Origin of the sequence: Aquimarina agarivorans (assembly GCF_000218485.1) — a bacterium.
GTDB classification, from domain to species: Bacteria; Bacteroidota; Bacteroidia; order Flavobacteriales; family Flavobacteriaceae; genus Aquimarina; species Aquimarina agarivorans.
On sequence record NZ_AFPB01000015.1, the window covers coordinates 1 to 44,705 of the forward strand.

Sequence of the window (44,705 nt, forward strand, 5' to 3'; positions counted from 1 at the left end):
ACATTAAAGTTAATGAAGAAATGGATAAAAGTGTTAAAATTAATTTTTTCATAATATAATTATTTAAGGTTCTATATCTCTAATTTAAAAGGTTTTAGGATTATATAAAATTGAAAATCAATTATTTGTAAATACTTCTTTTTTTATATTGTTGCTTGTTAATTCTTAAATGAAATTCATAAAAAAGAATTGGAAAGATTATTTTTTAATGCTTTAATCAAAGTTTCAATATTCAGCTATTTCGATAATAATATTGTTTATTACATTTTAAAACACCAAAAAGCCTCTAATTATTTATGATTAGAGGCTTTTATGCGGTAAATTATTAGGTTAAATTACCAAATCCTAACCCGATCTTCGGGTTTTATGTACATGGCATCATTTTTAGTAATATCAAAAGCCTTGTAAAAAGCATCGATGTTTTTTAGCGGTTGCGTTGCGCGCACAATTCCTGGTGAATGCGGGTCGGTTTTAATTTGAGTGCGCAGGGCTTCTTCTCGCGTAAGCGTACGCCATACCGTTGCCCAGCTTATAAAAAAGCGTTGCTCGGGTGTAAATCCGTCAATTTTATTTGGTCGTCCATTTTTCTTGTAAAACAATTGTAAGCCATCATAAGCCCCTAGAACGCCACCTAAGTCGCCAATATTTTCGCCAAGGGTGAATTTTCCGTTGATAGGCAGACTATCCATTACCTCAATGGCACTATACTGCTCAGCAAGTTGATTGCCTCTTTTGTTAAATTGTTCCAAATCACTTTCGTTCCACCAGTTGTTCAAATTTCCATTTTCATCAAAACGCGCACCGCTATCATCAAAAGCATGCGAAATTTCATGACCAATTACGGCACCAATACCTCCGTAGTTTACAGCTTCATCAGCTCGGTAATCATAAAAAGGAGATTGTAATATGGCAGCGGGGAAAACAATTTCATTATTTAAAGGGTGAAAGTATGCATTAACCACTTGTGGGGCCATTCCCCATTTGCTTTTATCTACAGGTTCGCCAATTTTAGCAATGTTCTTTTTCTTTGACCATTCTCTTATGGCTATTCTATTTTTAAAATACCCGTCCTCTTCTTTTAAATCAAGTTTAGAATAGTCTTCCCATTTGTCAGGATAAGCAATTTTTACGGTAAGTTTATTCAATTTTCTGATCGCATTCTGTTTCGTACTGTCGCTCATCCACTCCAGTTTTTCTATACGTCCTTTAAATGCTGTAATAACATTGTCAATCATTTTTTCTGCCTTAAATTTAGCTTCTGGCGGGAATTTTTTATCAACATACAACTGTCCTAAAGCTTCGCCTAGCGAGCCATTTATAGTGGCTAAAGCACGCTCTTCCACATCACGTTGCTTTTTTGCGCCTCTTAAATAATTACTATAAAATAACCAGCTTTCTTTTTCAATTTCTTTAGAAAGTAAACCAGTACTGCTATTAAAGGTGTCCCATTTAACTAAAGTTTTAAGGTCTTCAATTGGGGTATTGATCAACAATTCGTCCAACTTTTTCATGTATTTTGGTTGGGTAACCATAATCGTATCCAATGCTTTAGCAACACCATTGTCACTCAATAATTGATCTATTTTTATTGAAGGAATCAATTTTTGAACTTCCTGAATGGACATTGGGTTGTTTAACTTGCGGGTGTCCCTTCGTTCCACTTTAGTTAATCTAGGTTCAGCTAATTTGGTTTCTAGTGCTAAAATTGTTGCAGCTGATTTGTCAGCCTCAACTTTACTGTCTCCAAGTTTTTGCAGCATGGTGGAAATATACGCCTTGTATTTTTCGCGTGTTTCCTTAGATTTCTCATCTTGCTCCAGGTAATAATCACGATCAGGTAGTCCTAAACCGTTTGGTCCAATATAAGCGGCATTAACGGAACTGTCATTCAAATCCGCAAAAGAGGATAGTCCCATAAATGGCGTGCTAATAATAGGGCTTGTACTAGCCAAGGATTGCAATTCTGCTACCGATGTAACTTTATCTAAGGCTTCAAGACTTGATTTTAATGGCGTTAATCCAAGTTGATTTCTTGAAATTGAATCCAACTCATTGGTAAATAAAGCCAATGCTTTGGCTTGATCAGTTTCAGCACTATAGGTATTATTTTTTTTAGCGGTGTGAATAATCTCTAACACGTCTTTATCAGTTGCTTCGCGTAAAATTCCAAAACCACCCCAACGCGTTCGATCTTCAGGTATTTTAGTGTTTTTTTGCCAGTTTCCATTAACAAATTGGTAAAAATCTTCTTTAGGGCTAACAGTTGGATCCATATTAGAAATAATGAGTCCATGTGTTTTCTCTTTTGGAAAATCTTTAGGCGTCGATGGACTATCCAGAATACTTTTTGTTTGGCAATTTGCAGCAGTTACCACCGTGCAGATAAGGCCGGTTAGGGCTATTTTTGAATGCTTTTTCATAACATTAGGTGTATTTAAAAATGTAAATTTAATAGGTAAAATTACAAAGAGATATTAAAATAAAATACTTAAATAAATACCGTTTGTGGCTGTTTTTTAGTTAAATAAATTTTAAAAGTATCGATTTGTGAGTTTGGTTTTTTTTGATAAGATTTTTTAGCAATTTTTAATTTAAAGCCGATTAGGATTTCAATAAAAACAATAAAAAGGCTAATTGATAATAAGTTTTTGTGTAGTGTTTTTGCCATTTGTATCTTCAAGAATAGTGATGTAAGTCCCTGTAGCCATATTTATGTTAAGAATATTAGTGCCAATATTTAGTTTTTTTTGTAAAATAAGTTCTCCCTGAAGGTTAAAAAGGTAAAGCGTATTTAATTTGCTTACATTAATACTAAGGGAGGTGTTGTGGCTTGCCGGATTTGGAAAAATTAGTGGAGGTGTATTGGGTGGAGGCAAAATGCTTTCGGAAGTTAGGATTGTACCATCTTTTAGGTGTATTTCAAAAAATAAATCTACGGCATCTTCCAAATTTTGTGTTTGGTAGGTTTGCAGTAAATTTTCAATACTAGTTCGACTTTCAATCAATACAGGGGCGTTGGAATTTTTAAAGAATAATAGTTCATTTATTGCAAATAGACTGTTTAGTTGTACGGTAACGGTTAAATTATCATTAGTCCTGTTTTGCAAGAGTAGTATGTTTTCAAAATAGCATTTTTCCTCAAAATCACTGGTAGTAATGGTGTTGCTACGAGTAAGGGCTTTTTCATTAGTAGCAAAGGGAGTCAGATAAAATTGAGTTATACGATTTTGTTTTGTAACCACTAAGGTAGTATCAGTGGTTTGTGCAATACGTTCAGGAGAATTAGCGCTATTGTTAATGCCGTAAACCTCATAAAAACGAACAGAGTCATCCTTTTTCCAGTGGAGTTCAAATTGATCACTGCAATTAAAACCGATATTTAGGGCAGTTTTGGTGTAAATTTCAAAGGGATCGGATACAAAAGTTTGATTAGTAGCGGTTGTTAATTTAATTCGAGCATTTGGTGTAGTTATTTCAGGAGGCATCCAATTAAAAAAAGATGTTTCCAGAGGAATGTCTTGGGCTATTTGTACCCAGTTATCGGTATGGTTATAGTCCACTTCAATACTTCCCGTTATGTCTTTTTCAAAAGTAGCGTTCCAACGTAAAAAGTGGGTATTAATGTCGGTAGCGTTTATATTGCTACCCTTGTGCGGAAACACCCAATTAAATTGATCTTTAATTTTGTAGCTGTACACCAAAGCAAATTTTTGACTAGCTGTAACTAAAGAATTGGCTTTAATGTTAACCGTGTACTTTTCTTTTGTTGGGTTTTCAATAGTTACTTGTTCCTGAGGGTTAATATGGTCTTCGGCTCTACTATTTGTTGAATTTGAAATCACCCATGGCAAAAAAGTAGTGTCGCTATCTGTTACGGTCATGTCCAAATCATTTTTTAAAACCACTGCATCATTTGGGTTAGCAGCCACATCATTCCAAACTAAAAGTATTTTTAGTTGTTTTGCCTTTTCAGGAATTGTAATTTCAAAACTCGTTGTTTCATTGGAAATAATTTCATTTAAAAAGTATTGCTTATTTTTTAGCATTTCAATACTAGTTGCGGTATTTACACTGCCAAAACCAGTTTCAAAATCAATACCTGTAGGGCCAACATCATCAGCACCATTGAGTAATAATGCTTTCATTAAATAGGAAGGAGCAATTTTATTTTTAGATTCAAAATAAAATTGCTGTAGTTTTTGAGTAATCCCTGATACAAGCGCAGCTGCATTTGACGTACCAATGGAGCTGTAAGTTACAATTTCGGGTTTTATACGGTTATCAAATGTAGGTCCTTTGGAAGATTCGCTTATTACCTGATTGTTGTTATTAATTGCCCCCACACAAATACTATTTTTTGACAATTTAAAATTGCCCGTCAGGTTTGAAGCTCCATTATTTTCGGTGCCAGAATTTCCAGATGAAAAAATGTGGGTAATCTCAGGATTGTCATATATATAAGTGTCATATTCGGCAGCAAGAAAGCCGTAAAAATTTTCGATTTTAGTTCCGTATGAATGATTTTGAACAGTAATTTTATGTTGCCTTAGACTTTCAATAGCATCAGGACTTAAGTTTTTAAAATCAGTAGAAAAAATTTGAGCTTTGGGTACTACACCAGTAGCATCGTTGCCGCTATTTCCATTTCCTGCAATAAGACTACTCATTATAGTAGCATGCAAATCTTCAGTTTCGGAAGTCAAATTAGTAGTAATTATTTTTGATCCAACATCAATGTCATTGGCAAAAGGTTTGTTGTCCTTAACTCCTACAGCAAATCCCTTGCCATTTAATTCAGGGTATTGAGTGTTTACTAGTGATACTGCATTTGCAAAAGGATTGTAATCGGAAATAAGTAGCTCTTGTGTTGGTGTAAAGCTTTCAGTACTAACACACGATACATGCGTTAAGGGCAAAACGTACTGTTTGATTTTTTTTAATGTTGTAAAAACTTGAATGTAATTTTTAAAAACAGTATCAATTTTAATTTCATTTTTTTTTAATTGAATTTGTAGCGCTTGCGGCTGGCTACTTTTAATAATAAAAGGTTTGTTTTTGTTTTTTTTATAACTGATAGAACCAAGCAATTTCCAATCATTGCTAGCTTTTTTAAACTTTAAGGTAGGAATGGATTTAAGCGTATGGCTATTTCCATAAACAATATATTCAGTGTGAGTCAACGTGCGCACAACATTAATTTTCTTTTTTGCTAGTGTGTTTAGGGTGGAGTTGTCTAAAATTTTAACAATAAAATAACCGCTTTTAGGGGTGTTTAAAGGGTCTTTATTTTGATCCTTACTTGCATAAATATTCCAATAAGAATTTTGACTAAAGCCAAAAGCAGCACAAAGAATAAAAGTGGTAAAAAAAAATCTGAACATTTTAGTCTTTAAAATTTTCATAAAACTAATCAAAAAGTTTAATTATGTCAAAAAACAGTTAAAAAAAGTAAAATTTGCATAAGAAATAGTTATAATAAAATCAATTTTCATTGAATTTATATTTATAAAAGTCAATTTATATTTTTTATATAATATTTTTTATCATAAAATTATCATAAAAAAAACATATTTAATAAAAAATAACTTGCTTTTGGAACTTTTTGTTGATAAATGTTTAATAAATAGATATCTGTTGTAATTTTGCCGTACCTAGCGCTAGAAAATAACATTAACTAATAAATAATTTGTTCATCATGAATTTTTTGAAGAAAAAACACACACGCACTAGCCTTATAATTTCAGGTTTATCTATACTATTATTCGCTTCATGCGAAAAAGAAAATAACGATATTGCAACGGAAGAAAACAGCGATATTGCTTCAACTATTGACGTATCTACGCTAACAAAACTAAAGAATTTAGGTTTTGAAGGGAATACAGCAGAAGTTACTAATTTCATTTTGCCTGATGGGTCATCGGAAAAAAGATATTTGGTGGAAGGTGATATTGCATTATCTGAATCCTACTTAAATTCTTTTGATATTGAAAAAGAAGTTACTGGTGAGCAGTATAGGACTTTTAATTTAGTAACTGCTATCAGAACTATTAATGTAATTGGTATTAGCGAGGGACAATTTGCTTTACCAGAAAACAGTGTTGAAGGATTAAGGAGAGCGATTGATAATTATAATAGATTGAACTTGGATATTCGTTTTACATTAGATTTTGGATTTGACGGATACCAGAATTTTGACATGGTGGTATATTATAACCCTGATGAAAGAGATAGTAACGGTCGATTAATAAGTGGAGGAGTGGCTGGATTTCCAAGTAGAGCAGGGTTTCCACATCAATTAATTCGTATTTATGGTATTGGAAACAGTAATGCAAACGTTAATGAGCATGTAATTACGCATGAAATGGGGCATTCTATTGGTTTTAGACATACCGACTTTTTTAGTAGATCGAGTTGCGCTAATGGACGACCTGAAGGTGCTGGTAGTATAGGTGCTGAATTTATTCCTGGTACAGCTAGACGAGAAGACCCAACTTCAATTATGAATGCTTGTTTTGGAGCAGGTGTTGATGGTGAGTTTAACAGAAATGATATTACTGCATTAAACTTTTTATATTAATACAATACTATTGTAAAATAGTTTCTCAATAATTTTAGTTTTTCCAAACTTAATACTCTTTTACTCAAAGGCAGCATGTTTACCCATGTTGCCTTTTTTTATTTATAGAAATGAACCTGTGATTTATACCACTTATGTGTGAAAATTTCTGTAAATATGTTGCTTTAAGTCTTTGCTACCTTAAGGTTAGGTAGTTACGCTAATAATAAGTCATTTATATCGGTTCAGATTTTAATGGTAAAGGCGGTTGTCCTCCATACGATTATGTTTTGATGTTTGAGATTCCCAATCATATAGTGAAATCAAAAATTTGAGTTCAATTAGTACACGTTTATAGATTTAGTAAAAATTCAATGGGCGGTATGTTTTTTTAGAAAAGGAGGTATTAAAAGAATAGAAATAATAATTGGGCTAATGAATTTAACTTATAATATGTTTCGTAACATTTAAATTGCTCATTAAAATTTAGAAAACGTGAGTTTGATTAAAAAAAAGCATAAAATGAAACTTGCCAGGGTGGGGTCAGTTTTTAGAGATGCTCTTAAATAACAAATAGTTAATTTTTTTAAGTTTTAATTTAATATTTTTGCCTTTTAAATGTTAATAAAATCGGATAAAGTGTTTTTTGATTTGGAGTTGAATTTTTTAAGGTAAGTTTTAAAATACATATAGAGTATTTTTAAATTAATACTATTTTAACCTATTATTATTCGCATTCTAATCTGAAATTGAATTGACTAATTTTATATTTTATGAAAAAAATAGGACTACTGATTTTGCTTATACTCACGCAATTTACCAATTACGGACAAAGTTTTGTGGGTTTTGCTACTGACAATTATAGTGGGGTACATGGCGTAATAGCCAATCCTGCAAATGTTGTAGATTCTAGGTATAAATTTGATTTAAATTTGGTATCAGTAAGTTCTTTTTTGGGGAATGATTACGCGGAAATGAGCCTTTTTGGCTCATTTAATGATGATTATGATTTTGATGAAGACGTCGTTTTAACTCTAACGGATGATAATAATGCACTAACTAATATAGATGTTTTAGGGCCTTCCTTCATGTTTAACATTAATAAAAATAATGCTATTGCAATTACAACAAGGGTACGTGCTTTTGGCAGTGTGAATAATATAGATGGAGAAGTAATTGACCTTTTTGATGAAAGATTGGACGAAAATCAACCTGTAACTGTTTCAAACATCAATACAAATACAACGGCACATGTATGGGCAGAGTTAGGGTTAACCTATGGGCGTGTTATTTTTGATAAGAATGAGCATTTTTTTAAAGCAGGATTAACTGTTAAATACTTGCAAGGTTATGCTTACAGTTCGGGGGCTTTTGAAAATGTTGATATTAACTATGATCCTTTTGTGGTAAACTTAAATTCTTCAAATGGCGAATTTACAGGGCGCGGGAATTTAGATGTAGCATTTAGTGCTAATTTGGATACCAACAATAATGGTGAATATTTAGAAAGTGATGATGATGTAGATTTTGGAGTACAAGCAAGTGGGGCTGGCTTTGACTTGGGTGTTGTTTATGAATGGAGGCCTAATGCCGAAATGTTTAAAACCACAGACTCCAACGGAAATAACGTGCCTTTGAAAAATAAAAATAAATATTATTTAAAGGCTGGTTTTTCAATTACTGACATAGGTAGTTTAAATTATGAAGAAGGCATCAATACAAATTACAATTTAAATGGGGTGGTCATTGATAGAGAAACTATTGATAACGGTGATTTTGAAGATGATATAGAACCTTTGCTAAATCCTACTGAGGAAAGTGTTAGTAATAAAATAAAGTTACCAGCGGCAATGCACCTTAATGTAGATTGGAATTTATATAAAAAGCTTTATGTTAATTTAAATACTGACATTTCTTTGATAAATCAGGATACAAAAAATGCAAATCGTATTGCAAATACGCTATCTGTTACTCCAAGATTTGAAACCAGGTGGTTGAGTATTTTTTCGCCAGTAAGTGTTAGGCAATACGGTGATTTTATTTGGGGAGCTGGCGTTAGGTTAGGGCCTGTTTTTGTTGGATCAGGGAGCATAATCACCAATATTACAGGAAAATCAAAAAGTGCGGACGTATATGCAGGACTTAAGCTTCCAATTTATCAGGGCAAATTGAGGGATAAAGATAAAGATGGAGTGTATGATAAGTATGATGAATGCCCAAAAGAAGCTGGGTCAGCAACTAACAATGGTTGTCCTTTGCCTGATGTTGTAAATGAAGTTGTACCCGAACCTGAAGTTGTTCAAGTGGATACTGATGGCGATGGGGTTTTAGATACACTTGATGAATGTCCTAACGAATTTGGGATTTCTGAAAATAATGGTTGCCCAAAAGTAGTACCCGTTGTTGTTGATACGGATCAGGATGGTATTGAAGATGCTAAGGATGAGTGTCCCGAAATATTTGGTTTAGCGGCCAATAATGGGTGTCCAAATATTACAAATTTGAAAGATGATGTTGAAAAAGCAGCTGTGGTGGTAAAAACTATCAACGAATTTGCGCGCACCATTAATTTTAATTCAGGGAAAACCACATTTACTGCGCAAACTTACAGTTCATTGGCTTCAATTTTAGAAATTTTAAACCAATATCCGGATTCCAATTTTGAAATTAATGGCTATACAGATAGCGTAGGCGCATCATCATTAAATTTAAAATTATCACAAGATCGTGCTTATGCGGTTGTAGCTTATTTTGTTGAAAATGGGATTAGTAACAAACGCTTAAAAGCCATTGGTCATGGAGAAGAAAGTCCTATAGCGAATAATACCACCAAAGCAGGTAGGGCAAAAAACAGAAGGGTAGAGGTCGTTTTAATGAAATAATAAGTTATTTATTTGTAATAGCTGAGATGGGCAGTACGAGATTATTTGTTAAACCAAGCCTTAAAATCATTTGTTTTTTGTCTGTTAACAATAAATTCTTGATCCCTGGGGTTGGAAAGTGTTAATTTTACACGATGATTAAAATAAGTGTCAATTTTTTGAAGGGCATTTTTTGAATTAATTTGACCTCGATTGATTCTGTAAAATTTAGTAGTGTCTAAGGTGTCAAATAGTTGGTCAATAGTTTCATCAATGATATACCGTTTGGTAAAAGTGAAACCAAAAGTAATGCTATCCTGCGAGTAAGCATATAAAATTTCGGAAGTTCTTATTTACACAAAGCCGCTGCCTTCCTTCACTAAAATGCCAGATCGTTCATTGGGGGTTTGCATGCTATTCAGCAGTTCTTTTAAAATTTCAGGAGCTACTGCGTTTATGGGGTTGGACTTTTTAAATTTCTCAATGGCAGCATCCAAATCTACTTGTTGTACAGGTTTTAAAAGGTAATCAATGCTATTAACTTTAAATGCCTGAATGGCGTATTGGTCAAAAGCAGTGGTAAAAATAATTGGTGTTTGTATTTTTACTTTCTGAAAAATTTCAAAACTCAATCCATCAGCCAGCTGGATATCCATAAACACTAAATCAGGCGCCTTATTTGACTGAAACCACAAAACGGCGTCTTCAATGCAATCAATAATCTCCAGCAGCGCAAAATCAACGCCATTTTTTTTCAATAGTTTTTGTAACTGATTTGCAACTCATAGCGTTCTAATTTTTTGTCTATACCATTTGCTAGTTATTTTAGGGGCAAAACTTATTACTACTATTTTTGTTAGAATGCTTAGGGAAATGAAGAAAAAATCACAATTCATAATTTATAAATCATAATTTACTTACCTATCTTTGCATCTTTAAATTTACAGCATGCAATTATCTGAACAAGAACTGGTACGTAGAGACAAGCTAAAAACGCTTCGTGAAATGGGTATAAATCCCTATCCGGCGGATTTATTTCCTTTGGACAATACTTCAAAGTCAATTAAGGAAAACTATACCGAAGGGAAAAAGGTGGTAATTGCAGGGCGTTTGATGCGCAAAAAAGTACAAGGAAAGGCTTCCTTTGCGGAAATTCAGGATGCTGATGGTCGTATTCAAGTTTATTTCAATCGCGATGAAATTTGTCCGGATGAAGACAAAACTAAATACAATGACTTATTTAAAAAACTACTGGATTTAGGAGATTTTATTGGAATAGAAGGGGAGTTGTTCACCACGCAAGTGGGTGAAATTACCGTTGCCGTAAAAGATTTTAAATTACTGAGCAAGGCATTAAAACCATTGCCACTCCCCAAAACTGATAGTGAAGGAAACACCTATGATGAGTTTAACGATCCAGAATTGCGTTACCGTCAGCGTTACGCAGATTTGGTGGTAAACCCACATGTAAAAGAGGTGTTTGTAAAGCGAACAAAGTTATTTAATGCCATGCGTCAGTTTTTTAATGAGCGTGCATATTTTGAGGTGGAAACACCAATTTTACAACCCATACCAGGAGGAGCATCAGCGCGTCCTTTTATTACGCACCATAACTCGTTAGATATTCCATTATATATGCGAATTGCCAATGAGTTATACCTTAAAAGATTAATTGTAGGTGGATTTGATGGGGTGTATGAGTTTTCAAAAAATTTCCGTAATGAGGGAATGGATCGTACGCATAATCCTGAGTTTACAGCTATGGAAATTTATGTAGCTTACAAGGACTATAACTGGATGATGGAATTTACCGAGCAGTTACTGGAACATTGTGCTATTGCCGTAAATGGAACCTCAAAAGCTACCTTTGGTGAACATCAAATTGATTTTAAAGCACCGTACGCACGGGTGACTATGGCGGATTCCATAAAGCATTTTACAGGTTTTGATATTACAGGTAAATCCGAAGAGGAACTTTTTGAAGCGGCTAAAAGCATGGGGATTGAAGTGGATAATACCATGGGAAAAGGGAAACTGATTGATGAAATGTTTGGCGAAAAATGTGAAGGAAATTACATTCAGCCCACCTTTATTACTGATTACCCTAAGGAAATGAGTCCGTTGTGTAAAACACATCGTAATAATCCTGAATTGACTGAGCGTTTTGAATTGATGGTATGTGGAAAAGAAATTGCTAATGCTTATTCGGAGTTAAATGACCCTATTGATCAGTTGGAGCGTTTTGAAGCGCAATTAAAATTAGCCGAACGAGGGGATGACGAAGCAGGAGAATTTATTGATTATGATTTTGTTCGTGCCTTGGAATACGGTATGCCGCCTACTTCTGGTTTAGGAATAGGGATGGATCGATTAATCATGTATTTAACCAATAATCAATCCATACAAGAGGTGCTATTCTTTCCGCAAATGCGCCCTGAAAAAAAAGCAGTAGCATTAAATGATGAGGAAAAACTTGTGTTTGAACTATTAAAAAAGTCGCATCCTATAGCATTAAATGACTTAAAAACTCAATCTGGTTTAAGTAACAAAAAGTGGGATAAAACTATCAAAGGGCTTACTAAAAATAACCTGGCAAGTGTTACAAAAAATGATGAAGGGTTGTTTGTTGATTTAGTTTGATCAAATTAGGTTTTTTTAAAGAGTGATTTTCATGAAAAGTATTACAATTAGTAGTTTTCTTTTGTTTTTTTGTGCCCTACAATTCCATGCGCAAACTAATTTATTTAAAGGGTTAAAAATTCATTCGGAATTTAAAACCGATGATAGGGAAATTCCTGATCAGTTTGTTGGGAGTACTAGTAAGGGATATTACTTTTTATATTCTTAAGGCAAATATGGCTCGGGTGAAACAGTTTTAAGAAAATTTACTAACGATTTTTTACCAGAAACTAAAGAAATAGCGTTAACATCCTCAACAGAAGATTCACAGGAATATTCATTGGGGGTGTTAAAGTTAAATAATAAGTTAATGCACATTAGCGCTTCATCAGACAAATTGAGTAGAGCGTTTTTTATGACAGCTATTGATTTGGATAGCTTTAAGCTTTCGCAGAAGAGGAAAATTGCAAATGTAACTGTTAATGGTGAAAAAATTAATAAATCAAGTATGTCGTTACTTGTGTCCAAAGATACTAGTGCAGTTGTTTTTTTTTATTCTATACCCGGGAAAAAAGATGCGTTAAAAAAATATAACTTATTAGTATTTGATAAAAATCTTAAAAAAATCAATGAACAAGTGTATGAATTTGAATATCCAAACAAAAAATTAAACATAAGAAGCGGATATTTGCTGAATTCAAATGAGATGATTTTGCTCACAGCGGACTTATCAAGCTTGCCTGTTAGGGATTTTACAAAAAAAGAAATTCAATACAATTACAAAATAGTTCATTTAATTGATGGAAAAGTCAAGCATTTAGCGGATGTGAAAAATGATAACAAGTGGCTTCATAATATTGAAATTCAGGTAACTGATGATAACATTGAATTAATTGGGTTTTATGCCGAAAAGGGAAAATACGATTTTCATGGCACGTTTTTCTATAGTTTTTCAAAAGCGGAAAAAACAGAAAAAAAATCAGTATTTACTCCTTTTGATGATGCTACTATTGATTCTTATTTTAAAGATACTCAGAATAGCCTAAAATTAGGAAGTGTAAAAAAGCAACAAAAAAACAGGGAGTTGCCTAAATTTGTTTTAGTAGACGTCAAAAAAAATAGTGACGGTTCTCATTTTTTGATAGCAGAACAGCGCTATACAATTTCTAGTAATTATTCAATCAACTTTATTTATCTTAAAACATTAGTAGTAAAATTATCGCCTCAGGGTGATATAGTATGGAGTAAGTTTATTGATAAAGATAACTCAAAGCTCAATACATGGATCTATTCAGGGTTTATTTACGAACATATAAACGATACACTCTATTTTTTGTATAACGGTAATAGTAATAATCTTAAAAATGATGGGAAAAAGACTTTTAAATCATTTTCTAAGCTAGTAAAAGGGGAATCCATCATTTTAGCAAAAGTAGATACGTCAGGAAATTTAGAAAGAAACTTAGTAGTAAATTCAGAAACGCTTTCTGGTTACAGAATGCGACCAGGATTGAGCAGTTTAACAGACCAGGGTAAAATTTTATTATTTTGTCAAAAGCCAAGTAATGTAAAAAATCAGCGATTTATTTCATTTGAATTTGAATAGTATTTATTTGGATGCTATAGGACTGAGATTAAATACAACGGTTTAATTTTTAAAGCAGCCACCAGTCTAAATTTTTTTTAAACCACGATTACGGTAAAATGCCAAAAGAAAAAATGACATGATTGTGTACCGAAATGGTACATTAATGTGAAGTTTCAACAGTACGAAACCAATGCATTGGATTAGCAGAGCGATACGCTCCTCAATTATGAAGAAAGTTATTTAATGCATTAGGTATTCTAATCCAGTTTTAAATCGCAATTAATCTCAACTTTATCAATAATTGCACCCCTACTTTTATAAAATTCCGGAGCATTTTTATTCCATTTAGAGACTTGCCATTTCATTTTATAACAGTTTTCAGTTTTTCCAATTTCTAGAATTTTGTCAAATAGTTTATTTCTAATCCCTTGATTTAGAAATTTTTCGCGTACATACAAATCATCTAAATAAATAGCTTTTCCAGTCCAAGAGTAGTTTTAAAAATTACTTGATTCTTTTTTTAATGTATTTAAATTTTATATCCTCAATTGAAATAAGCTTTATTTGTGGGATTATTTATGTATACGGGTAGTTTTTGTGAATAAGTTAATAGTTGTATCTTTTGAGTGCGTTTATAAAATTAGAAAACGCTTAATTTAGAATAAATTTATTTTGAAAGATTTTAAATAGTTAAGTATTCTCAATTTTAAACAAACACAAACATTTTTAACTTAATTGCTATTTATCATGAAAATTATTGTATTAATTTATCTCGCACTAACATTTTTTCCATTTTCTTGTAAAAATGATGACGATATACCGACTGAACCAGAAACCCCACAAATGCCGAACATCGTTGGAATGAATTTTTTAATAAGTAATAACAGTTTTAATGAAAGCTATGCCAATCTAAAAAATAGTTTAGAGGCTAATGAAAATATTAAAATTGTAGCCGAAGTAAATCACCAAGCCAATGCAGCATCGGTTGATTTGGATTTAAATCCAACAAGAGTGATCTTTTTTGGAAATCCTAATTTAGGTACGCCGCTAATGCAAAAAAATCAGTTGGCTGGTCTGGATTTACCCCAAAAAATTCTAGTATATCAAGATGACAAAAAGGATGTTTTTATGTCCTACAACAATACACTGTATTTATCAAGCAGGCATGATGTTTTAGGAGTACCTTCATTAACAATGATTTCTGGAGCATTAAAAAACCTTACTACAAATGCTAGTGGAAATGAGGTGGTATCCATGCCTGAAACGAGTACTGTTGATATTGCCGAAGGTATTGTTACTAAAACAAGTGAGCAGTCCTTTGATGCTACGTATGCCAAATTGCAAGGAGTAATTTCCAATAATCCAAACCTTCGTATTATTGCCGAAGTGAATCATCAGGCTAATGCAGCAAATGTTGGAAAAAAATTAAACCCGACGCGTTTACTGATTTTTGGTAATCCAAATTTAGGTACACCACTTATGCAAAACGCGCAAACTACGGCCTTAGATTTGCCGCAAAAAATGCTGGTTTGGGAGGATGATAACAAGGTGGTTCATGTGTCCTACAATAATCCTAGTTATTTAGTAAAAAGGCATGGAATAACAGAAAATGAAACGGTTATTGAAACCATCAGTAACGCGCTTAATAATTTATCAAACGCAGCCATAACTGAGTAGTGGTTTTACAGTAGTTAATGTTTTATTGTACCGGATGTAACTTTTTCTATTTGCAGGGTTAAATCTTGTAAGTCGGCCTTAGTATCACATTACAGCATTAATAGCTTTGTAACCGCTTAAATATTGTGCATTTTTAAAACTGAAAAAAAATCATCATTTAATGTAAATCCAAATCATGATGACTAAATAAAAAAACCTCGATTAAATTTTAATCGAGGTTTTTTGTGTGAGTATAATACAGTTGTAAAATATTATAATTGAGTAACTTTTAGCGTATTTACGTTTCCTTTTTCTGCCAAAGGAGTTGCTACAAGATTGATGATTCGATCACCATCATTAGTATACCCTCTTTGGATAGCTAAGGCATTTACTTCTGAAATAGAAATATCAGTATTGGCTGTTGGGTTGTCATAGTAAAAAGCTTTAACGCCCCATAAAAGGTTCAGTTGCGCTAAAATTCTACGATTATTTGAGTATACTAAAATGTGCGAACTTGGTCTCCAAGCCGAAATTTGGTAAGCAGTATATCCTGAATTTGTTATAGTAGAAATTACACCAGCCTCAATATCATTTGCCATGTGAGCGGCATGATAACAAACTGAATGTGTAATAAAACGAGAATCATTATCAGATGGATGCGTAGCAGGAACGGAAATTAGTGGCGAATTTTCTACACTCAATATAATGTTTCGCATGGTTTGAATTACCTGAACTGGATATTTACCAACCGAGGTTTCTCCTGAAAGCATTACAGCATCAGCACCATCCATTATGGAATTAGCAACATCATTTACTTCAGCACGTGTTGGAGTTAAGCTATCAATCATAGTTTCCATCATTTGCGTAGCAATAATTACAGGTTTACGTGCTAATTTTGCTTTGTAAACTAATTCTTTTTGAACAAGTGGTACTTCATGTGCAGGAATTTCAACACCTAAATCTCCACGAGCTACCATTAAACCACCTGATACTTCAAGGATTTCATCAATATTAGCAACACCTTCTGGCTTTTCAATTTTTGAAATAATTGGAATCTCATATTCGCTATGTTCAGCAATTAAATCTTGTAATAATTTAACATCCTTTGCATGGCGTACAAATGAAAGTGCGATCCAGTCTACCCCTTGTTGACAAGCAAAAACAGCATCTTTAACATCTTTATCTGTCAATGCAGGAAGTGAAATATCAGTATTTGGAAGGTTAACTCCTTTTTTTGATTTGAATGGCCCGCCTTGAGTCACCTTAGCAACAACTTTATCTTCGCCATTTGTAGAAACTACTTCAAAGTGTACTTTCCCATCGTCAACTAAAACACGCTCGCCAGGCTTTACATCCTTAGGAAACTGAGTGTAGTTCATGTAAGCTTTTGTGGCATTCCCAACAAAAGGTTCTCCGGTTTGAAAAGTAACCTCGTCACCTACATTTACTTCAGTGCCTTCTTCCATAACTCCAACACGAAGTTTAGGTCCTTGTAAATCAGCTAAAATTGCGGCATGGAATCCATTCGCTTCATTTTGCTCTCTTACGTATTTAATACGTCTTTCAACATCGTCATAGTCAGCATGTGAAAAGTTTATTCGGAAAACGTTTACTCCAGCAATTAAAAGGTCGTTGATTACTTCTCGGCTATCAGTAGCCGGTCCAAGCGTAGCAACAATTTTAGTCTTTTTACGTCCTTTCATTATTCAAATATTAGGTTATTTTTAGATTTTATAGTTTCGTAATCAACCGCAAAAGCTGTGATTACTTGTGTTATTTTTAAAATATTTGAAACTAATAGTTTTAACGAATAGTTGAAATTATCAGTTTCTATTTTTAAAAAATAATCTACGTTTTTATATTCCGAGATTAAATTTTTAGTGATCAATTGTTCGTAGCTTTCTGTAAACAAATCAGTATTTTTAACACTGGACTTTTGGTACATTAAGCACTTGTTTTTTACCAATGAAAAAGTGGTGTAATTTGGTTCATCATCAAACACATACCTGGGGTAAACCTCAGTATGATTATCTTTAAGCACTTCTACATCATTTTTTGCTCTGGAAAATTTTAATTCCAACTGCCTATTTAACAAAAATGCCATTTTGTAAGATGGCAATGAGGCATGAATGGCACATAAATAAAAAGCGTCAACTTCAAAATTATCAAGCACTAATTTGTTTGCGACCATAACACAAAATGGGTGTAATAAAACAGCGCACAAGATACAAAGAAAAAAAAGTTTTTAAAGTGCTTAATTTCTGTAGAAAAATATTTATAACGTTTTCGTTGATTTACTTCTCAATTTTTTCCTGAAACGCAAAATATGCTCGTTTGGAGACTTTTTCTTCTGCTTTTTTCTTTGAAGTGGCTCTTGCTTTAGCAATTACTTTATCATTAACCCAAAGTTTTACGGCAAAGTGGCGTAATTCTTCCATACCATCATCCTCATATACTTCATATTTAAAATTGTGTTTCTTTTTCTGAAACCATTCAATTAATAAGCTTTTATAGCTAATTACCTGACCTTCCAAACTTTCAATATCAATGTATGGACCAATGACTGCCGAGTATATAAATTTTTCGCAAAATTCATACCCGCGGTCCAAATAAATAGCCCCTACAAGTGCTTCAAATATATTTCCATGAATGTTAATTCCAAATTGCTCGGGAGGAATTTGAGTACGTACATGGTTGATAAGTTTGAGATCCTTGCCTAACTCATTTAAATGTTTTCGGCTCACCACTTTTGATCGCATTTTGGTAAGATAGCCTTCGTTACCTGATGGAACTTCTTTATACAAATAAGAAGCAATAACACTACTTAGCATGGAGTCACCTAAAAATTCCAAACGTTCGTAATTTTCAGGATCACCAATAGTATTGCGTAGTCCAAGGGAACGGTGTGTAAAAGCGGTTTCGTAAAATGAAATATCTTTAGGCTTAAAGCCTAATATATCTTGTATAAAAATAGAAAAATCCCCGTCCTTGGGTTTGGAGCGGGAATTGAATATCTTTCGAATAAGCTTCATAAATGAATTACTCGTCTAATTTTTTTAATAAAACACAAGCATTATGACCACCAAATCCAAAAGTATTACTCATGGCTATTTTGGCTTTACGTTTTTGAGCTTTGTTTAGTGTTAAATTTAGTTCCGGATCAATATTTTCATCAGGAGTAGTATGGTTAATTGTAGGTGGTACAATACCATGTTCCAAAGCTAAAATGGAGGCAATGGCTTCTATTGCTCCAGCGGCACCCAGTAAGTGACCTGTCATTGATTTAGTGGAATTGATATTGATATTTTTAGCATGCTTGCCAAATACTTTACCAATAGCTTTAAGTTCAGCTACGTCTCCTAGTGGAGTGGATGTACCGTGAGTGTTAATTAATTCAACATCTTCGGGCTTAATTCCGGCATTTTTTAGACAATTTTCCATAACAGCAACTACGCCAATACCGTCAGGATGTGGAGCGGTCATATGATAAGCATCGGAGGATAAGCCCCCACCAATAACTTCAGCATATATTTTTGCGCCTCGCGCTTTTGCGTGCTCATACTCTTCAAGTATCAAAGCGCCTGCTCCTTCACCTAAAACAAAACCATCTCGGTTCGCATCAAAAGGTTTTGATGCGCTTGAGGCATTTTCGTTATTAGTAGAAAGTGCATGTAAGGCATTAAACCCTCCTACGCCAGATTGTATGATAGCAGCTTCGCTACCACCAGTAACAATTACGTCACAATGACCCAATCGAATATAGTTTAGGGCATCAATCATAGCATTAGCCGATGATGCACAAGCGGAAACCGTGGTAAAATTTGGTCCCATAAACCCATTTTTAATTGAAATATGCCCTGGAGCAATATCAGCAATCATTTTTGGGATAAAAAAGGGGTTGAAACGAGGTGTTCCATCCCCTTTTGTAAAATCTCTTACTTCATTATGAAAAGTTTCAATACCACCAATACCAGCACCCCAAATAACACCTACGCGTGCTTTGTCAACACTTTCAATATCTAATTTGGAATTTGCTATAGCTTCATCAGAAGCTACCATGGCGTATTGCGAAAACTTATCAAGTTTTCTTGCTTCTTTACGATGTATGAAGTCATTAACGTTAAAGTTTTTAACTTCACAGGCAAATTGTGTTTTAAATTTTGAAGCATCAAAATGTGTAATGGGTTCAGCTCCGCTTTTTCCGTTTACTAAACCATCCCAATATTCTTCAATATTATTACCAATTGGTGTAAGTGCACCTAAACCTGTGACTACTACTCGCTTTAACTCCATACAACTTTATGTAAAGTACTTATTTTGCGTTTTCAATATATGATACTGCTTGACCAACTGTAGCAATGTTTTCTGCTTGATCGTCTGGAATTTGAATATCAAATTCTTTTTCGAATTCCATGATAAGTTCTACAGTGTCTAATGAATCAGCTCCAAGGTCGTTAGTGAAGCTTGCGTCTGTTACAACTTCGTTTTCGTCAACACCTAATTTGTCAACGATTATCGCCTTTACTCTTGATGCAATGTCTGACATAATTTCTAATTTTAAATTTTAGTTTAGGTCGCAAAAATATAAAACTTTACATTAAAACAACGTAAACATAAAAAAATGTGATTTTTAATTTCTCAAAAATACGCGATCTATTTAATTTTACACGTATTAATTAAGGTTTTATTGGAAAATTCCAATCGTTACCTATCAACTACTATACCATAATGAAACGTATTGTTATTTTTGCTTCGGGCTCCGGAACCAATGCTGAAAATATTATTAACTACTTTAAAGTTAATAATTTAGCTGAAGTTACACATGTTTTTTCAAATAAGCTGAAGGCAAAAGTGTTGCAGCGCGCAGCAAAACATAAAATTAAGGCGTTACATTTTGATAAAGCGTCTTTTTACAATTCGCATGAGGTGCTTCATATTGTTAAAGATGCCCAGCCTGATTTAATTGTTTTAGCGGGCTTTTTATGGAAATTTCCTGCTAATATTATTGAAGCTTATCCTAATAAAATAATTAATATTCATCCAGCTTTATTGCCTAAATACGGAGGGAAAGGCATGTATGGGAGTCATGTACATAAAGCAGTGGTAGCAAATAATGAAAAAGAGACGGGGATAACTATTCACTACGTAAATGAAAATTATGACGAAGGCGGAATTATTTTTCAAGCCAGTACGCCAGTTGAAGCGTTTGATACTCCTGACGATGTTGCCGCTAAAGTACATGAGTTAGAGTATGAACATTTTCCTAAAGTGATTGAAAGTTTACTATACCCTAAAGCAGACTAATTTTGGCAAATAAAAAGTTTTACGTGGTTTGGAAGGGTCATAAAGAGGGTGTTTTTACGGATTGGAAAACGTGTAAGCAGGCGATTTTAAATTATCCGCAAGCACAATACAAATCTTTTTTAACAAAGGAAGAGGCCATAAAAGCTTTTGATGGAGTGTATGCGGATTATGTTGGTAAAAAATCCAGTAAACCTAAATTAAGTGAAGCCGAATTACAGAAAATTGGAGAACCCAATTTGTATTCCATTGCAGTAGATGCAGCAAGTAGTGGTAACCCCGGTAAAATGGAATATCGTGGAGTGGACACACAAACGCATAAACAATTATTTCACCAAGGCCCTTTTGAACAAGGAACCAATAATATTGGCGAGTTTTTAGCTTTAGTGCACGGATTAGCTTATTTAAAAAATGCCAATAGCGATCGTTTACTTTATACTGATTCTAAAATAGCCATGGGCTGGGTAAGGAAAAAAAAATGTAAAACTAAATTGGCGCTTAACGCAAAGAATAAAAAAGTGTTTGATTTGGTGGCTAGAGCCGAAAATTGGCTCAGAACAAATTCATATAAAACTATTGTTGTAAAATGGGAAACTAAGGCGTGGGGTGAAATCCCAGCTGATTTTGGAAGAAAATAGTTTTAATTTGTTAAAAAAATAGGACAAAGAGCTGTTGGCATTTAGCTTATAGCTCTTTGCTTTTTATAGATTTATCAAATTTTTATTGCTATTAGCTAAGAGCAAAAATGGATGTTTAAAAAGATGATGACTTTCAGTCATAACCGAAACTATGATACTTTCAGTCCATAATGGTTCATTTATGAATATGTTTCAAAAAAAGAAAGCCTGGAAAATAAAAATTAGCAAATTTTTATGATTTATTGTAAAGCAAAGTAAATCAAGGATGTAGGTGATAAAGGGTTGAGGGGAGCTATGTCTTTACCGAGGAAAATATAAATCGAGAAATAATATATGGCTTTTAAGTTATATTTTTAAAATATTGAATCTATTTAGATTTAATTTTAAATAAAAAAAGCCTATAAAATGAAATTTAAACATTTCTTCCTTTCGCTAATTTTAATTATTACAAATTTTATTTCTTATTCACAGAAGAAAAAAAAATGATGATCGTAAAACCGATAACTATTGGTTAAAGTCAACTCAACTTAAGGGGTTAAAATTCCGTAGTATTGGTCCTGCACTAACATCTGGAAGGGTTTCAGATATTGCTGTAAACCCTAATAATTTCAATGAATATTATGTGGCTGCGGCTTCAGGAGGCGTTTGGAAAACAACTAATCATGGAGTGAATTATAAGCCGATATTTGATGCTGAAGGATCTTATTCAATAGGGTGTATTACCATTGATCCAAATCAGTCGACTACTATTTGGGTAGGAACTGGTGAAAATAATAACCAGCGGTCAGTAGGTTACGGCGATGGTGTATATAAATCTACCGATGGAGGAAAGTCATGGAAAAACATGGGATTGAAGAAATCTGAGCACATTTCAAAAATCATCGTTGATCCAACAAATTCAGATATAGTTTATGTTGCAGCTTATGGTCCTCTTTGGTCAGATGGTGGTGATCGTGGTGTTTATAAATCTACCGATGGAGGTGAAACCTGGAATCAAATTCATTTTATTTCAGATAAAACAGGAACTTCTGACTTGATCATGGATCCAGTAAATCCTGATATTTTATACGAAGCTGTTCACCAAAGAAGGAGACATGTGTTTACTTACATAGGAGGTGGGCCTGAGAGTGCTCTTTACAAAACAACTGATGGAGGTAAAACTTGGAAAGCATCAAATAGTGGATTGCCCGAAGGGAAAATGGGGCGTATTGGTTTAGCTGTATCGCCTGTAGATACCAATGTGGTATATGCTATTGTAGAAGCAGAAGCGGATAAATTTGGCTTTTTTCGCTCTACAGATAAAGGAGAATCTTGGGAAAAGCGTAGTGATTACAAAACTTCAGGAAATTACTACCAAAAAATATATTGCGATGCTAATGATGTTGACAAGGTATTTAGTATGGATACTTGGTTGCACCATACCGAAAATGGAGGAAAGACATTTGTAAAAACAGGAGAAACCCAAAAACATGTCGACAATCATTGCATTTGGATTAATCCAACAAATACAGATCACTGGATAGTAGGCTGTGATGGCGGAATTTACGAAACTTATGATCATGCTACTACATGGGAATACAAAGCTAATTTACCGATTACACAATTTTACAAAGTGTCAATTGATTATGATACTCCTTTTTATAATGTCTTTGGAGGGACTCAGGATAATAATTCTCAAGCGGGGCCATCGAGGACTTTGAACAATGCTGGAATTCTAAATTCTGATTGGTACATTACTGTAGGAGGTGATGGATATGAAACTCAGGTTGACCCAACCAATCCTAATATCATATATGCACAATGGCAGTACGGTGGATTGATTCGATATGACCGAAAATCTGGAGAAAGAATAGGGATTAAGCCCCAGCCAAGAAAAGGAGAGGCTGCTTATCGTTGGAATTGGGATTCCCCTTTATTAATTTCACCTCATGATCCAAAAACACTTTTCTTTTGTGCTAATAAGGTATTCAAAACGGAAGATCGAGGTAATAGCTGGAAGACGATCTCACCTGACTTGACGCGTCAAATTGATAGAAATCGATTAAAAGTAATGGGAGAAATACAATCTCCTGATGTGGTAATGAAAAATAAATCAACAACCATTTATGGCAATATTGTTGCTTTTGACCAATCCCCAATAGATGAAAACCTATTGTATGCAGGTACGGATGATGGATTAATTCAGGTATCAAAAGATGGAGGAGTCACATGGAGTAAAAAAGAAACTTTTCCTGGAGTACCAAAAATGACTTATGTTAACATGCTTTGGGCATCACAGCATGATAAAATGTGGTTTATGCCGCATTTAATAATCATAAAAGAGGAGACTTTAAACCTTATCTTTTAAAAAGTGTAGATAAAGGGAATACTTGGAAGGCGCTTCAAAATAATCTACCTGAAAGGGGTACAGTATATTCCATTGCAGAAGATCATGTAGATCCAAAACTGCTTTTTTCAGGAACAGAATTTGGTTGTCATGTTAGTATTGATGGGGGACAAAACTGGGTTAAATTAAATGCTGGTTTACCAACTATTTGTGTTCGAGATATGGCTATTCAGAAAAGAGAAAATGATTTAGTACTTGGTACCTTTGGTAGGGGATTCTATATTTTGGATGATTATAGTGCTTTGAGAAATTTGAATAAAGAAACCTTAAACCAAGAAGCTAAGATTTTTTCAATTAAACCTTCATTGGCTTATGTTGAAACCAATCCTCTTGGACTTCGTGGGGTGGGGAGTCAAGGAGCTTCAATGTATGCCGCATCTAATCCTGAATTTGGAGCAACCTTTACGTATTATATAAAAGAGAAATTAAAGTCGCCTAAAGAACTGCGTGCAGAAAAAGAGAAGAAAGCTAAAAAGGAAGGGAAAGATATTGATTATCCAAATTATGAAGACTTTGTAATTGAAGACATGTATGAAGAGGCTTATTTACTTTTTATTGTAAAAGACGCCTCGGGTAATGAAGTCCGAAAAATTAAAAAGCCTACCTCTGAAGGGATTCAAAGAGTAAGTTGGAATTTGCGCTATCCAGCGACAACACCTATTCAAACAAAAACAAAGGAAGCTAGTCGCTACAGTATCCCCAATGAAGGTCCTTTGGTTATTCCAGGAAATTATACTGTTGAACTTTGGCAAGCAGATAATGGCGTGTTAAAAAAATTGGTTGACCCAACGGCTTTTGAAGTCAAAGCCTTAGAAAATTCATCTTTGGAAAGACAAACAGTATCGAATATAACTTTTAAAAAGCAGGTACAAGAGCTCCGAAGAAAAATTCAAGGAAGCAACAAAGAACAAGATGAATTGGATAAGCGTATAAAATATATTAAACAAGCGATTCAAAGTTATCCTAATGCTTATATGATATGGATGACTGATGTGAAGGCTTTGGAAAAGGTTTCTCATGATGTTCGCATTAAGTTATGGGGAGATAAACATAAATCCAACAGGGATATAGAAACTATTCCAGGGATAGGGAATCGTGTTGAAAGCATTGTGTGGAATACTTGGTATTCAACATCTAATCCGACTATTACTAACAAAGAGCAGTATAAATTAGCCAGGGAAGCGTATGTTGAAATTAGAGCAAGCTTAGATAAGATGAAATCAGATGTTCAAAAACTGGAGTCTAAACTAGATAGCAAGAATGTACCTTATACGCCCCATCGATTAAATTGGAAAGAGGATTAATTAATTTTTTTTAATGATGCAACGTTTTTAATTGCCTTAGAATTGGACTAAAAGGTACTTTTATAGAAAAAAATAAATAGTGAAAAATTAGTTAAACACTTAAAATGTCTTTTGTAAAGAAGCACATCAAAGTTTTAGTCTATGGTCTCCATCAAATTTAAGTTATAAAAGTTGGTCTTCGTAATGTTTAGATTTCAACCCAAATATTATGAAGACTGGCATAAAATAATTGAAACAGATATTCAATTTTACTGATTGATAAATTTTAGCTAAATAACATTTCTTTAAACTCCCAAACTTTAGCGACAAATAACCAAAGAAAAATAATACTAACAATAAATTTCATTAAAGATGAGGTTAAAAAACCTACTAGGGAACCAAACGCGGCTTTAGTTGCTACTTTTGAATCTGATTTGTATAACATTTCGCCAATATACGCGCCTAAAAAAGGTCCGATAATGAAGCCTAAAGGAATTGGGGCTATTAACCCGACAATCAGTCCTAGTGTGGTGCCAATGACACCATATTTACTACCGCCAAATTTTTTTGTACCAATGGCGGGAATTAAATAATCTAAAATGAGGACAATAATGGCCACGGCAAGTGTAATTCCTAAATAGGTATAGTCTACTGGTACAGGGTGAGTTAAATGTATAAGCAGTAGTCCTATCCAGCTTATTGGCAATCCCGGGAGTACGGGTAAAAAACTACCAAATATTCCAACGATTACGCAAATGAATCCTATAAGTATTAAAAAAATATCCATTTAATTTGTTTTTGTAATTAGTAATGCTAAAATCATTCCAAAATAATGATCAAATAGGTTGACTCAAATTTAGGATGCAACGGTATAAATTTTTGGTGAATCGTTATTTTATAAATAAAGTTATGGAATGTATTCATTTAACCCGCATTTAATTTTTAAAATACTGGTTTTTAGTGAAATTTATTTAATTGGAGGGCTTGGTTTGTACATAAATAAAAAATATCCGTAGTTTGCATTGCTGATCGCGAATTCATGTTTACAAAAAAAATCATATTCATACTGACATTGACAAGCTTGTGTAGTTGTACGTATTTTGATTTTAAAAAAAATGATAGGCATGCAATAGCAAAACAGCAATTAAATGAAATAAAATCGAGATCTTTAGATACCTATCCTTTACTAAATCCGTGCGATGATGAATCACAAAAAGCATCAAAAAAATGTTTTGAACAGCAAATAGTTGCTCATATTTATAGCTATTTTGATGAAGCATATATCATGGATCAGCCAACATTAAAAGATACACTTTGGGTGCAAATTAATGTGAGTAAAAAAGGAAATTTAACGCTAAAGGCAGCACAAAATGCCACTGATTTTTCTAATTTCAATTTTATTGAAGAAAAATTAAAACAAGCACTTTTGGATGCCTCGCCAATACAACCTGCAATTGTTCGCGGATTTCCAGTGGCTTCGGTATTTAAATTGCCATTAATTATTGATAATAAGTAATTCATACTAATTGAAAACAGAACGCATTATATTAGGCATTGATCCAGGAACTACCATTATGGGCTTTGGCGTAATAAAAGTAATTAACAAAAAAATAGGAGTTTATTCAATTAAATGAACTTCAGCTTACTAAATATTCAGATCATTACCTAAAATTGAAAAAAATATTTGAGCGTACTGTTGAATTAATTGATACCTACAACCCTGATGAAATTGCTATTGAAGCACCATTTTTCGGAAAAAATGTGCAATCTATGCTTAAGCTAGGTCGGGCGCAGGGTGTAGCAATGGCTGCGGGATTGAGTAGAGAGGTGCCAATAACAGAATACCTTCCTAAAAAAATAAAAATGGCGGTTACGGGCAATGGAAATGCCAGTAAGGAGCAAGTAGCAAAAATGTTACAGCAAATGCTTAAATTAAAAAGCTTGCCTAAAAATCTGGATTCTACCGACGGTTTGGCAGCTGCGGTGTGTCATTTTTACAATTCTACCGGAGTAGTCACTCAAAAAAGCTACTCAGGTTGGGATGCCTATGTTAAGCAAAACGAGCATCGAGTAAAAAAATAATTACCACTTTTTATACATCATATAATGAGGCCCCACTGTTGGAATGTCAAACAAATTACCGCTAATACAATAACCGTTTTTTTCGTAAAAAGGGACTGCATTTACTCGAGCATTACACCAAATTAATGAGGCCTTTTTCTGTTTTAATAAGTGTTCTCCTTTTTCGATAAGTAATTTTCCAATACCCTTTTTTTGAAAATGAGCTAAAACTGCCATGCCCCTTAATTGATACTGTTTATTACCTTTAAATATAGAATTGGGATTATGCATGTAAGTAACCACGCCAACTAATGTGTTGTCATAAAAAGCACCTATATGCAAAGTAGAATTGGCAGTATCACCTTCAAAAATACAATCTTTAACAGGTCTGCCAACTCTTAGAACTGGCTGACGCACCTCAATGGTTTCTTGTGCAGAAATTAATTTAAGAAATAGCTGATTATTCATACGTCATTTTTGCAGTGTAAGTTTAAATATTTATATACTTTTAGTAAAGTAACAATTTATTGGTCTCAGGTTTAATTAAAACTATGCATTTTTAATGCATTTCGCTTCTGGCTTCTAAAACTTTACAAGAGCTATTGGTAATTAGTAATTAGCTGTTGGCTTTAAAATACTGCTAATAGCCGATGGCTAATAGCTAATTGTAAAAAACGGATGTTTAAAAAGTAATGACTTTTAGTCATAACCGAAACTATGGTACTTTTAGTAAAGTAACAATTTATTTTTAGTGATTATTTAGCATTAGAATTTAAATAGAATCGACTATTTTTTAAAGCTAAGTGTTTTTTTGCGTTAATAAAAGATTCTTTTTTTTCATTAAAGTGGATTTAACAATTGTATGGTAATCAAAAGAGGTATAAAATATATGAATCTGTATATTTGTTGAAAAATACACATTGGATTATTCAAGTATTGCTACCGTTCTTAAGCAATCTTCGCTTCAAGATAAAATGCATGCTGCTTTGGCAGCTTCAAAAAATGTTCATGCTAAAGGTATTGTTGGCTCTTATTTATCATTTTTAATGGTAGAAAGCTTTAACAAGCAAGCAAAAACACACGTACTTATTTGTAATGACAAGGAGGAGGCAGCATATCATTTAAATGATTTGGAAGCTGTATTGGGCAAACAAAGTTTGTTGTTTTACCCAGGGAGCTATCGCAGACCTTATCAAATTGAAGAGGTGGACAATGCCAATGTACTCCAACGAGCAGAGGTACTCAATAGGATTAATAACAAAAAAGACCCTTTAGTACTAGTTACGTATCCTGATGCGCTTTTTGAAAAAGTAGTCACTAAAAAAGCCATTGAAAAAAATACACTTAAAATAAAAAACGGGGATCAACTGAGTATTGATTTTATTAACGAAGTACTGTTTGAATACCAGTTCCACCGAGTGGATTTTGTTACTGAACCAGGGGAGTTTTCAGTCCGTGGTGGTATTGTAGATGTATTTTCATTTAGTCATGATGAACCTTTTCGGGTAGAGTTTTTTGGCGATGAGGTGGATAGTATCCGAACATTTGATGTGGCTTCGCAGCTTTCTACAAACAAGGTGAATAAAATTACCATTATTCCCAATATTGAGCATAAAACTCAGGTTGAAAATCGCGTGCCATTTTTTTGAATCCATTTCTCGCGAAAGCGTGATTTTTACTCAAAATTTAGAGCTGTTTTATGATCGTATTGATGCGCTTTTCGCGAAAGCAAAAACAGCTTTTGATAAGTTAGATAGCGAAATAAAACGAGGTACCCCCGAAGAATTGTTTTGTAATGGGCAATTGATCAAAGATCAACTTTTTGCGTTCCAGCATGTGCAATTGGGGGGAGTATTTTCTAAAATTAATTCCAAAGAGGTAGCCGTTGTTGATTTTAAAACAAAGCCTCAGCCTTCATTCAATAAACAATTCGAATTGCTTATTGAAAATTTAAATAAAAATCATAGTAACGGATATACTAATATCATATGCTGCGTAAGTGAGCAACAAGCCAAACGTTTTCATGATATTTTTGAAGATATGGAGCAGCAAGTGCATTACCAAACCATTGTACTTTCATTGTATCAAGGATTTGTGGATGAAACCACAAAGTTAGTTTGTTATACCGATCATCAAATTTTTGAACGATACCATAAATTTAATCTTAAAAATGGCTTTGCCAAAAAGCAAGCTATTACTATAAAGGAATTGACCAGTTTAGAAATTGGCGATTATGTCACTCATATTGATCATGGGATAGGGAAATTTGCAGGGCTTCAGAAAATTGATGTAGATGGCCGAAAGCAAGAGGCGATTAAATTGATATACGGGGAGCGCGATATTTTGTATTTAAGTATTCATGCCCTGCATAAAATTTCCAAATTTAATGGCAAGGATGGTAAAGTGCCTGTGGTACATAAGCTAGGTTCAAAAGCTTGGAAAACCCTAAAAAATAAAACTAAGGCACGTGTAAAGCATATTGCTTATAATTTAATTCAGTTATATGCTAAGCGAAGGCTTCAAAAAGGCTTTCAATATGCGCCAGATAGTTATTTACAGCACGAATTAGAAGCGTCGTTTTTATACGAAGATACACCTGATCAAAGTACCGCTACAGCAGCTGTAAAAGCGGATATGGAGGGCGAGCAGCCGATGGACCGTCTGGTATGTGGAGATGTTGGTTTTGGTAAAACCGAAGTGGCGGTTAGGGCGGCTTTTAAAGCGGTTGATAATGGAAAGCAGGTGGCTATTTTGGTGCCTACCACGGTATTGGCATTTCAGCATTTTAAAACCTTTACAGAACGACTAAAGGATTTTCCGGTGACGGTTGATTATTTGAACCGTTTTAGAACAGCAAAGCAGAAAAAAGAAACTTTAGAAAAGTTAGCCAAAGGACATGTGGATATTATTATTGGCACGCATCAATTAGCCAGTAAAAATGTAAAATTTAAAGATTTAGGGCTACTGATTATTGATGAAGAACAAAAGTTTGGAGTAGCAGTAAAAGATAAGCTAAAAACCATAAAAGCAAATGTGGATACGTTAACATTAACGGCAACGCCAATACCAAGGACACTGCAATTTAGTTTAATGGCTGCACGAGATTTATCTACAATAGCTACGCCACCACCAAACCGATATCCTATTGAAACGGAAGTAATTCGTTTTAACGAAGAAACCATTCGCGATGCGGTGTCTTATGAAATTCAACGGGGAGGTCAAGTGTTTTTTATTCATAACCGGGTTCAAAATATAAAAGAAGTTGCGGGGATGATTCAGCGATTAGTGCCTGATGCCAAAGTGGCCGTAGGTCATGGACAAATGGAAGGGAAGCAGTTAGAAAAATTAATGCTGGATTTTATGGATGGCGCTTTTGATGTGCTGGTATCAACCACAATTATTGAAAGTGGTTTGGATGTGTCCAATGCCAATACCATTTTTATCAATAATGCGAATAATTTTGGAATTTCGGACCTGCATCAAATGCGTGGGCGAGTAGGGCGTAGTAATAAAAAGGCCTTCTGTTATTTTATAACACCACCTTATAGTGCCATGACCGAAGATGCCCGAAAGCGTATTACGGCTTTAGTACAATTTTCGGAATTAGGTAGTGGAATTCAAATTGCCATGAAGGATCTAGAAATTAGAGGCGCAGGGGATTTATTAGGGGGTGAACAAAGTGGATTTATTAATGAAATTGGTTTTGATACCTATCAAAAAATATTAAACGAAGCTATAGAGGAGCTTAAAGAAAATGAGTTCAAAGAACTTTATAAAGACGAGCAGAAAGAAAAAGTGTTTTTGAAAGACACGCAGATTGACACGGATTTTTCATTGTTGTTTCCCGATGATTATGTGAATAGTATTTCGGAACGTTTAAATTTATATACGGAGTTGAATAAACTAAAAACGGAAGCAGAATTAGTCGCTTTTGAGAAGGATTTAGTGGATCGATTTGGAGCACTTCCTGCGCAAGCGGAAGATTTATTAAATAGTGTACGTTTAAAATGGATTGCTACTAGCATTGGACTGGAAAAAATAGTACTGAAGCAAAATAAATTAATTGGATATTTTATTAGTGATCAGCAGTCTGATTTTTATCAAAGTACTACCTTTAATAAGGTACTTCAATTTGTGCAGCAAAATCCATCGGAAGTGAAAATGAAGGAAAAGCAAACCCGAAACGGATTGCGATTGTTGCTTACTTTTGAAGAAATTAAAACAGTAGAGGATGCTTTGTTTAAAATGAGTCCTTTTAAAGCCTAGCAAATAAGATTTAATTGATAGAAATAAAAATAGTTATATGAAGTTTTTGAACACTTGGAGTATTTATAGTCTTTTGTTTTTGTGCTGTTTCCAGTATAAAATTTATGCTCAGGAAGTAAAAGGGACAACAACGTCTTTTCCGTTTATATTGCCTAAAGAAAAGCCGAACAGACCTTTAAGTGCATCCATGGAGCGTAATTATGACATGTATGGAGCTCCAAGGCCGGAACATAATGATTTTTTTACACGGTTTAAATACACTGAATTAAAAGGCTTTGATAATAATAATGGCGATGGTACAATTACGCGCCGGGACCCATCAAAAGTAATTTTTGAAAATGGGAAGTATTATGTATGGTACACCAAACGCCATACACCAACTCCACCAAGGGGAGCGGCTAGGAGTACTGATGTGATTCCTTCAGCTGACTGGGATTTAGCAGATATTTGGTATGCTACCAGTACTGATGGTTTTACCTGGAAAGAAGAAGGTGTAGCGATAAAAAGACCGGCAAAACCAAATGTGGGTTGGCGATCAGTCAGCACAACAGATATTTTAAAATGGAAAGGGAAATTTTATTTGTACTATCAAGGATTTATGGAAACCAGTGGCAAACGCGGGGACGATTGTCCAGTGACGGTTTCCTATGCAGATTCACCAGATGGACCTTGGACGGCAACGCATAAATTGGTTATACCTAATGGAGAAAAAGGCGCATGGGATCAGTATTCAATTCACGACCCTTACCCATTGGTATATAAAGGTAAAATATATTTGTATTATAAGTCGGATTTTGATGGCGATCCCAATTTGATTCGTATGCAAGGGCTTGCTACGGCAGATGATCCTTTAGGGCCATTTACTAAGCATCCGCTAAATCCAGTAATTGCCGGAGGGCATGAAACCACTTTATTTCCTTATAAAACTGGAATAGCAGCTTTAGTGATTAAGGATGGAAATGAACATTATACAGTGCAATATGCCGAAGATGGTGTAAATTTCCACATCAAGTCCATTGTAGGTTTAATGCCAGTAGCAGCAGGGCCTTTTATACCCGATGCTTTTACGGATACTAAGGATGGAAAAGGAATTTCATGGGGGATATCGCATTTTAATTATATAAATGGTCCAGACAAAGTACACGCTATACTAACGCGGTTTGATTGTGATTTAAGTCAGGAAATTGACGACCCTATAATGAAAAAAACTGGAATTTACCATGCACCCGATGTGCATTACCGACAAGGTTTAAATTACAAACAACGAGAACGTATTGCTAAAATGAATCAGCAATTGATTGACGGAGCTAAAAAATAAGCTGTTGAATGAGTTCAAAATCAATAGTGCCTAAAAAATTTTCGCCCTGTTTTTAAATCTTTTAATTAATCTTACAAGTAGGTGTTAAAAATTGCGTTCCATTCGTGTTATGAGCATCCTTTAAAAAAAGGACATCGTTTTCCTATGGAAAAGTATGATTTGCTTCCAAAGCAACTTTTGCATGAAGGGACATGTACTAAAGAAAACTTTTTTGAACCAGGTGTGGTCAGTAAAACCGATTTACTCCGTGTCCATACTAAGGAATATATACAAAATTTAACCGATTTAAATTTACCTAAAACTGAAGCTAGAGCCATTGGTTTTCCGCTTTCAGCAGCTTTGGTGGAACGTGAATTTGTCATTACGCAAGGCACTATTGATGCCGCAAAGTTTGCATTGCAACATGGTATTGCTATGAATATTGCTGGGGGTACACATCATGCATTTTCAAATAGAGGCGAAGCGTTTTGTTTGCTTAATGATCAGGCAGTTGCCGCAGCTTATTTGTTGCATTATCAATTGGCAAAAAAGATACTTATTGTGGATTTGGATGTCCACCAGGGAAATGGTACAGCTGAGATTTTTCAAAATCAGGCTAACGTATTTACCTTCTCCATGCATGGAGAAAAAAATTATCCGTTTCGTAAAGAAACTTCTGATTTGGATATGGCATTACCAAATGGAACGAATGATGATACGTATTTAAAGCTTCTTAAAGAAAAATTGCCTGAACTATATGCCAAAGTACAGCCTAACTTTGTGTTCTATTTATGTGGTGTGGACATTTTAGTTACGGACAAATTAGGAAAATTATCTTGCACATTACAAGGTTGTAAGGAGCGAGATCGTTTTGTTTTGGAATTTTTTAACACAAAAAAAGCACCTGTAATGTGCTCCATGGGGGGTGGATATTCGCCAGATATAAAAACCATTATTGAGGCTCATGCCAATACCTTTCGTATAGCGAGCACTTTGGTTGAATAGTTTTTTAAGTAAGAATTGTTTGGTTGAACCTTTTTTTTGTTGCTGATTTAGGTCACTTTTTTTTGCCAAAATGATGAAGTACTTAATTTTTTTTGAATCACAAATTGAGTTTATGCCTCTCACCTAAATAAGTCATCTTTTGATAGAAAATCAGAAGGTGAAGTCGCAAATTTTCTTACATGCTTAAAGATAAAAAAACCTGCATTTACTACGTTATTTGCAGGTATAAATCATTTGAAAATCAATGCTCAATGGAAAACTACTCACAAAAAAAGGATGCGTTATTTTATGCAGACCACAAAACAACAAAAAAGCAACAAAAAACTACTTATGGAAGAAGGGTGTTAACATCAAGGTTAGTGTTGATAGTACTATTTTTTACAAGTTTTATTTCTGTAAATACAATAATTGGACAAAATCATAATTGGAAGCGTACCAACCCCGGAGGTGGAGGCTGGTTCGGTTGTGTTGGAGCCAGTAAAAGCGGAATCGTACTTGCTGGGAGTGACTTAAGTGGCGCTTACAGAAGTAAAAATGGAGGAAAATCCTGGGATGTTATAGGTGCGAGTAAGGGATTTGAAGATACTCATGTTGGCGGAATGGGATTTCATAGAACCAACGGGAATATCATGTTTTTAGGAACGGGTGGAATGTATAAAACTGCCGATGGAGGAGATTCTTGGAAAAAAGTAGTTACAGAAAAAGGTTACGTTAGCGATATCGAATTTGGAACAAACAAACCTAATATTGGCTATGCTTCCTTTCATAAAGGAAATTGGAATTCTAAAGTTGCTCAAGTATTAAAAACAACAAACAATGGTGATACTTGGAAAAAAGTAAGTACAAATTTGCCCGAAACAAGAATTATTAAAATTGTTGCAAATCCTAAAAATGCAAACGAAGTATATTTATTAACAGGAAAAGGAAGGCCTGCTTGTGCTATTGCTGATTTGTATAAAAGTACCAACGGAGGGGTAACTTGGACTAATTTAACTAAGAATACTAAATTTGAAGGGCATCCTGAAGTTGTTGATGTGGCTATTGATCCCAATAATCCAAATACATTGTACATAACTACAGCGGCAGCCAATTGTGATAATCGTTTTTGGTTTGATAATCAGGAAGGAAGGTTATTTAAAAGTACTGATGGTGGTAAAAGCTGGAAAAAATTGCAAGATCAGGTAGGACAGGTTTTTGTAAATCCAAAGAATAGCGCTAAAATAACATTAATTGTTTCTAGAATACTTGCAGAGTGGAATGACAGATCGGGAACTTATGTTTCGGAAAACGGAGGGAAAACATTTAAAAAAGTAAGTCAAGTTGCAAAATGGGAACCTACTTTTCATGGAGAAATTCAAGGTACTTATTCAACAACAGCAGATGGTTTAGCTAGAACGATTGGAGATGATTTGTCTAATGCAAATAATTTTTACTGGGTAAATTCACAATGGGTAACCGGATCAAAAGATGGAGGGAAAAACTTTAAAGTAATGCATGCCAACCAAATTTCAAAAGGAAAATGGCAGAGTACTGGTTTTGATAATGTGAATATGGTTGATGCTGATATTAGCGAAGTTGACCGAAACACAATGTATACTGCTTGGTATGATATTGGTTTTTGGAGAAGTTTAGACCGAGGAAAAACCTGGGAAAGTGGGAACAATGGAAAGTATGGATGGAAAGGTGGAAAAGGAGGGAATTGCTTTTCAGTAGTTTCGGATCCAGAACGTAGAAATGTGGTATGGACAGTATTAACGAGTGGACAAAAGTCGGAAACACCAACTTTTGTATTGAAAAGTACCAACAAAGGACATAAAGATAGTTGGAAAGAATCCAAAGGATTGCCAAAAACTAAAATTTCGGGTCTTTCTTTAGATCGCAAGAGTCCTAAAAATAATAGAACGCTTTATGTGACTGCTCAGGGTGATGTGTATAAAAGTACTAATGATGGACAAAATTGGTCAAAAGTATATGATTGTAAAGGATGTAGATTTACTGCTGTAGATGAGTTTAATGGAAACATCGTTTATGCAGGAGGAGAAGCTGGTTTAAAACGTTCAACCGATGCAGGAAAGTCATGGAAGGACGTTAGCCATAAAGAAATGAAAGGTAAATCTGGTGTTGATTTTTGGGAATTTAATCCTTACACAGGGATTTACGATATAAAAACGGATCCTAATAATAAAAATTGGCTGTATGTAACAGCAAAAGGAAATAAAAAAGGACTGTATAAGAGTACCAACAGAGGAGATACTTGGACAAAGTTACTTACTGATGATTACATGAGAAAGGTAGGAATAGCATCTCAAAATTCTAAAATTATATATGCGACATCTTCTAGTGCAGTGCATTCAGGGGGCTATAAAAAGAATTCTAATGGGGTACTTTTTTCTAATGATGGCGGTAAAACTTGGAAAAAACAGAATAAAGGAATGGCTTACCCATTTGCCATGTCTGTAACTATTGATCGATCTAAAAAGCCAATGGTACTTTTAGGATCTCCAGGAACAGGTTTTCAAATGTCAAGTGTTCCAGGACTTGGTGGAATTTCAACAAAACCAGCACCAGTTACCCCACCAGCAGAGAAACCTATTGCTGGTAAGCCAACGCCTCAGCCTTCTCCATCTCCAGCAGGACAAAAGCCAAATAATGTGACTGTTGAGGGTGTATTTACCATTCAAAATGTAACCAGTAAACAAAATATTATAGCACCTACCTGGGACAAGCATAATGCACGCATGTATAGGGTATTGGGAGCTAAGGATCAACAATGGGAGTTTATACCTTTAGGGAAGCGAGAGCACCATATTGTGAATGTAGGAACAAAACGCTATTTAGAAGTTAGTGCAGGGAAATGTGGCGAGAATGCCAATGTGAACACTTGGACTTCAGGTGGTGCAAAGCATCAAAAATGGTACGTGACCAAAAATGAGAACGACTATTTTTTACGACCAGTACACTGTTCAAAATTTGCTTTAGATAAAAGTTCAGGGAATAATGGTAATGTTAAAATATGGCAATACAATACTGCTAATGTCAACCAAAAGTTTAATTTAAATAAAGTAAAAACTAAGGCAGAAGCATCAGGAGAAGTTCAAATAAATGGAACCTATATTATTCAAAATACTTTGAGTAAACAAAATGTGATTGCTCCTGATTGGGATGATCATAAAGTGCGTATGTATGCTTCAGAAAAAGTATTTAATGATCATATGTGGATTATAAAGCATGTGGGCAACGGCTTACATACGTTAAAAAGCGTAAGATCAAATAGGTATTTAGAAGTTTCTAATGCGAAGTGTACTAATGGAGCTTTGGTAAGTACTTGGACTAATGCTAATGGAACTCATAAAAAATGGAAAATTGAGAAAGAAAATAATACGTATTATTTAATTCCGGCACATTGTGAGGCTTTGGCGCTTGATAAATCTAATGGAGATAATAAAAGAGTAGTGCTTTGGAAAAAGAGCAAGACCAATTCAAATCAAAAGTTTGAACTAATAGCCGTAAATGGGAGTAAAATTTTAGCTGATTTAGATGCAAATAGCAGTGAAATTACTTTTTATCCTAATCCTGCTGATCAAGTAATTGATCTTGATTTGTCAAATTATGAAGGTCAGGCGGTGAATTATGGCATCATATCACTTACAGGGAAAACATTAATTGAAGCTAAAATTGATGAAAATCATGGAGCTGTTGAAACTGTTTTGATTGATCAAATTCCATTGGGAGTGTATATGTTAAAGTTAGAAGCGGGTAGTATTTCACGATTTAAAAAATTAGTAGTTTTTAAGAAATAAGTAGCACCAATTTTTTTCAAAAAAATGAAAGACCGATTAACAGGAATGTGATCGGTCTTTTTTGTGAAGATGTTCTTTTATGTAAATTGTATTCATGTTCAAACACACGCATCCATATCCTCCATTTATAGCAGAAGGCACTACAAAATTAATAGTAGGTACATTGCCTCCACCCAAATTTACAACAGGTGAATTGAACGAGCGTGATGTCGATTTTTGTTACGGGAGTAGTAATGGAAAGCTTTGGCCTATATTGGATCAAATTTTTAATTTAGGGTTGGTGTATGAAAATTCAGAAAAAGCCATTGAACAACGTCGTAATTTTTTAATACAACGTAATATAGGAGTGTGCGATATTGTGGCTTCCTGCCAAAGAGATAAAATTGATGCATCCGATTTGGGCATGCAGCAAGTACAATTAAGGAATTTGATCGGTATTTTGACAAAGTATACAAAAATCGACACCTTGTTATTTACAGGAGGGAATAGTAAAAATGGGCCAGAATATTTTTTTAGAAAATTGCTAAAAGAAAGAGGAATGTCTTTAAGAATAGTATCTAATGAAATCCCAAGAATACATCAGGTTGAGGTTGCTAACAGAATCATTACTACAGTTTCATTAACCGCTCCATCGGGCGCTGCCAACCGAAGTATAGGAAGTTTGCCGTATTACAAAATGATGAAACAAAAAAATCCAGCTTATACAACATTTGATTTTAGAGTAGCTCAGTACGCGCCGTTTTTTTAATTTTAACAGAAAATGGTTTATGATGAATTGATATCAATAAGAGTAATTAATTGAGTAACTTTTGTTAAAATGTTATTTGTAATAATTTTACAATGGTTTTTTGTGATTTTTCGGTTAAAATATTCATTTCTGTTGGCTTAAATAGGTGATATGTATGACTTAAGTATATTAGCAACTCAAAAATAAAAGCTCTTATCATTTATTAAATTTAAATACAAAAACAGAATTATGAAAAAACTATTACTAATAACAATTGTTTTATGTTCAAGCGTTACCATTTTTGCACAACAAAAAGGAAGGTTTAGAATTAGTATTGAGGCTGGTCTTGGTTATCGTATAGCGGAAATACCAGATAATATACTCCCAGAACTTGAAGATCATATAAAAGATTTACGAACAGGTTTAAATATTGAAGCTCACGCAAGTTATTTTTTGAGCTCAAACTATGGATTAGGTATTCATTTCAGTAATTTTTCTACTGAAAATACTGTCCAGTTTAGAAATGGTGTAAACCTTAACGGTACTATAGCAAACGAAACTAGCGATGATATAAATATTTCTTTCATAGCTCCTGAATTTTTATACCGCTCAATTAGCGCAAATGGAAAACATAGTTTTATAACAAGTATTAGTGTGGGTTATTTAAGCTATTTGGATGAAAGCACGATCAATAGAGTTCCTTTAGAAATAAAAGGAGGTAATGTAGGATTTGGTTTAGGTTTTATGTATGACTACCATATCACACCGTCAATTGCCATTGGAGCAAATCTAAATTTCTTAGGGGGTTCTCTAAGAAAAGTTGATTTCACTGCAAATGGACAAACTCAAGAAATAGAATTTGAAGATGAAAATCGTGAAAACCTATCAAGAATAAACTTAAGTGCAGGGATGCGTTTCTATTTGTAGTGTAATGACACTTTTGATGTAATATTCTTTTAAAAAAAGCCACTCTTTAATTGGAGTGGCTTTTTTATGCAATGAAAATGAACAAAAGGAATGTATTTTATAATTTTATTTTATGGATTTTGTAAATAAAACCTATTATAGATAGCACATTTGTAAAATTGAGCAATAAATAAGCAATACAAATCTATATAGAGTGGTATTTTGGTTTTAATTGGTATTTTTAAAAGAAAAAAATGAGCGAACAAAAGTTTCCAATACCGCCTTTTAGTTTGGAAGATGCCAAAAAGAAAATTCAAATGGCCGAAGATGGTTGGAATTCCAAAGACCCTGTAAAAGTTTCTATGGCATACACCAAAGATACGGAGTGGCGTAACAGAAATCAATTCATAAATGGAAGGGATGAAGTACAAGCTTTTCTTAAAGATAAATGGGAAAATGAGTTGGACTATAAATTAAAAAAGGAACTTTGGGTGCATAGTGATAATCGTATTGCCGTGCGTTTTGAATACGAATATCGAAACAAAGAGAATCAATGGTTTCGAGCCTACGGAAATGAAAATTGGGAATTTGACGAAAATGGCTTGATGAAAAAACGTTATGCAAGCATTAACGACTTGCCTATAAAAGAGGAGGAACGCAAATTCAAATAATTTAATTTTGCAAACTGAGTTTATCAGGATAGCGATTTGTATTTCTACTATATTTTGTTCAATTATTTGAAAACTCCTTTTTATGCTACTGATTTCTGGTTTTAAATTACCTCGTTAAAAGTTGGATTTTTTTGTTAGAAAGTATAAGTCTTAATTATGGGAGGTAATATCAAGGGATAAGAATCATTTTAAATAAATAATTCAAGACTGCAAAGGGTTGTAAGTAGTGGTTAGCTTCTGAAAATCATCAAAAATCAAGTTTCAATTTTAATAATAATAACATCTAAAAATAGAGATCTGCTAATAGGATATGTTCATTTTTAAGTTTTGTTAAAAATTTGTGATAATATAATAAGGTGCTATTAGGGCGCTTATTTTTTCTTTAATTTTAGTCAAAACATGCTTGTAAGGAACTGGTTTTCCAACTTAGGGATTCATTGTTATAAGCAATTTACTTACTAATATTATTACCAATGAAAAAGCAAAATTACTTTAAAGGAACGGTACTGTTAGCGCTCCTTTCAATTAGTATGTATCGTCCCATGGCTATAACAGCGCAAACAACGACTGGGTCAACTAAAATGGTAAATACAACTTTTACAAATCCGTTGTTAAAAGAGTGGACGGGACCATATAATGGAGTGCCTCAATTTAATAAAATGAAACTGGCAGATGTAAAACCAGCTATTAAAAAGGGGATGGTATTAAGTCTTGCTGAAATTGATGCCATTGCACAATCTAAAAAGGCGCCAACATTTGAAAATACTATTGTTACCTATGAAAAATCAGGTTCGGTTTTAAAAAGGGCTTTTACTTATTACAGGATTTTGAGTGCAAACATGTCGTCGCAAGAATTTAGAGCCATTCAAAAAGAACTTGCACCAAGCTTGTCGGAGTACCAATCAAAAATTTCGCAGAACAAAAAATTGTTTGAGCGTATTAAAACCGTTTACCAAAATTCGCAAAAAAAACCATTAGAAGCAGACCAGCAACGCGTTGTAAATTTAATATACAAAGGTTTTGAAATGCAAGGAGCTGAGCTTAGCGCAGAAAAGAAGAAGCGATATGCAGCAATTAATAAAGAATTATCGGCACTTTACACGCAGTTTTCAAACAACGTTTTGGCGGATGAAGAAGGGTACGTTACTTACATTACCAAAGAGCAGTTAGGCGGACTTTCAGAACCCCTAGTAAAAGCCTACGCTAAAGCAGCAAAAGATCGCGGTCAGGAAGGGAAGTATGCCATTACTAACAAGCGCTCCTCCATGGATCCATTTTTAACGTATGCCACCGAAAGGGAACTTCGAAAAGAAGTGTGGACAAAATATTACTCTCGTGGGGATAATGGTGATGATAAAGATAATAATGCCATTATAGCTGAAATTTTAAAACTGCGTAGGGAGCGCGTGCAATTACTAGGGTATGCCAATTATGCGGAGTGGCGTTTGCAGGATCGAATGGCAAAAACACCTGAAAATGCGTTGAAATTGATGGAGGCAGTATGGCCAGCGGCTATCGGTAGAGTGGCGGAGGAAGTTGCCGATATGCAAGCTATTGCCACAGCAGATGGTGTGACTATTGAGCCTTGGGATTATAGGTTTTATGCCGAAAAAGTGCGAAAGAAAAAGTATGATTTGGACTCCGATGAGGTAAAGCAATACTTGCAATTAGATAAGTTAAGAGAAGGTATGTTTTTTGTAGCAGGCGAGCTATTTAATTTTAAGTTCACTGCTGTAGAAGAAGGAAAAGTACCCGTATTTCATGAAGATGTTAAGGTTTGGGAAGTAACCGATGCTACCTCAGGTAAGCATATTGGTTTGTGGTACTTAGATCCTTTTGCGCGTAAAGGGAAACGCTCAGGAGCATGGGCTACAACATACCGAGATCATACTACTTACAATGGTAAAAAAACTGTGTTGTGTTCCAATAATTCCAATTTTGTAAAACCTGCTGAAGGTGAGGCTGTATTAGTATCATGGGACGATGCCACTACATTTTTTCACGAATTTGGGCATGCGTTACACTTTTTATCTTCGGAAGTACGTTACCCTACGCTAAATGGGGGCGTACGTGATTATACCGAATTTCAATCGCAATTGTTGGAGCGTTGGGTGTCTACCGATAAAGTAATCAATACCTATCTAGTACATTATAAAACAGGAAAGCCCATGCCGTCAAGTTTAGTCGAAAAAATTAAAAAAGCGAGCACCTTTAACCAAGGTTTTGCTACTACAGAATATTTGGCATCGGCACTCATGGATATGAAATTACATTTAGCAGATCCATCAACTATTGATGTGGATGCCTTTGAAAAAGCTACCCTTGCCGAATTAAAAATGCCAAAAGAACTAGTAATGCGTCACCGTACGCCACATTTTGGACATGTATTTTCTGGCGAAGGTTATGCCACAGCTTATTATGGCTACATGTGGGCCGATGTATTAACGGCTGATGCTGCGGAAGCTTTTGCCGAAGCTCCAGGTGGTTTTTATGATAAAGAAGTCGCTAAAAAATTAGTAAAATACCTTTTTGCACTCCGCAATGCTATGGATCCCGCCGAAGCCTTTAAAAAATTCCGTGGGCGCGATGCTGAAATTGATGCTTTAATGCGCGATCGTGGTTTTTCGGTATCTAAATTGTAGTGATTACTTAACACTGAATTGTAATTATGAAAGCTATGCCTTAATTGGTGTGGCTTTTTTGTTTTTAGGGTGTCCAAATATAAAAGAGTACGGGTTTTGAAACAGCAACTAATAGCACCACAAAGTACATTAGTTATGTGTTAGGAGATGCGTATACCGCTCCAATAGCCCATGTAAGTGTAAAGGAATCGGTGTTTGCACCAAGCCCAGAGGTATCCAATGAGTATATGTACCTACATCGGGATCATTTGGGGAGTATTATGGCGATAACGGATAGTGCTGCCAATGTAAAAGAAGAAACCCATTATGGGGCTTGGGGAACTATTAAACAATTTAAAGGAGCGAATGATGCCACTACATTAGATGAAAGTAGTATATTAGGACGTGGTTACACGGGGCATGAGCATTTTGCTAGTATAGGGCTTATACATATGAATGGTCGTATGTATGATGCCAAGCTAGGACGTTTCCTTAGTCCAGATAATTTTATACAAGATCCGTTTAATACCCAAAGTTTTAACAGGTATGGCTATGTATGGAACAATCCACTTAAATTTAATGATCCGAGTGGGGAGTTTTTAATTACGGCTATTATTATTGGTGCTGTAGTTGGTGCTTATATTGGAGGTGCACAAGCAAATGGAAATTGGAATCCACTCAAATGGGATTGGTCAAGTGGTGCTACATGGGCAGGTATAGGTATTGGAGCTGTTGTGGGTGCTATTGGAGGAGAGGTTGTTGGAGCAGGACTTTTAGGAGTAAAAGCCTTTGGTATTTTTAGTGTCAAATTAGGTGTTGGTTTAGCAGTACCAGGAATAGGAACTTTAGGGCTTACAAAGATAGGAAATGAATTGTCTACAGAATATACTAATCCACAAGGTGAGACTTATAATCAGAATATTGGTACGATACCTGGGCAGGGGTCTATTGGTGGTAGAGGTAATGGCAATGAAGGACCACCTGATAATGAAAATACTGATTCCACACAGGTTGAAGCTGATGACGTCATTGCGAAAGTAAAAGAATTTGTTAGACCGACTTTAAATTCTGTTTTTAGAGTTACTCAAAATATTTATAAACCTATAGTGAATCAAGCTAGTGTAATATGGAATGAAGGAATACATGAGGGCAAAGCTTATAATCCTTCAGAGAATTTTGTCTATAAGAATATTTATACTTTAAATGAAAGCTATGAATGGACAATTTCAAAATCTTTATTTACATCTGGTATAGGTACGCCATCTTTTGCGGAAGGAAAAGAAATTACAAGCGATGTAATTACAGTCGTTCCTTCGCCAGGTTTAAATATTGTGAGGAATAAAATTTTTAACTTTTTTATAAAATCAAAATTAAAAAAGGAATTTAAAGAAGGAGTTGATAGATTACCTAATAGATAAGATATAATATGATTGAGCTCATTACAGGTGCAATTTATGAAGCATTATTTGAAGTCCCAGGTGCTCTAGTACGTTGGATCTTTACAAAAAATAAATCTTTTTACAAATTGTTAAAAGAAGATTCGCGATGGAATGTCATATTAAGCTTATTAGTAATTTTTATTTTAGGAATATTTATTTATAATACATGAAAGTTGAAAGAATAATATTTATAGTTTCAATAGTTTTATTTTTAATAAAACTAAATTTTACAGGTAAGATCATAAATAATTTATTCGTTATTTATTTTTCTATTTTAAGTTTAATATATCTTTTTGGTTCAAATTTTATATTGAGAGTAAAAAAGTATAATAATATTTTTTTTTCAACTTTAGCAGGAATGATTTATTCTATTGTATTAATTGGAACCATCTTTAAATTAATGAATTGGGATAATTTTTCTATCTATACAAAAACAGGAAGTTTTTTAAACTTGATTTTATTATTAATGCTAATTATTTTTTATTATAAAAATGAAGGAGAGAAAAAAGAGTATTATAAATCAATAATAAAAAGATCTTCAATATTTATGGCACTTCTAATAATACTATTTTTTTATAAATACCGATGATTCCCGCTCTTCGAAGTTTGTAACTTCGAAGCTACAAAGTAAGTCAGATAATGAGAGTAATATAAATTGAATCAAACAAAAGCTATTCTATAATAAGAGTAGCTTTTGCATTTACGGTATGTTTATGTTTAGGCATTATAGTAGTGTGGCTACAAAGTTGCAAACTTCGTAGAGCTGAATATATGCTGATTTTGGACTAAATGTGAATAGAAGTGGATTAGGTTCATTGCCAACTTATCAAGCGGCAGGTAGATTTTTTGGAGGTATAGTTGTAGGGTATTTAGGTTCTGTAGCTGGGACTTATGCTGGAGCAGCAGCAGGAGTATACGGAGCTATTCCAGTTGGTATTATTGGAAGTGTAACTGGAGGATATTTTGGAAGTCAACTAGGGGAAAGGATTGCTACTAGGATTTATAATTCAACAAGATAAATATG

The 44,705-nt window shown here is 34.1% G+C and carries 32 protein-coding genes and 3 pseudogenes; 23 read left to right on the forward strand and 12 right to left on the reverse strand.

What is annotated here, in order from left to right; genetic code table 11:
* Nucleotides 1–335: 335 nt before the first annotated feature.
* Together GMC_RS0100410 and GMC_RS0100420 are read right to left on the reverse strand one after the other, a co-directional pair.
* Nucleotides 336–2,420, reverse strand: a complete 2,085-nt coding sequence (locus GMC_RS0100410) for a M13 family metallopeptidase (protein ID WP_010520276.1) — start codon at nt 2,418–2,420, stop codon at nt 336–338.
* A 210-nt stretch (nt 2,421–2,630) separates the two neighbouring features.
* Complete coding sequence (locus GMC_RS0100420) at nt 2,631–5,402, reverse strand: S8 family peptidase (protein WP_010520277.1); 2,772 nt, start codon at nt 5,400–5,402, stop codon at nt 2,631–2,633.
* A gap of 293 nt (nt 5,403–5,695) precedes the next feature.
* Between GMC_RS0100420 and GMC_RS0100430 the strand changes: the two genes are divergently transcribed.
* On the forward strand, nt 5,696–6,577 hold the full coding sequence (locus GMC_RS0100430) for a M57 family metalloprotease (protein ID WP_010520278.1): 882 nt from the start codon (nt 5,696–5,698) through the stop codon (nt 6,575–6,577).
* A 752-nt stretch (nt 6,578–7,329) separates the two neighbouring features.
* Entirely contained in the window at nt 7,330–9,438 is a 2,109-nt protein-coding gene (locus tag GMC_RS0100435; RefSeq protein WP_010520279.1) for an OmpA family protein, read from the forward strand.
* A 41-nt stretch (nt 9,439–9,479) separates the two neighbouring features.
* On the opposite strand, the gene GMC_RS21950 is transcribed toward GMC_RS0100435, so the two are convergent.
* Together GMC_RS21950 and GMC_RS21955 are read right to left on the reverse strand one after the other, a co-directional pair.
* On the reverse strand, nt 9,480–9,770 hold the full coding sequence (locus GMC_RS21950) for a LytTR family transcriptional regulator DNA-binding domain-containing protein (RefSeq protein ID WP_316928947.1): 291 nt from the start codon (nt 9,768–9,770) through the stop codon (nt 9,480–9,482).
* Nucleotides 9,771–10,181 (reverse strand): annotated as a pseudogene (locus tag GMC_RS21955) (LytR/AlgR family response regulator transcription factor); the annotation flags it as partial. It lies immediately after the preceding gene.
* 184 nt (nt 10,182–10,365) lie between these two features.
* On the opposite strand from GMC_RS21955, the gene lysS reads away from it, so the two are divergent.
* The 3 genes from lysS to GMC_RS0100460 all read left to right on the forward strand — a co-directional run bounded on the left by lysS (nt 10,366) and on the right by GMC_RS0100460 (nt 13,642).
* Entirely contained in the window at nt 10,366–12,057 is a 1,692-nt protein-coding gene (lysS, locus tag GMC_RS0100445; RefSeq protein ID WP_010520281.1) for a lysine--tRNA ligase, read from the forward strand.
* Between the two features lie 31 nt (nt 12,058–12,088).
* Nucleotides 12,089–12,265, forward strand: coding sequence for a hypothetical protein (locus tag GMC_RS21595; protein WP_157998123.1), 177 nt, complete (start codon nt 12,089–12,091; stop codon nt 12,263–12,265).
* A gap of 141 nt (nt 12,266–12,406) precedes the next feature.
* On the forward strand, nt 12,407–13,642 hold the full coding sequence (locus tag GMC_RS0100460; RefSeq protein ID WP_010520282.1) for a hypothetical protein: 1,236 nt from the start codon (nt 12,407–12,409) through the stop codon (nt 13,640–13,642).
* Nucleotides 13,643–13,881: 239 nt separating this feature from the next.
* On the opposite strand, the gene GMC_RS22440 is transcribed toward GMC_RS0100460, so the two are convergent.
* The gene (locus GMC_RS22440) at nt 13,882–14,097 is read right to left on the reverse strand and encodes a GNAT family N-acetyltransferase (RefSeq protein ID WP_094766235.1); all 216 of its coding nucleotides are present in this window, start codon (nt 14,095–14,097) and stop codon (nt 13,882–13,884) included.
* 274 nt (nt 14,098–14,371) lie between these two features.
* Here GMC_RS22440 and GMC_RS0100470 point away from each other — a divergent pair, with 274 nt between their 5' ends.
* Nucleotides 14,372–15,301, forward strand: a complete 930-nt coding sequence (locus GMC_RS0100470) for a DUF302 domain-containing protein (RefSeq protein ID WP_010520284.1) — start codon at nt 14,372–14,374, stop codon at nt 15,299–15,301.
* Between the two features lie 251 nt (nt 15,302–15,552).
* On the opposite strand, the gene pyk is transcribed toward GMC_RS0100470, so the two are convergent.
* The 5 genes from pyk to GMC_RS0100495 all read right to left on the reverse strand — a co-directional run bounded on the left by pyk (nt 15,553) and on the right by GMC_RS0100495 (nt 19,826).
* Entirely contained in the window at nt 15,553–16,983 is a 1,431-nt protein-coding gene (gene pyk, locus GMC_RS0100475; protein ID WP_010520285.1) for a pyruvate kinase, read from the reverse strand.
* A complete protein-coding gene (locus GMC_RS0100480) occupies nt 16,983–17,471 on the reverse strand; it encodes an IPExxxVDY family protein (protein WP_010520286.1) in 489 nt (162 codons plus the stop codon). Before GMC_RS0100480 ends, pyk begins: the two co-directional genes overlap by 1 nt.
* Nucleotides 17,472–17,574: 103 nt before the next feature.
* Nucleotides 17,575–18,312, reverse strand: a complete 738-nt coding sequence (gene rnc, locus GMC_RS0100485) for a ribonuclease III (protein ID WP_010520287.1) — start codon at nt 18,310–18,312, stop codon at nt 17,575–17,577.
* A gap of 7 nt (nt 18,313–18,319) precedes the next feature.
* Nucleotides 18,320–19,573: a beta-ketoacyl-ACP synthase II gene (gene fabF, locus GMC_RS0100490; RefSeq protein WP_010520288.1), complete on the reverse strand. Its 1,254-nt coding sequence runs from the start codon at nt 19,571–19,573 to the stop codon at nt 18,320–18,322.
* A 19-nt stretch (nt 19,574–19,592) separates the two neighbouring features.
* Nucleotides 19,593–19,826, reverse strand: coding sequence for an acyl carrier protein (locus GMC_RS0100495; RefSeq protein ID WP_010182403.1), 234 nt, complete (start codon nt 19,824–19,826; stop codon nt 19,593–19,595).
* A 182-nt stretch (nt 19,827–20,008) separates the two neighbouring features.
* On the opposite strand from GMC_RS0100495, the gene purN reads away from it, so the two are divergent.
* The 4 genes from purN to GMC_RS21875 all read left to right on the forward strand — a co-directional run bounded on the left by purN (nt 20,009) and on the right by GMC_RS21875 (nt 24,909).
* Complete coding sequence (gene purN, locus GMC_RS0100500) at nt 20,009–20,584, forward strand: phosphoribosylglycinamide formyltransferase (RefSeq protein ID WP_010520289.1); 576 nt, start codon at nt 20,009–20,011, stop codon at nt 20,582–20,584.
* Between the two features lie 2 nt (nt 20,585–20,586).
* Entirely contained in the window at nt 20,587–21,219 is a 633-nt protein-coding gene (locus GMC_RS0100505) for a ribonuclease H1 domain-containing protein (protein ID WP_010520290.1), read from the forward strand.
* A gap of 622 nt (nt 21,220–21,841) precedes the next feature.
* On the forward strand, nt 21,842–23,566 hold the full coding sequence (locus GMC_RS21870) for a WD40/YVTN/BNR-like repeat-containing protein (RefSeq protein ID WP_202945876.1): 1,725 nt from the start codon (nt 21,842–21,844) through the stop codon (nt 23,564–23,566).
* The gene (locus GMC_RS21875) at nt 23,509–24,909 is read left to right on the forward strand and encodes a WD40/YVTN/BNR-like repeat-containing protein (protein ID WP_202945877.1); all 1,401 of its coding nucleotides are present in this window, start codon (nt 23,509–23,511) and stop codon (nt 24,907–24,909) included. Before GMC_RS21870 ends, GMC_RS21875 begins: the two co-directional genes overlap by 58 nt.
* Nucleotides 24,910–25,174: 265 nt before the next feature.
* Here the strand turns inward: GMC_RS21875 and GMC_RS0100515 are convergent, their stop codons facing one another.
* A complete protein-coding gene (locus tag GMC_RS0100515) occupies nt 25,175–25,675 on the reverse strand; it encodes a DUF456 domain-containing protein (protein ID WP_010520291.1) in 501 nt (166 codons plus the stop codon).
* Between the two features lie 252 nt (nt 25,676–25,927).
* Between GMC_RS0100515 and GMC_RS0100520 the strand changes: the two genes are divergently transcribed.
* Nucleotides 25,928–26,404: a hypothetical protein gene (locus GMC_RS0100520; protein ID WP_040472256.1), complete on the forward strand. Its 477-nt coding sequence runs from the start codon at nt 25,928–25,930 to the stop codon at nt 26,402–26,404.
* A gap of 10 nt (nt 26,405–26,414) precedes the next feature.
* Nucleotides 26,415–26,970, forward strand: a pseudogene (gene ruvC, locus GMC_RS18465) (crossover junction endodeoxyribonuclease RuvC).
* On the opposite strand, the gene GMC_RS0100530 reads toward ruvC, so the two are convergent.
* Nucleotides 26,971–27,417 carry a GNAT family N-acetyltransferase gene (locus GMC_RS0100530; protein ID WP_010520293.1) on the reverse strand — a complete coding sequence of 149 codons (447 nt, stop codon included), beginning with the start codon at nt 27,415–27,417 and terminating at the stop codon, nt 26,971–26,973. It lies immediately after the preceding pseudogene.
* 506 nt (nt 27,418–27,923) lie between these two features.
* On the opposite strand from GMC_RS0100530, the pseudogene mfd reads away from it, so the two are divergent.
* The 11 genes and pseudogenes from mfd (at nt 27,924) to GMC_RS18480 (ending at nt 44,700) form a co-directional block, all read left to right on the forward strand.
* Nucleotides 27,924–31,215 (forward strand): annotated as a pseudogene (gene mfd, locus GMC_RS18470) (transcription-repair coupling factor).
* Nucleotides 31,216–31,252: 37 nt separating this feature from the next.
* Complete coding sequence (locus tag GMC_RS0100540; protein ID WP_010520294.1) at nt 31,253–32,533, forward strand: glycoside hydrolase family 117 protein; 1,281 nt, start codon at nt 31,253–31,255, stop codon at nt 32,531–32,533.
* An 81-nt stretch (nt 32,534–32,614) separates the two neighbouring features.
* Nucleotides 32,615–33,517, forward strand: a complete 903-nt coding sequence (locus GMC_RS0100545; protein ID WP_010520295.1) for a histone deacetylase family protein — start codon at nt 32,615–32,617, stop codon at nt 33,515–33,517.
* A gap of 251 nt (nt 33,518–33,768) precedes the next feature.
* Entirely contained in the window at nt 33,769–37,317 is a 3,549-nt protein-coding gene (locus tag GMC_RS0100550) for an RICIN domain-containing protein (RefSeq protein ID WP_010520296.1), read from the forward strand.
* A gap of 94 nt (nt 37,318–37,411) precedes the next feature.
* The gene (locus GMC_RS0100555; protein WP_010520297.1) at nt 37,412–38,065 is read left to right on the forward strand and encodes a uracil-DNA glycosylase family protein; all 654 of its coding nucleotides are present in this window, start codon (nt 37,412–37,414) and stop codon (nt 38,063–38,065) included.
* A 228-nt stretch (nt 38,066–38,293) separates the two neighbouring features.
* On the forward strand, nt 38,294–38,971 hold the full coding sequence (locus GMC_RS0100565) for a hypothetical protein (protein WP_010520298.1): 678 nt from the start codon (nt 38,294–38,296) through the stop codon (nt 38,969–38,971).
* Between the two features lie 233 nt (nt 38,972–39,204).
* Nucleotides 39,205–39,621, forward strand: coding sequence for a nuclear transport factor 2 family protein (locus GMC_RS0100570; protein ID WP_010520299.1), 417 nt, complete (start codon nt 39,205–39,207; stop codon nt 39,619–39,621).
* Between the two features lie 473 nt (nt 39,622–40,094).
* Nucleotides 40,095–42,263, forward strand: a complete 2,169-nt coding sequence (locus GMC_RS0100575; RefSeq protein WP_010520300.1) for a M3 family metallopeptidase — start codon at nt 40,095–40,097, stop codon at nt 42,261–42,263.
* 137 nt (nt 42,264–42,400) lie between these two features.
* Complete coding sequence (locus GMC_RS20365; RefSeq protein WP_010520301.1) at nt 42,401–43,660, forward strand: RHS repeat domain-containing protein; 1,260 nt, start codon at nt 42,401–42,403, stop codon at nt 43,658–43,660.
* Between the two features lie 187 nt (nt 43,661–43,847).
* Nucleotides 43,848–44,270 (forward strand): hypothetical protein, encoded by a 423-nt coding sequence (locus GMC_RS0100590; RefSeq protein ID WP_010520303.1) that lies wholly within the window; start codon nt 43,848–43,850, stop codon nt 44,268–44,270.
* 202 nt (nt 44,271–44,472) lie between these two features.
* Nucleotides 44,473–44,700: a hypothetical protein gene (locus GMC_RS18480; RefSeq protein ID WP_010520304.1), complete on the forward strand. Its 228-nt coding sequence runs from the start codon at nt 44,473–44,475 to the stop codon at nt 44,698–44,700.
* The last annotated feature ends 5 nt before the right edge of the window (nt 44,701–44,705 follow it).

Excerpts from the sequence above, each read along its gene's own strand:
- GMC_RS0100410 (WP_010520276.1), bottom strand. The coding sequence starts at position 2,420 with ATGAAAAAGCATTCAAAAATAGCCCTAACCGGCCTTATCTGCACGGTG.
- GMC_RS0100420 (WP_010520277.1), bottom strand. The coding sequence starts at position 5,402 with ATGAAAATTTTAAAGACTAAAATGTTCAGATTTTTTTTTACCACTTTT.
- GMC_RS0100430 (WP_010520278.1), top strand. The coding sequence starts at position 5,696 with ATGAATTTTTTGAAGAAAAAACACACACGCACTAGCCTTATAATTTCA.
- GMC_RS0100435 (WP_010520279.1), top strand. The coding sequence starts at position 7,330 with ATGAAAAAAATAGGACTACTGATTTTGCTTATACTCACGCAATTTACC.
- lysS (WP_010520281.1), top strand. The coding sequence starts at position 10,366 with ATGCAATTATCTGAACAAGAACTGGTACGTAGAGACAAGCTAAAAACG.
- GMC_RS21595 (WP_157998123.1), top strand. The coding sequence starts at position 12,089 with ATGAAAAGTATTACAATTAGTAGTTTTCTTTTGTTTTTTTGTGCCCTA.
- GMC_RS0100460 (WP_010520282.1), top strand. The coding sequence starts at position 12,407 with ATGCACATTAGCGCTTCATCAGACAAATTGAGTAGAGCGTTTTTTATG.
- GMC_RS0100470 (WP_010520284.1), top strand. The coding sequence starts at position 14,372 with ATGAAAATTATTGTATTAATTTATCTCGCACTAACATTTTTTCCATTT.
- pyk (WP_010520285.1), bottom strand. The coding sequence starts at position 16,983 with ATGAAAGGACGTAAAAAGACTAAAATTGTTGCTACGCTTGGACCGGCT.
- GMC_RS0100480 (WP_010520286.1), bottom strand. The coding sequence starts at position 17,471 with ATGGTCGCAAACAAATTAGTGCTTGATAATTTTGAAGTTGACGCTTTT.
- rnc (WP_010520287.1), bottom strand. The coding sequence starts at position 18,312 with ATGAAGCTTATTCGAAAGATATTCAATTCCCGCTCCAAACCCAAGGAC.
- fabF (WP_010520288.1), bottom strand. The coding sequence starts at position 19,573 with ATGGAGTTAAAGCGAGTAGTAGTCACAGGTTTAGGTGCACTTACACCA.
- GMC_RS0100495 (WP_010182403.1), bottom strand. The coding sequence starts at position 19,826 with ATGTCAGACATTGCATCAAGAGTAAAGGCGATAATCGTTGACAAATTA.
- purN (WP_010520289.1), top strand. The coding sequence starts at position 20,009 with ATGAAACGTATTGTTATTTTTGCTTCGGGCTCCGGAACCAATGCTGAA.
- GMC_RS0100515 (WP_010520291.1), bottom strand. The coding sequence starts at position 25,675 with ATGGATATTTTTTTAATACTTATAGGATTCATTTGCGTAATCGTTGGA.
- GMC_RS0100520 (WP_040472256.1), top strand. The coding sequence starts at position 25,928 with ATGTTTACAAAAAAAATCATATTCATACTGACATTGACAAGCTTGTGT.
- GMC_RS0100530 (WP_010520293.1), bottom strand. The coding sequence starts at position 27,417 with ATGAATAATCAGCTATTTCTTAAATTAATTTCTGCACAAGAAACCATT.
- GMC_RS0100540 (WP_010520294.1), top strand. The coding sequence starts at position 31,253 with ATGAAGTTTTTGAACACTTGGAGTATTTATAGTCTTTTGTTTTTGTGC.
- GMC_RS0100550 (WP_010520296.1), top strand. The coding sequence starts at position 33,769 with ATGGAAAACTACTCACAAAAAAAGGATGCGTTATTTTATGCAGACCAC.
- GMC_RS0100555 (WP_010520297.1), top strand. The coding sequence starts at position 37,412 with ATGTTCAAACACACGCATCCATATCCTCCATTTATAGCAGAAGGCACT.
- GMC_RS0100565 (WP_010520298.1), top strand. The coding sequence starts at position 38,294 with ATGAAAAAACTATTACTAATAACAATTGTTTTATGTTCAAGCGTTACC.
- GMC_RS0100570 (WP_010520299.1), top strand. The coding sequence starts at position 39,205 with ATGAGCGAACAAAAGTTTCCAATACCGCCTTTTAGTTTGGAAGATGCC.
- GMC_RS0100575 (WP_010520300.1), top strand. The coding sequence starts at position 40,095 with ATGAAAAAGCAAAATTACTTTAAAGGAACGGTACTGTTAGCGCTCCTT.
- GMC_RS0100590 (WP_010520303.1), top strand. The coding sequence starts at position 43,848 with ATGAAAGTTGAAAGAATAATATTTATAGTTTCAATAGTTTTATTTTTA.